The sequence below is a fragment of the Bifidobacterium pullorum subsp. gallinarum genome, assembly GCF_000741215.1.
GTDB classification, from domain to species: domain Bacteria; phylum Actinomycetota; class Actinomycetes; order Actinomycetales; family Bifidobacteriaceae; genus Bifidobacterium; species Bifidobacterium pullorum_B.
In genome coordinates this window covers 57,672-115,342 of sequence record NZ_JGYX01000006.1, presented here as the reverse complement: position 1 = coordinate 115,342, position 57,671 = coordinate 57,672, and the positions used below count along the sequence as shown (strand labels likewise).

The 57,671-nt window shown below is 63.5% G+C and carries 43 protein-coding genes and 1 tRNA gene (2 of these 44 cut by a window edge); 18 read left to right on the top strand and 26 right to left on the bottom strand.

Going from position 1 to position 57,671, the window contains the following annotated elements; all coding sequences use genetic code 11:
* From BIGA_RS07850 to BIGA_RS07810, 11 genes are all read right to left on the bottom strand, one after another.
* On the bottom strand, positions 1 to 549 hold the beginning of the coding sequence (locus BIGA_RS07850) for an IS256 family transposase (protein ID WP_034259567.1). It extends 639 nt beyond the left edge of the window; only the first 549 of its 1,188 coding nucleotides appear in the window; it begins with the start codon at positions 547 to 549; its stop codon lies beyond the left edge, outside the window.
* 157 nt (positions 550 to 706) lie between these two features.
* Positions 707 to 1,972, bottom strand: coding sequence for a threonine ammonia-lyase (gene ilvA / locus BIGA_RS07845; RefSeq protein WP_033507975.1), 1,266 nt, complete (start codon positions 1,970 to 1,972; stop codon positions 707 to 709).
* 189 nt (positions 1,973 to 2,161) lie between these two features.
* Positions 2,162 to 3,991: an alpha-glucosidase gene (locus BIGA_RS07840; RefSeq protein ID WP_034259896.1), complete on the bottom strand. Its 1,830-nt coding sequence runs from the start codon at positions 3,989 to 3,991 to the stop codon at positions 2,162 to 2,164.
* A 489-nt stretch (positions 3,992 to 4,480) separates the two neighbouring features.
* Positions 4,481 to 6,850, bottom strand: coding sequence for a Sip1-related alpha-galactosidase (locus tag BIGA_RS09035; RefSeq protein ID WP_051917188.1), 2,370 nt, complete (start codon positions 6,848 to 6,850; stop codon positions 4,481 to 4,483).
* Positions 6,851 to 7,696: 846 nt separating this feature from the next.
* Positions 7,697 to 7,990 (bottom strand): hypothetical protein, encoded by a 294-nt coding sequence (locus BIGA_RS09550; protein WP_156098674.1) that lies wholly within the window; start codon positions 7,988 to 7,990, stop codon positions 7,697 to 7,699.
* Positions 7,959 to 8,441 (bottom strand): alpha/beta fold hydrolase, encoded by a 483-nt coding sequence (locus BIGA_RS09545; RefSeq protein WP_156098672.1) that lies wholly within the window; start codon positions 8,439 to 8,441, stop codon positions 7,959 to 7,961. The genes BIGA_RS09550 and BIGA_RS09545 overlap by 32 nt, the downstream gene beginning before the upstream one ends.
* A 43-nt stretch (positions 8,442 to 8,484) precedes the next feature.
* Complete coding sequence (locus tag BIGA_RS09360; RefSeq protein ID WP_081929592.1) at positions 8,485 to 9,231, bottom strand: alpha/beta fold hydrolase; 747 nt, start codon at positions 9,229 to 9,231, stop codon at positions 8,485 to 8,487.
* A 162-nt stretch (positions 9,232 to 9,393) separates the two neighbouring features.
* Positions 9,394 to 9,645, bottom strand: a complete 252-nt coding sequence (locus tag BIGA_RS10175; RefSeq protein WP_081929588.1) for a winged helix-turn-helix domain-containing protein — start codon at positions 9,643 to 9,645, stop codon at positions 9,394 to 9,396.
* A 229-nt stretch (positions 9,646 to 9,874) separates the two neighbouring features.
* Positions 9,875 to 10,750 carry a carbohydrate ABC transporter permease gene (locus BIGA_RS07820; RefSeq protein ID WP_033507631.1) on the bottom strand — a complete coding sequence of 292 codons (876 nt, stop codon included), beginning with the start codon at positions 10,748 to 10,750 and terminating at the stop codon, positions 9,875 to 9,877.
* Positions 10,750 to 11,649, bottom strand: a complete 900-nt coding sequence (locus BIGA_RS07815) for a carbohydrate ABC transporter permease (RefSeq protein WP_033507632.1) — start codon at positions 11,647 to 11,649, stop codon at positions 10,750 to 10,752. The genes BIGA_RS07820 and BIGA_RS07815 overlap by 1 nt, the downstream gene beginning before the upstream one ends.
* Positions 11,650 to 11,658: 9 nt before the next feature.
* Positions 11,659 to 12,957, bottom strand: coding sequence for an ABC transporter substrate-binding protein (locus tag BIGA_RS07810; RefSeq protein WP_051917187.1), 1,299 nt, complete (start codon positions 12,955 to 12,957; stop codon positions 11,659 to 11,661).
* A 213-nt stretch (positions 12,958 to 13,170) separates the two neighbouring features.
* Here BIGA_RS07810 and BIGA_RS07805 point away from each other — a divergent pair, with 213 nt between their 5' ends.
* Positions 13,171 to 14,385: an ROK family transcriptional regulator gene (locus BIGA_RS07805; RefSeq protein ID WP_051917186.1), complete on the top strand. Its 1,215-nt coding sequence runs from the start codon at positions 13,171 to 13,173 to the stop codon at positions 14,383 to 14,385.
* A gap of 140 nt (positions 14,386 to 14,525) precedes the next feature.
* Here the strand turns inward: BIGA_RS07805 and BIGA_RS07800 are convergent, their stop codons facing one another.
* Complete coding sequence (locus BIGA_RS07800) at positions 14,526 to 16,742, bottom strand: alpha-galactosidase (RefSeq protein ID WP_034259887.1); 2,217 nt, start codon at positions 16,740 to 16,742, stop codon at positions 14,526 to 14,528.
* 194 nt (positions 16,743 to 16,936) lie between these two features.
* The gene (locus BIGA_RS07795; RefSeq protein ID WP_033507637.1) at positions 16,937 to 17,500 is read right to left on the bottom strand and encodes a nucleoside deaminase; all 564 of its coding nucleotides are present in this window, start codon (positions 17,498 to 17,500) and stop codon (positions 16,937 to 16,939) included.
* A gap of 119 nt (positions 17,501 to 17,619) precedes the next feature.
* Between BIGA_RS07795 and BIGA_RS07790 the strand changes: the two genes are divergently transcribed.
* The gene (locus BIGA_RS07790; RefSeq protein WP_033507638.1) at positions 17,620 to 19,695 is read left to right on the top strand and encodes a Na+/H+ antiporter; all 2,076 of its coding nucleotides are present in this window, start codon (positions 17,620 to 17,622) and stop codon (positions 19,693 to 19,695) included.
* An 18-nt stretch (positions 19,696 to 19,713) separates the two neighbouring features.
* Here the strand turns inward: BIGA_RS07790 and BIGA_RS07785 are convergent, their stop codons facing one another.
* The gene (locus BIGA_RS07785; protein WP_033507639.1) at positions 19,714 to 20,472 is read right to left on the bottom strand and encodes an alpha/beta hydrolase; all 759 of its coding nucleotides are present in this window, start codon (positions 20,470 to 20,472) and stop codon (positions 19,714 to 19,716) included.
* Positions 20,473 to 20,920: 448 nt separating this feature from the next.
* Between BIGA_RS07785 and dcd the strand changes: the two genes are divergently transcribed.
* Positions 20,921 to 21,502: a dCTP deaminase gene (gene dcd, locus BIGA_RS07780; protein ID WP_033507640.1), complete on the top strand. Its 582-nt coding sequence runs from the start codon at positions 20,921 to 20,923 to the stop codon at positions 21,500 to 21,502.
* 142 nt (positions 21,503 to 21,644) lie between these two features.
* Here dcd and BIGA_RS07775 read toward each other — a convergent pair whose 3' ends face one another.
* Positions 21,645 to 24,611, bottom strand: coding sequence for a cation-translocating P-type ATPase (locus BIGA_RS07775; protein WP_033507641.1), 2,967 nt, complete (start codon positions 24,609 to 24,611; stop codon positions 21,645 to 21,647).
* Positions 24,612 to 24,903: 292 nt separating this feature from the next.
* On the opposite strand from BIGA_RS07775, the gene BIGA_RS07770 reads away from it, so the two are divergent.
* The gene (locus BIGA_RS07770) at positions 24,904 to 25,773 is read left to right on the top strand and encodes a formate/nitrite transporter family protein (protein WP_051917185.1); all 870 of its coding nucleotides are present in this window, start codon (positions 24,904 to 24,906) and stop codon (positions 25,771 to 25,773) included.
* Positions 25,774 to 25,796: 23 nt separating this feature from the next.
* Positions 25,797 to 26,786, top strand: a complete 990-nt coding sequence (gene rlmB / locus BIGA_RS07765) for a 23S rRNA (guanosine(2251)-2'-O)-methyltransferase RlmB (RefSeq protein WP_033507672.1) — start codon at positions 25,797 to 25,799, stop codon at positions 26,784 to 26,786.
* Positions 26,787 to 26,872: 86 nt separating this feature from the next.
* On the opposite strand, the gene BIGA_RS07760 is transcribed toward rlmB, so the two are convergent.
* From BIGA_RS07760 to BIGA_RS07730, 7 genes are all read right to left on the bottom strand, one after another.
* Entirely contained in the window at positions 26,873 to 28,060 is a 1,188-nt protein-coding gene (locus BIGA_RS07760; protein WP_033507642.1) for a glycoside hydrolase family 1 protein, read from the bottom strand.
* A 21-nt stretch (positions 28,061 to 28,081) separates the two neighbouring features.
* On the bottom strand, positions 28,082 to 28,957 hold the full coding sequence (locus tag BIGA_RS07755) for a carbohydrate ABC transporter permease (protein ID WP_033507643.1): 876 nt from the start codon (positions 28,955 to 28,957) through the stop codon (positions 28,082 to 28,084).
* 13 nt (positions 28,958 to 28,970) lie between these two features.
* Entirely contained in the window at positions 28,971 to 29,891 is a 921-nt protein-coding gene (locus tag BIGA_RS07750) for a carbohydrate ABC transporter permease (protein ID WP_033507644.1), read from the bottom strand.
* 2 nt (positions 29,892 to 29,893) lie between these two features.
* Complete coding sequence (locus BIGA_RS07745; RefSeq protein ID WP_033507645.1) at positions 29,894 to 31,174, bottom strand: extracellular solute-binding protein; 1,281 nt, start codon at positions 31,172 to 31,174, stop codon at positions 29,894 to 29,896.
* Positions 31,175 to 31,375: 201 nt separating this feature from the next.
* A complete protein-coding gene (locus BIGA_RS07740; protein ID WP_033507646.1) occupies positions 31,376 to 32,449 on the bottom strand; it encodes a LacI family DNA-binding transcriptional regulator in 1,074 nt (357 codons plus the stop codon).
* Between the two features lie 256 nt (positions 32,450 to 32,705).
* On the bottom strand, positions 32,706 to 34,175 hold the full coding sequence (locus BIGA_RS07735) for a DUF4032 domain-containing protein (RefSeq protein WP_033507647.1): 1,470 nt from the start codon (positions 34,173 to 34,175) through the stop codon (positions 32,706 to 32,708).
* Positions 34,176 to 34,367: 192 nt separating this feature from the next.
* Positions 34,368 to 35,495: an ABC transporter ATP-binding protein gene (locus BIGA_RS07730; RefSeq protein ID WP_033507648.1), complete on the bottom strand. Its 1,128-nt coding sequence runs from the start codon at positions 35,493 to 35,495 to the stop codon at positions 34,368 to 34,370.
* A gap of 623 nt (positions 35,496 to 36,118) precedes the next feature.
* On the opposite strand from BIGA_RS07730, the gene BIGA_RS07725 reads away from it, so the two are divergent.
* The 5 genes from BIGA_RS07725 to BIGA_RS07705 all read left to right on the top strand — a co-directional run bounded on the left by BIGA_RS07725 (position 36,119) and on the right by BIGA_RS07705 (position 41,779).
* Positions 36,119 to 37,075, top strand: coding sequence for a nucleoside hydrolase (locus BIGA_RS07725; RefSeq protein WP_033507649.1), 957 nt, complete (start codon positions 36,119 to 36,121; stop codon positions 37,073 to 37,075).
* 75 nt (positions 37,076 to 37,150) lie between these two features.
* Positions 37,151 to 38,557 carry an MFS transporter gene (locus BIGA_RS07720; RefSeq protein ID WP_033507650.1) on the top strand — a complete coding sequence of 469 codons (1,407 nt, stop codon included), beginning with the start codon at positions 37,151 to 37,153 and terminating at the stop codon, positions 38,555 to 38,557.
* 78 nt (positions 38,558 to 38,635) lie between these two features.
* Positions 38,636 to 39,595: a ribokinase gene (locus tag BIGA_RS07715; RefSeq protein ID WP_033507651.1), complete on the top strand. Its 960-nt coding sequence runs from the start codon at positions 38,636 to 38,638 to the stop codon at positions 39,593 to 39,595.
* Between the two features lie 148 nt (positions 39,596 to 39,743).
* Complete coding sequence (locus BIGA_RS07710) at positions 39,744 to 40,460, top strand: LytR/AlgR family response regulator transcription factor (RefSeq protein ID WP_033507652.1); 717 nt, start codon at positions 39,744 to 39,746, stop codon at positions 40,458 to 40,460.
* Positions 40,457 to 41,779, top strand: a complete 1,323-nt coding sequence (locus BIGA_RS07705) for a sensor histidine kinase (RefSeq protein ID WP_033507653.1) — start codon at positions 40,457 to 40,459, stop codon at positions 41,777 to 41,779. The genes BIGA_RS07710 and BIGA_RS07705 overlap by 4 nt, the downstream gene beginning before the upstream one ends.
* Before the next feature lie 130 nt (positions 41,780 to 41,909).
* Here BIGA_RS07705 and BIGA_RS07700 read toward each other — a convergent pair whose 3' ends face one another.
* Both BIGA_RS07700 and BIGA_RS07695 read right to left on the bottom strand, forming a co-directional pair.
* On the bottom strand, positions 41,910 to 42,413 hold the full coding sequence (locus BIGA_RS07700) for a GtrA family protein (protein ID WP_227411158.1): 504 nt from the start codon (positions 42,411 to 42,413) through the stop codon (positions 41,910 to 41,912).
* A gap of 49 nt (positions 42,414 to 42,462) precedes the next feature.
* Positions 42,463 to 44,886: a glycoside hydrolase family 3 C-terminal domain-containing protein gene (locus BIGA_RS07695; protein ID WP_033507654.1), complete on the bottom strand. Its 2,424-nt coding sequence runs from the start codon at positions 44,884 to 44,886 to the stop codon at positions 42,463 to 42,465.
* A 285-nt stretch (positions 44,887 to 45,171) separates the two neighbouring features.
* On the opposite strand from BIGA_RS07695, the gene BIGA_RS07690 reads away from it, so the two are divergent.
* Positions 45,172 to 45,954, top strand: a complete 783-nt coding sequence (locus tag BIGA_RS07690) for a potassium channel family protein (RefSeq protein WP_051917183.1) — start codon at positions 45,172 to 45,174, stop codon at positions 45,952 to 45,954.
* Between the two features lie 252 nt (positions 45,955 to 46,206).
* Here BIGA_RS07690 and BIGA_RS07685 read toward each other — a convergent pair whose 3' ends face one another.
* Positions 46,207 to 49,080, bottom strand: a complete 2,874-nt coding sequence (locus BIGA_RS07685; protein WP_033507655.1) for a glycoside hydrolase family 3 N-terminal domain-containing protein — start codon at positions 49,078 to 49,080, stop codon at positions 46,207 to 46,209.
* Between the two features lie 359 nt (positions 49,081 to 49,439).
* Between BIGA_RS07685 and BIGA_RS07680 the strand changes: the two genes are divergently transcribed.
* From BIGA_RS07680 to BIGA_RS07650, 7 genes are all read left to right on the top strand, one after another.
* Entirely contained in the window at positions 49,440 to 51,407 is a 1,968-nt protein-coding gene (locus BIGA_RS07680; RefSeq protein ID WP_033507656.1) for a serine/threonine-protein kinase, read from the top strand.
* A gap of 75 nt (positions 51,408 to 51,482) precedes the next feature.
* Entirely contained in the window at positions 51,483 to 52,460 is a 978-nt protein-coding gene (locus BIGA_RS07675) for a DsbA family protein (RefSeq protein WP_033507657.1), read from the top strand.
* Between the two features lie 120 nt (positions 52,461 to 52,580).
* A tRNA-Thr gene (locus BIGA_RS07670) sits at positions 52,581 to 52,654 on the top strand.
* A 372-nt stretch (positions 52,655 to 53,026) separates the two neighbouring features.
* Positions 53,027 to 54,457 carry an aggregation-promoting factor C-terminal-like domain-containing protein gene (locus BIGA_RS07665; RefSeq protein WP_033507658.1) on the top strand — a complete coding sequence of 477 codons (1,431 nt, stop codon included), beginning with the start codon at positions 53,027 to 53,029 and terminating at the stop codon, positions 54,455 to 54,457.
* An 81-nt stretch (positions 54,458 to 54,538) separates the two neighbouring features.
* Positions 54,539 to 55,420, top strand: coding sequence for a 16S rRNA (adenine(1518)-N(6)/adenine(1519)-N(6))-dimethyltransferase RsmA (gene rsmA, locus BIGA_RS07660; protein WP_033507659.1), 882 nt, complete (start codon positions 54,539 to 54,541; stop codon positions 55,418 to 55,420).
* On the top strand, positions 55,417 to 56,319 hold the full coding sequence (locus BIGA_RS07655; RefSeq protein ID WP_033507660.1) for a 4-(cytidine 5'-diphospho)-2-C-methyl-D-erythritol kinase: 903 nt from the start codon (positions 55,417 to 55,419) through the stop codon (positions 56,317 to 56,319). The genes rsmA and BIGA_RS07655 overlap by 4 nt, the downstream gene beginning before the upstream one ends.
* A gap of 64 nt (positions 56,320 to 56,383) precedes the next feature.
* Complete coding sequence (locus BIGA_RS07650; protein WP_033507661.1) at positions 56,384 to 57,025, top strand: LytR C-terminal domain-containing protein; 642 nt, start codon at positions 56,384 to 56,386, stop codon at positions 57,023 to 57,025.
* On the opposite strand, the gene BIGA_RS07645 is transcribed toward BIGA_RS07650, so the two are convergent.
* On the bottom strand, positions 57,026 to 57,671 hold the end of the coding sequence (locus tag BIGA_RS07645; protein WP_033507675.1) for a CCA tRNA nucleotidyltransferase. 767 nt of this gene lie beyond the right edge of the window; the window shows 646 of its 1,413 coding nt (coding positions 768-1,413); its start codon lies off the right edge, out of view; its stop codon occupies positions 57,026 to 57,028. It abuts the gene before it with no gap.

The following is a 57,671-nucleotide window of genomic DNA, read 5'->3' as shown; positions in this document are numbered from 1 at the left end:
GATCGCGACCAGCACGCTCACGTTCTCGACCGACCCGCCCCAGGCGCGTTTGTGCCACACCCCGTCCACGAACAGATACGGGTACGAACGGTCCGTCAATGGGCGATTCCGCCATCGGTCGATGTCCTCGTACACCTTCTTGAGCTTGTCGCTCAACGTCTGGGAGGGCATGCGTTCTCCCCACAAAAGCCTGCTGATGTCGTCGACCTGACGCGTACTCACTCCCGCCAGGTACATGTCGATCAGCGCCTCCTCGACGCTCTCCTCCCTCCTGCGATATCGTTCGATGACCGCCGACTCGAACAGCGCGCCCTTGAGCTTCGGGACCTTCAGGGTCATGGTCCCGGCCTTCACGGTCAGGTTCCGCTCGTAGTGGCCGGCCCGGTACGCCCTGCGCTCCCCGGACCGCTCGTACCTGGCCGCGCCCGTGATCTCGTCGGCCTCCGCGTCCAGCATCGCGTTCAACAGCTGTTCGACCTTCTCCGACACCAACCGGTCCAGCTTCGTCTCGAGCATGTTCTCGTCGACCTGTAGAATCTGATTCGGCATGGTTCCGTCGCCTTCCTAAATAGGTTGATTTGGTTTGGCGACTGAAATCGTACCCGGACGACGGACCATGTCTCTCAACTCAAGCCTCAACCAAAATGCGCAACAAACCGGGCGTTATCCAAATCGCTGCATTCCATTCAACATTGCAACACAACAATCAGTAAATCCGCCGCGGCTGGTAGCCGGCCTCGCGCAGGGCGGCGAGGATGCGGTCGATGTGGTCGGGGCCGTTGGTCTCCACGGTGACGCCAAGCGCCACGGCGTTCGCGTAGACGCCGCTGGCCTTGAACTGGTCGTGGTCCAGGGCGATGACGTTCGCACGCTCCTGCGCCAGGATGGTGGCCACCTTGACGAGCTGGCCCGGGGTGTCCGGCAGCTCGACCTCGAAGTTCATGATGCGCCCGCGGGCGATCATGCCCTTCTGGATCACCGCGCCGATGGTGACGGTATCGATGTTGCCGCCGGAGATGATCGGCACGACCACATGCGGCCCGGGGGCGGAGGCGAACTTGCGCGAACGCAGGTTCAGGTGCTCCAGCGCCGCCAGGGACACCGCGCCCGCGGCCTCCACCACCAGCTTGTGCTTCTCCAGCATGAGCAGGATCATCTCGTTGATGTCGCGTTCGCTGACGGTGACCAGATCATCCAGGAATTCGTTGAGCAGGGCGAAGGTCAGGTCGCCCGGACGCTTGACGGCCACACCCTCGGCCGAGGTGACCACCTGATCGGCGGCCACCACGCGGCCGGCAGCCAGCGAGTTCTTGAACGCGGGCGAACCCTCCGGGATCGCACCGATCACCCGCACCTCGGGGCGGAACGTCTTGACGGCGAGCGCCACGCCGGCACCCAGCCCACCGCCGCCCAGCGGCACGACGATGTCGGTGACGTCCGGCACGTCGTCCAGGATCTCCATCGCGATCGTGCCCTGGCCGCACAGCACCTCATAGTCGTCGAACGGCGGCACGTACACCATGCCCTGCTTCTCGCTCAGCTCGGCGGCGTAGGCGGCGGCCTCGTCGAACACGTCGCCGTGCAGCACCGCGTCGGCACCGTAGGCCTTGGTGGCGTCGACCTTCAACGGCGGGGTGATCGTGGGCATCAGGATCGTGGCCTTCGCGCCGCGTTCGCGGGCGGCGTAGGCCACACCCTGGGCATGGTTGCCGGCGGAGGCGGTGACGATGCCGCGGGCCAGCTCCTCTTCGCTCAGGGAGGCGATCTTGTTGTAGGCGCCGCGGATCTTGAACGATCCGGTGACCTGCAGGTTCTCGGGCTTGAGCAGTATCGTGTGGCCGGTCATCTCCGACAGGACCGGCGAGGGGATGATCTCCGTGTGCTTGGCCGTGCCGCTCAGGCGCTCGGCGGCGAGCTTCAGTTCGGCGGCGTGGTCGCGCTGCAATGCTTTGAGGACGTCTTTCTGTTCCATACACGGCATTGTAGGCGGGTGCGGCGAACCGCGTCCGCCGGCGTCCATTTTCGCCGTCGGGCGCATCCTCCGTTCAGCCGGGGAACTTGCGCCCCGCATATACGCCAAGCGGCACATACCCCCGCGGGTGGGGGTATGTGCCGCGACAGGCGATTACCGACGAGTTCGAAGTCGGCGGGGCCGCACCGGTCAGATACGGACGACGATGCCCTCCCACGGGGCCAACGTACCGGCCTTGAGGGAGGCGACCGCGTGGGCGACGTCATAGCCGTCGCCGGCGGGCGCGTCGTAGGTGTCGATCACCACCGCGTCGGCCGTGGGATCGGCCGGCAGCAGGGCGGCGGACTCGGCGGGCACGGCGGTTTCGGCGGCGGTCATGTTCACCATGACCAGCAGTCGTTCGCCGCCGAGCGTGCGGGTGAACGCGTAGACCTGCTCGCTGTCGGCGTCGATCAGTTCCCAATCGCCGGCGGCCACCACCGGGTCCTCATGCCGCAGTGCGATGAGTCGCCGGTAGAACGCGTACACGGAGTCGGGGTCGTTGACCTCGGCGGCCGCGTTGATGGCGTCGTGGTTCGGGTTGACCGAAATCCACGGCCCGACGGCGGCGTCCGCATCCATGAAGCCGGCATAGGCGGAATCGTCCCATTGCATCGGCGTGCGCGCATTGTCGCGGCTGCGCTTGGCGAACGCGTCCATAATCGATTCGGCGGTCTGCACCTGGGCCTCCTCCACACGCTGGCGGTAGGCGTTCAGGGTCTCCAGGTCGCGGTACTGGTCGAGGCGGGTGAAGTGGGCGTTGGTCATGCCCAGCTCCTCGCCCTGATAGATGTACGGGGTACCGCGGTGCATGTGCAGCAGCAGGCCGATGGCCTTGGCGGAGCGCGGCGACTCGTCGCCCCAGCGGGAGGCCACGCGCGGCTGATCGTGGTTGCAGAAGAACAGGCTCGTCCAGCCGGCCTTGCACACCGCGCGCTGCTGGTCGCCGAGCGTCTGCTTGAGCGCGGTGAGCTTGAGCGGCACGGGGTTCCACTTGGTGCCGTCGCAGTCCACGTCCATATGGGTGAACACGAAGAGCATGTCGAGCTCGCCGTTCTTCGGGTCGGTGATCACGCCGTTGCGGACCGCATCCACGCCCGGGGCCTCGCCCACGGTGATGAACCCGTCGCGGCCGGCGAACACCTCGCGGCGCATCTCCTGCAGGTATTCGTCCACGCGCGGCCCGTCGGAGCACCACGGGAACGGCGACGAGTAGCCCTCCTCGCCCACCGGGTAATCCTCGATCAGGGAACCGGATTCGCCCGGCAGCTTGCCGTTGGCGTCGTAGGTCTTGGAGATCTGGGTGATCACGTCCATGCGGAAGCCGTCGATGCCGCGATCCATCCACCAGTTCATCATGGCGTACACCGCATGGCGCACGTCCGGGTTCTCCCAGTTCAGGTCCGGCTGCTTCTTGGAGTACTGGTGCAGGAAGTATTCGCCGCGCCGCTCGTCATACTGCCAGGCGGAGCCGCCGAAGTAGGAGCCCCAGCGGTTCGGTTCGGCGCCGGGCGTGCCGGGCTCGTGGCCCTCACGCGCGGGACGCCAGATGTACCAGTCGGCGTGCGGGTCGTTCTTGTCGCGCGAGGCCTGGAACCAGGCGTGCTCGTCGGAGGTGTGGTTGACCACCAGATCCATGATGACCTTCAGGCCGCGCTTGTGGGCCGCGGCCAGCATCTCGTCCACATCGGCGAGCGTGCCGAACATCGGGTCGATGTCCTGATAGTCGGCGATGTCATAGCCGTTGTCGTCCTGCGGGGACTTGAACACCGGGGACAGCCACAGCACGTCCACGCCCAGGCCAGCCAGATAGTCCAGGCGCGAGGTGATGCCTTTGATGTCACCCATGCCGTCGTTGTTGGAATCCTGGAAGCTGCGCGGATAGATCTGGTAGACGACCGCGTTCGCCCACCAGGGGTTCGGGGTCGCGCCGTTCGTACGCACCGAGTCGGGCAGTGCAGTACGCTGCGGAGTGGTCATAGGGTCCTTCCTTTCCTGCCAGCGGTTCCGCCACGAGCCCGCTGTGCCTGCCAATCTTGCGGCCGCCGCCGTGGATGGCGACGAACCGTTACGTCATCGATTTGATTCCTGCTGCATTGCCCCGGACGACCATCGTGTTGCATACGCTTACATTCCAGACGTCCGGTATCGCTCTCCCAGTATCCACCATCTTCAACAGGCCGTCAATCCCGCGTTTCCATACCATTTTCCGCAGAACAACGCCGTTTCGGCACGCATTGGAATCATGTAATCTCTGGTCATCGCACAGCCATTTTGAATACGCATACACTCCCTCCCGGCCGGCACCGGCCAGCAGGCCTGCACCAGCGACAGTTCAGTGCCGCGCCGGCCGGCATCACGCCCACCGACCAGCGCAACGCCCTCCGGCCAGCGCAACGCCTACCGACAACCCGACAACCGGTGCCACGGCTGCTGACCGGCATCGTCGGCCCACAGTCGGCATCCCGGTCATGCCTTCCAGCGGATATCCACCCTGGTATCGTCGCAATCCGCCATGCACAACGCCCCGTTCCGATGTACGGGCACCGTCTCCCCGTTGCAACGCACGTCCACGCACCGCGCATCGGGATCCAGGAACGCGAATCGCCCCGGTTCCGCCAACGTCACCGTCACCGCCGCCGAACCGGACACCTGGTCGTCGCCGGCGCCACTGGCAACCGTGGCGGGGGCCACGATCTTGTCGATCAACCCGAGCGGCATCACCGCCGCATCCCGCGGCCCACTCCACACGTAGTACAGCCGAGACTCGCCATACGCCAACAGCGGCCCGGCGTTCCCCTCATCGACGCCCGGGCGGAGCCGTTCCGCGGTCATCGCCTCCCGGTCCGCAACCCAGCGTTCGCCGCCGTCCGCGCATGCCGGCAGCCCCCGCAACGCCTCACGCAACCGGATCCGCTGCGGCTGGTCGGGGTTCATCCCGACGAATGCCAGCAGCCGCCAGTCGCCGCACGTTGCGGTCACGCACCAGGCCGACTCCGCACACGTCGGATCGGCCAGCAACGCCGACGGCACCGGCACCGAGGCCGTATCCGGTCTGGGCACACGACCATCGTTCAACAGCAACGGGCCGAGCACAGCCGGATCGGTCCGCCCGGCGGCATCCGAACAGTAGACCGGACCCGCACTCAGCGCACGCATCAGCGCATGGGTCCGCGCATGCGGATGACTGGTCCAGAACATGTCCCAATCGCAGCGGTACAACTCCCCCATCAACAGCGAGCAGTACGCGTTCTGCAACAGATGCTCGGCCAAGGACGCCGGGTCGTGCGGCAGGAAGTCGTCGCTGGTGCGGGTCACCGCGGAGACCGGCCTATGCCAATAGCTCTCCGGCGCCATGCCCATGCAGTTGATTATCGCGCCGCCCATTTCAGTTTCGACCAGTCGATCGAGCGCGGCATGGCGTTCGATGGTCGCTTCGCCGTAGCTTTCCACGCCGCGGGTCATCGTGGACATGGAACTCTGCGAATCGATCTTGACGCAGTCGATGCCCATGTCCCTCAGCAGTGACAGCCATGTCGCCCAGAACATCGTCGCCCGCCGGCGGCCGGGGCCGGGGATCAGGCAGCCGTTCGACGTCGCAGTCAGATGCTCGGCGCCAATCAGCGCCACCGCCTGCCCGCTCGGCTCCAGGCCGCTCCAGTAGCCCTGGAACGCGGCCCAGACGCCGACGTGGCGCACGCCGTACCGTTCCCGCAGCAGATCGACGGTGTGCGCCAGACCGTGCGGGAACCGTTCGGGGTCCGCATCAAGCCCGATCAATGTTTCGGCCTCGCGGTCGGTGCGCGACCAGCCGTCATCGATCATGACCCAGGACACGGGGACGCCCTTGGCACGGAACTCCTCCATCTTCTCGATGATCGCGGCCTCGCTGACGTCACGGCCGAGCGAGTCCCACGTGCACCAGCCGAACCCGGACAGGGCTTCCGGCAGCGGCCGTCGGTCGACCGTGGCGATGCCGCTGCGACGCGCGCCGGCCGCGACACAGGCGCGGATGACGGCGTACGGATCGGCGCCCTGCGCCACGTAGGCGACGGTATCGGCGAGCGCGGTGCGGCCCGCGCGGTTGGAGGCGACGTTGAGCCGGAAACGGCCGCTAATAGTGGATGGGTCGATGATGCCGGCAACGGACGAGCCGACGACGTTGCCGCCGGATGGCAAGTTGCCGCCGGAGGTACCACCGTCGACGGACTTCTGTCCGTCGGATTCCGGTCCTATATCGCCATGCAGGTCTGCGCGGATATCATCGCCGCTGAATGCCATGACGGCGGTCCACGTTGCGACGGGAGCAGGCTCATCGGTGTCCTGCTGCGGTTTGCCGCCCGCCAAGACGACACCCGTCGGCGCGTCGGTCTTAGCCGCTGCGGGAAGGTCGCCACGTTCGTCGCTGCGCCACAGCACCAGCTGCGTGCGGGGCGGGATATCGGCGGGATTGGTGCACCATGCCGGGCGCATCCACCATTCCTTGTGCTGATACAGGCACAGCATCGGGCCATGCGGCGCAGGCCGGACGTCGAGTGCCATCTCAAGCGCGCAGTCGGGGTCGAATGTGTCCTGCTCTTGGAATCGTTTGTCATAACCGTCCGGCTGCGGAACCGCGGCGTGCACGTCGATGCGCCACGTCGGACAATCCGCGTCGGGTTCGGCGGCGATCCGGACCACACTGTCCGGCAGGAGTACGGCATGGCCTATGGTGCCGCCGTAGCCGCGGGTTCCATTGATTATCTGCGCGGCCACCTGGCGAACAGCCACCGGGCAGTCCGCCGCCGTGTGGAGGTCGGCGGGGCTGGGCGGGGAGTCCAGAACAACGGTGTCGGGCATGGCGGTCTTCTTCGTTGGCTGACGGCGGCGCATAACGCCAGATTATCAACAGTTGAAGATGCGGGCGGGGAACGGGCCTTCTGCACACACAAGTCAACGGTTGAAAAGACGGCGGCAACAGAGCTTCTTTGGCGGACTGTCTTGCCATTTCTGCGCGATAGGACTTGACTTCTCCGGCAAGAACTTTTTTGACAAAGGAATAAAATTGATGCTGGATTGTTACTGGATCAGATACTTGCTTTTTCATAATGGCTTACCTTCCTTTCGCGCAATATCACTTTGACGACAGAAGGAAATTTGGAAAACAGAGAAAACTTTTTTAGAAAAATTTGCAAAAACCCCGACAGGCTGGGAAACCAAAAACCTGCCGGGGATTTCTTAGGAAAAAGGCCGCAGAAAACCGTTGCCAGAGCATAAGGGAATGAACGGTATCTGTGGTTTTGGATGGGAATTTTGCCACACACAAAATCTGTCGAAATTCGACATTGAGACATAGAAAACACGGTCAACACCTCCTAGTGCCGCCGTGTACTTTGTCGGGGAATAGTCGTCATTTTCTTTTAAGTTTATCCTTGAAAAGAAACGGCGGCTAAATTTATCATTCGTTCAAATGGACTGCAAAGCTGCCGTTCAATCAGAACGGATTCCTCCTTATGGAATCTAAGAAAAATATATCGTTGTCAAATCATGGGGAAGTTTGTCTGCGATAGGAACACGGTCAGAATAATCATCAAATCTCGACAGAATAAGTCGAGGGTGAAAAGAAAAAGGAACCCGACAGCCGGTAGGCTATCGGATTCCCGTTTTTTAACGTTTATAGATTTTAGCAAATTAGGATTTGCAATACTAGATAATATATTTATCCAGTCGATCAATCCACTCATTTGAATGCAGTAATGCGTCCTCACAATGTCCCTTTCCTTTTGAACAAATAGTTATGGAATTTTTATAATTTTTCTTGATATATTTAGCTACGTTTCTAAAAACAAATTCATTTATCTTTCCACCATAAAAATAAATAATCTGTGTATTGGGCGTATCAATATCTGAAGGAAGTTTAAATTGTCCAACTGCATATAAATATTTTTTTATGGTTTCATCTGATATATTATCTAACAGCTCTAAAAACACATCCAACATATCTTCTGTTACCATTGTATTTATTGCGTTTCGTACCACTTTTTTGATTTCGTTCTCTTGCTTTTTTTGTTATAGACAAGTACTGTTTTATAAGCATTTGAGTCATATATTTTCCAAATGGTAAAAGTGGTGAGCTTTCTAAAATAACCTTTTCAAAGGTAAGCCTTTTGTTTTTCCATAAATACGATGCTAAAACTCCACCCATGCTCATTCCATAAATTGCGTATATATGGTTAATAGATTTTGATATACAATAATTTTCTATCTCTTTTGCAGTATCATCAAAGGAATTGAACTCGGACTTCTCCTGCACATCATGTCCCGGCAAAATTGGCACAAGAATATGATAGCTCTCTTTATAATGCTCTATATAATCAATCCATATTTGATATGGACTTTCAAAACCATGAACAAGCATTATTGTTGGATTATTTGTATTGCCATATTCCAAAATACGCATTTTAAGCCCCCTCTTTGCTTACACAAATTGGAATTTATCTTTGTTCTATTATTTCTAATAGTCTTCTTACATAATCACCTGCATGGTTTATTGAAAACTCTCCATGATACATATTAGGAAGAACTTGTATAGAACTATTCTGTAGTTTTTTATGAATTAGTTCTGCTGACTTTTTCATTGAGTGATTTTCTTTTTCTCCGACAAAAATATGAACTATTGCTTCGCTCTCTTCAATCCCATCTTTTAAGGAATATAATGAGTTTTCCTGTAAAAAAGCAATCATATCGCCTTTTGTTATTGCACAAGTATCTTTGTAATAATTATCAAACAAATGCTGCTTTATTCGCAATGATTTGAATTGTAATTTTGAAAACCATTTATATTTTATCAAACCATAACAACCCCCAAACGCAGGCTTAATCATAAAATATGTGAATTTTGAAGGTATTACAGGTGCGCTTTCCACTATTGCATACTTACATATATCCTTACGTTGAGATAAAATTTCAAGTAAAATCTGTCCTCCAAGTGATAGTCCTCCAATCAATAAAACGGAACCATCCAGTTTATCATTTATAAATTCTATAATCTCTAAAGCGTTATTTTCTATCGTTGTAAATCGTTTATCACTTCCTGCATGACCGTCTAATATAGGTATAATTATATGATAATTCGTTTGTAGCATTTCAGCAATTTCTTTGTAATTCCACCATGACAAACCACCTCCATGTAAGAGGATAATTACATTACTATTTCCTTTCCCATATTCAACATAGTTCAACCTTTTCACCTCGCTGTAAAAATCAAATTTGTCTTTTCCTCATGATACCTTTTCTGTCAGCCATTGAGAAGATATTTTCATTATTCCTGATAAAAATATCTGCAGCTACTAAATAAGAAAGCGTAACCCGGCAGCCGGTGAAGGCCAGCGGGTTCCTGTCCTTTATTCCTTTGGTATGACGAACTTATATCCGGTATGGATCACGGTCTGGATATAAACCGGCTGCGCCGGATCAGGCTCTATCTTCTTGCGGAGCTGGTGGATGATACTGACAACAGAACAGGCCCATTTGCGCGGGATTATGCACAGCACACAGTAGTCAACGGTTGAAAAACCGGTGCCAACGGGCCGGTTCGCGACCGTCAAACGCGATACACTCGTTACCAGGACGCGTTGTCTTATTCGATTTTCCATTCACACAACCAATAAAACAACGCGGCCCCTACCCTCCACCTACACGCCAAAACCGGAAGAGCCAATAAAGGGGTGTTGGTGGGTTAACCCACCAACACCCCCATAGCCACCGGGCTGTCTACTTGACCGCGTCCTGCAATGATGGACGGCCTGCGGCCGACTCATCATTACCTCGCGCCCCTTGGTGGGGCGCTCGGCGCGGTCAACGGACAGCCCACTGGGCTGTCCGTTACTTGACCGCGCCCCTCATTACGCCACTGATGACCCACTTCTGAGCGAAGACGTAGACGATGAGCACCGGGGCCATCGCCATCAGGTAGGAGGCGAACGCCATCGGATAGTTCGACGTGAACTGGCTCTGGAACACGTACTGCGCCAGCGGGATCGTCTGGTTGCCCTGATCGGTCAGCGTGATCAACGGCAGCAGGAAGTCGTTCCACGCCCACAGCACGGTCAGGATGGCGATCGTGGAGTTGATCGGGCCCATCAGCGGGAAGATGATGGTCCAGAAGATGCGCCAGGTGCTGGCGCCGTCCACGCGGGCGGCCTCCTCCAACGACACCGGGATCGAGCGGATGAAACCGATGGCGATGAACAGGTTGGTGCCCAGGCCCAGGATGGTGTACAGCAGCATCAGTCCGAGCTGGTTGTCCAGATGCAGCGAACCCATCTGATGCGCGATCGGCAGCATGATGACGGTGAACGGCACGAACATCATGGCCAGGAAGAAGTAGTACAGGAAGCGGAAGAACCGCTTGTCCATGTTCCGGGCCACCGCATACGCCACGAACGTGTTCGTCAGCAGCGTCAGGCAGACGGCCACCACGGTGATGATCGCCGAGTTGAGCGCCGCCTTCGGATAGTTGATGTAGTTCCACGCATCGGCGAAGTTATGCCATTCCCAGGTGGTCGGCAGGCTGAACGTGCCGGCCTCGGCCGGCGTCTTCAGCGCGGTGACGATCGTGAAGTACAGCGGGATGAGGATGGTCAGCGAGAACACGGCCACGACCGCGGTCAGCCACCAGTTAATCTTATGATCCTTGCGGAACCCCTCGCTCTTGGTGTACCGCTTCGCCGCCTTGGGCGACTTCGTTGTGCTGGTCATCAGATCTGCTCCTTGCCGCTGAAGAACTTCAACTGGATGAATGCGAGGATGGCCAGGACGATGAAGAACGTCACGGCGTTGGCCATCTGGTAGGCGTACTCGCCGTTGCCCAGGCCGTTCTGGAAGATGAGGTACGAGACCGTTTCGGTCTTGGAATCCGGACCGCCGCCGGTCAGGGCGATGACCTGGTCGAACATGCTCAGGGCATTCTTCAGGCTGAGCACCATGTTGATCGTGAAGAAGGGGCCAATCAGCGGGAACGTGATCTGCCAGAACTTCTGCCAGGCGTTCACGCCGTCGATGTCGGCCGCCTCATAGACCTCGGTGTCGATGGTCTGCAGGCCGGCCAGGTACAGCAGCGTGGAGTAGGCCACGCCCTGCCAGATCGACAGGAACGCGATCGGGAACCACGCCAGATCCGGGTTGGTCAGCAGCGACGTGGACAGCCAGTCGATGCCGAGCGCCTGGCCGATCTCGGGGATCGGGACCATGAAGATGTACTTGAACACGTAGCCGATGACCAGCACGGCCAGCGTGTACGGCACGAAGAAGATTGCACGGAAGCCGTTCTTGAACGCGATCTTCGAGTTGAGCAGCACCGCCAGGAACAGGCCGAGGAAGTTCTGCCCGATGGTGATCACCACCGCCATCACGATGGTGAAGATGTACGCGTTGCCCACGCGGCTGTCGGAGAACATCGCGATGAAGTTCTTCAGACCGATGAAATCCCAGGTGCCGTATCCCTGCGAGTTGGTGAGCGAGTAGAACGCGCCCTGCAGGAACGGCCAGTACAGGAAGATCGCGACCAGGATCGCCGCGGGCACGGTCATCCAGTAGAACGCCGGATCGACCTTGCGGGTGGAGTACCGGCTGACCTTTTTCTTTGTTGCCTTTGCCATTGTTGTCTCCTACCTGAAGTTACGGGCCTGGACCTTGTCGTACTCGGTCTGCATCGAGTTGAGGAACTGGTCGACGTTGCCGGTGTTCACCAGCGTCTGCAGGAAGCCGGCGATGTTGATCGACGAGGACATGTAGTGGTCGCAGAAGTCGGTGATCCGGTTCTCCTCGAAGAACGGCAGCACGGTCTCCAGCGCCGGTTCGCCCACGTAGGTCTCCTTGAGCGGGCCGAATGCGGACTGCGCGTCGCAGTAGTCCTCGAGCGTCTTCTCCTCCATCAGGAAGTCCACGAACTCGCGGGCCTCGTCGTAATGGTCGGTGTGCGCGCCGATGGTCAGCATCACGTCGTCGCCGGCGGTCAGCTTCTGCTCGTCCGCGTCGTCGGTGGCCGGCATCTGCGCGAAGACCAGCTCCATATCCGGGTTGATCAGTCGCACCTGCGGGATGGCGTAGGTGCCCAGCGGCAGGGTGGCCGCCTTGCCGTTGGCGAAGTCCTGCGTGGCCTGCTGGTAGGTGACCGAAGGATTGGTCTGCGTGTAGTTCTGGAAGATCTCGACGAGCTTCTCGCTCACCGGCCGCCACAGGTCACCGAAGGTCTTGGTACCGTCCTTGATGTTCTGGTATTCGCTCTCCGGCACCAGCGTGGAGTTCAGCGACGACAGCGGCGCCTGCAGGGTCCATGCCTCGGCCATCGACGCCTCCACCGGGGTGATGCCGGCGTCCTTGAACGTCTGGAGCGCGTCCAGATACTCCGACCAGGTGGTAGGGGGGTTGTACGGGTCCAGACCGACCGACTCCCACAGCTCCACGTTGATGATGTATCCGGAGGCGTTGCCCGCGTACGGGATCGCGTACAGGCGCTTGCCGTCCGGGTCGTCGGTCTGCACGAGGTTCTTGGCGATGTTGACCATGCCCTCGTTCAGCTCGTCGACGATCGGATCGTCGGTGAAATCATGGAACACGCCGGCCTCGGCCAACAGACCGTAGTTGATGTCGCCGTTGATGGTGATCACGTCCGGCTCGCGGTCCTTGACCAGACGGGTGCGCAGATCGGTGACCGCGTTCGGGGAGTTGTTCACCGTGATCTTGATATTCGGATGCGTCTCCTCGAATTCCCGCGCCTTCTGCGTGAACCAGTCGCTGGCTTCGGTCTTGTACTGGAAGAAATCAATCGTCACCGTGCCAGCATCAGCCGCACCACATCCCGCAAGGGATGCACCCAACGCGACCGCAACGGCGGCTCCGGCGAGGCGACGCGGCCAGCGCGATGCCGGGTGTTGCCGTCCCGGCTCCGCGGCGGACCACCGCATCGTACGGAAAACAGGTTGCATTATCGACTCCTTTATCCTCATGTCCCGGCCAGGGCATCGTTACCCTGTCCCGTGTTCAACGGTGCCACCCCGGCTTTTTCATTCCCAGTCTTGGCGTGCCCACCACCAATCCGCAACAAAATGGACCGTCATTTCTTTCAGACGGAAAGAAAATACCTATACTGGTAATCAGCACACACGTCAGGGAGATGTATGGACACCAACCTCAGCCGCACAGACCGAACCGACCTCCACGTCATGGAGTTCCCCCACTGGTTCCACCGGTCGGACCACACCCACCGCGTCGCCGCCGCCATCCTCAAGCACGGGCCGATCGCCCGGACCACGCTGGCCCAGGACCTGGGGCTGTCCCAAGGCGCACTGTCGCGCATCACCAGCGACCTGATCTACGACGGCGTCGTCGAGGAGTCCTCCACGGAACCCGACGGAGCCGCCGAGCCACGCGAGCGGCGCGGCAGACCGCAGACCGCGCTGCGCATCCGTCAGAACGCGCGCACCTTCGTCGGCGTCAAAATCAACGCGCACCTGGCCACCGCGGTCGCCATCGACGCGCGCAGCATCATCGTCTCACGCCCGCACAGCCACGCGATCGCAGAACAGACGCCTGACGTCCTGGCTCATACCGTCGCCGAACTGGTGACCGCATGCACGGCCGATCTGGCGGATGCGCACCTGCCAACGCCGACGGCCATCGGTATCGCCGTCGGCGGCCATATCGTAGACGACACCATCGTGACCTTCGCGCCGTTCCTGCACTGGGAGGGGCGGATACCGTTCGCCGCACTCGTCGAGCAGGCGACCGGACTGCCCACGCGCCTGTACAACGACATCGACTCGCTGCTCGTCGACGCCTGCTGGTTCGGCGGCGGCGTGGGGTATGACAACTTCGCGATCCTCACCATCGGGACCGGCATCGGCTATTCGCTGGCCTTCCACGGCACGCCGATCAACTACCCCGACAAGACATACGGTCTGGCCGGACATATCCTGATCGACCCGGACGGCCCCCGCTGCGTGTCAGGGCACCGCGGCTGCGCGCAATGCCTGACCAGCGACTCCATTGCGGAGGAATACTCGCAGATGATCGGCAAGGCCGTCACCTTCGACGACTTCGGTCGCGATGCCCGAGCGGGACGGGCGCTGGCCACCAGACTGGTGAACCGCACCTGCTTCCGGCTGGGCACGCTGATCGCCGCCATCGCCAACCTGGCCATGCCGGACAAGGTGATGATCGCCGGCGAGTCCGCGTTCATCGCCCGGTTAGGCACCGACGCCATCCGCGACGGCATCAACAACTACCGGCACAACCAGAGCGCCCCGGTGATCTTCGAGATCATCGACCACGATTGGGCGCTCTGGGCCAAGGCGGCGGCCAGCCGCGTCCTCATCCGCTACATCAAGCGCTGACGCGGTCGCCGCGTTACCGCTTCACGGCAGTGAACAACACGGCCTGAGCGGGCTGAGCCGTCAAGCGGGGAGCCCAGTGGGCTCCCCGTAGGCGAAGTGAGCGGTCGCCAAGACCGCGAAGGCATCCCGCGTAGGCCGTGTCACTGCCTCACGGCGGTGAACAGCACAGCCTGCGCGGGATGCAGGGACGGCGGGCGGATGCCGTAGGTCTGCAGCGCGCGGCCGGTCAGGCACACGCCGTCGTCGTTCCACCAGCCGAGCGGCGACTGGCCGTTGGTGATGTCGAGACTCTGCCCATCGGTGACGTTGAGCTTCAACTCACGGTTCATGTCCAGCGGCGTCACCCGGTACACCGCATCCGGGTCCAAACCGGGCAGACGCACCGGAGCGGCCGGATAGGTCTGCGATGTGGTCAGCTGGGTGAACCGGTACACGGCGCGGGCCTTGTCGGCACTGACCACGCCGTCCAGACGGACCGCGGGATCGCCCTCGTCGCCATGCACCACCGTGCCGGTGGCGAAATCGGCGCGATGGCGCTTGTACTCGGCCACCCATACGCCCAGCTTGTCCAGGTCGCCCTGCGGCTCCTTCAGCAGGTTCCACTCAATGCCCATATGCCCGAAGAACGCCATGGCCATGCGCATCTCCTGGCTCGTGCTGCGATGCGTGGAATGCGCGGGGCTGGCGCCCACATGCTCGCCGATCATCTCCGGCGGCACCAGCAGCGACGTGTAGCGCTGGATGTCGGCGCGCTCCACCGGGTCCACGCAGTCGGAGGCCCAGATGCGGTCCGCCACCTCCAGGATGCCCAGGTCCACACGGCCGCCGCCCGACGAGCAGCTCTCGATCTCCAGACCGGGGTGCGCGGCCTTCAGATCACGGAAGATGCGGTAGACGGCCAACGTCTGCTCGTGCACGGCGGGACGCGCGTTCTCCGGCGAGAACGCCTCGGTGACCAGCTTGTTGTGGTCCCACTTGATATAGTCGATGCCCAATTCTTCGACCAGCTTGTCCATGCAGTCGTACACGTAGTCGTAGGCCTCCGGGTTGGTCAGATCGACGACCTGCTGGCAACGGCCCTGCATCGGCAGGCGGTTGGCCGTGGGCTTGAGCACCCAATCCGGATGGTTGCGGAACATCTCGGAATCCGGATTCACCATCTCCGGCTCGAACCACAGGCCGAACTGCATGCCCTTGCCATGCACGTAATCGGCGAGCGCCTTGAGGCTCTTCGGGCCTTCGGGCCATACCGACTGGGCGATCTGCCAGTCGCCCAGGCCGGAGGTGTCGTCACGACGGGAGCCGAACCAGCCGTCGTCCACCACGAAACGCTCCACGCCGCTGTCGGCGGCCTTGTCGGCGAGCGCGACCAGCGTGTCATAGTTCTGGTCGAAGTACACGGCCTCCCAGGTGTTGAGGATCACCGGACGCGGCTTGATGGCCATCTCGGGATGGCAGGAGCGCACATACCGGTGGAAGCGGGAGGCGACCTCGTTCAGGCCGTCGCCGTACGCGCCATACACCCACGGCGTCTCGTATGCGCCGTCGTGGGGCAACGTCACTTCGCCGCCGAACAGGATCTCCCCGCCGCCGATCACGGGCTGCGTATAGGGCAGACGTTCGGCGGACAGCAGGCTGTTGCCGCTCCATGCCACATGTGTGGAGTACACCTCACCGTGTTCGAATCCGAATCCGGGGGCGCCCACTGTCAGCAGCAGCGAGGCGTCGAAGTCGGGGCGGCCGGCCACATAGGTGCGCTGGAACCGGCCGATGGTCAGCGGCTGGCGCTGCGGGGAGCGCTCGCGCAGGTGGTGGCCGGTGGTGGTCAGGATCTCGGTGGCCCAGCCGGGGACGGCGAAGCCGAGTTCGACCTTGCCGATTTCCAGTTCGCCGTAGGCCAGGTTGCGGATGGCGGCACGCTGGCGGAGCAGACCGGAGGGGTCGAGCTCCATCGTCCAGGTCAAGGCCACCTGCTGTTCGGCGTCCTCGGCGGTCACAGTGACGGCGGGGCGATCGCCTTCGGTCAATGTGATGTCGGTCACGGTGAACCGGCAGAACACCTCCACGCCGTCGCGGCGCAGCGCCAGGCGCGGTTCGCCGATCCAAGCCTCCGCCTGAGTCGGCAGCACGCTCGGCCACGGCGTGTAATCGAGCGCGCCGGACACGCGCTGGGGGCGCAGGGCGTCGGCGGCGTCCACGACCGTTTCAGGGTGAGTCATGGGGCGGCCCCAGTACACAAGCCGCGGCAGTTCCCCTTCGGGGAACGCCAACGCAAACGCCACGCCGGCTTCGGGCTGCTCCGCATACACCGCAACCACGGCGGCGGATTCATTGGACAATGCAACGATGCGCGCCATTGCACCACTCCTTCATGGGTTGGATCGGTTGGTCGATGGTTCCGATGGTAGAGCGAACGGCTTTATTTGACCGGCAACGGAGTGTTCTGAGTTTTGGAAAAAAATAAGGGTTCGCACTATCTCGAATTACGACAATCGCAGTGGCGGAATTTCAACCCTCACCACCCGATGCCGCAGGGTGGTGCGAATCCGTCTCAGCGACGCGACGCAAAAAACTCCCCCAGGAGGGCCGCGCACTCCCCTTCCCGGACACCGCCGATGACCTCGGGGCTATGGCCGATGTGCGGATCGCGCGGAATGTCCCACACCGAGCCGCAGGCGCCCAGCTTGGCGTCCCACGCGCCGAACACGATGCGCCCGATATGCGTCTGCAGGCAGGCGCCCGCGCACATCGGACACGGCTCCAGCGTCACGACCAGCGTGCAGTCGGCCAGATTCCATGCCCGACGGGCATCGGCCACGCCCACGCGAACCGCGTCCGCCCCCGGACCGGTCGCATCCGTGTCCGGACGTGGGCCGGTCGCATCGGCAGTCGCCACGATCGGCCCCGACTCCGCAACGCGTCGGCGTGCGGCCTGCCGCATCGCCAGCACTTCGGCGTGGGCCAACGGATCGCCGTTGTCCTCACGCCGGTTCCGCCCCTCGCCGATCACGCGGCCCTCGGCGTCGAGCACCACGGCGCCCACCGGCACATCGCCCTCGGCCGCGGCCTGCTGCGCAAGCGCCAATGCGCGCCCCATCGCCTCGTCGTTCGTCATGCTGTCCAGTCTAACGGCCGCGCGTTCACGCAATCGGCGGGTTTCCCTACGATGAGTACTAAGCGGCGTTCGCGCCTGGCCACAGCCCATCCGGCCACCGCCGCGCAGAGAGGAGCACCATGGATACATTCACCCTGATTCTCTGTGTGTTGGCCGCGGTGGTGCTCTCCTCGTTCCTGAGCCGGTTCCTGCCGAAGATCTCGACGCCACTGGTGCAGATCGCGCTCGGTGTGCTGGCCACCTACCTGCCGTTCTTCCCCGACACCGAACTCGACCCCGAACTGTTCATGGTGTTGTTCATCGCGCCCCTGCTGTATCTGGAGGCGCATGAAATCGACAAATCGGCGTTGTTCAAGTCGTTGAAGATCTCGCTGTCGCTGGCCATCGGTTTGGCGATCGCCACCATGGTGGCCGTGGGATTCACCGTGCACACGTTCTGGCCGGCGATTCCGCTGGCCGCGGCGTTCGCGCTCGGCGCCGCGCTGGGGCCGACCGACGCGGTGGCGGTCAGTTCGCTGGGCAAGGAGGCAGCGCTGACCCAACGCCAGCTCAGCGTGCTCAAGGGCGAATCGCTGTTCAACGACGCCTCCGGCATTGTGGGCTTCCAGTTCTCGATCCTGGCCGCGGTGACCGGCGTCTTCTCGTTCGGCGAGGCGGCCGGCGAATTCGTGGTCTCGTTCATCGGCGGCACGTTGTTCGGTCTGGCCGTCGGCCTTGTGGTCAACTGGCTGTTCGAGACGATCCGCTCGCTGGGTTGGGAGACCACGACCACGCGCATCCTGATGGAGCTGTTCCTGCCGTTCCTGCTGTATCTGGCGGCGGAGGACATCGCCCACGTCTCCGGCATCCTGGCGGTGGTGGCCTGCGGGCTGTTGATCCGGTTCGACCACACCGGCATCGGTCCGAACGTGGCGCGCACCAACATCGTCTCCTCCAGCGTGTGGGCGGTGCTCTCGTTCAGCCTGAACGGCGCGGTGTTCATCCTGTTGGGCATGCTGCTGCCGGATGCGATGAGCCGCAGCTGGGAGGATCCGGGGGTCAGCAATCCGATGCTGATCTCGGTGATTCTGCTGGTGGCGCTGGTGGTGATTGCGATGCGCTTCCTATGGGTGGCGGCGGTGCTGCGCGTCACCAAGGACCAGCACACCGGCAGGCGCCGGCGCATGACGCCCGAACGGTGGCGTTCCGCCGCCGTGATGACGTTCGGCGGACCGAAGGGCACGATCACACTGTCCCTGATGCTGACCATCCCGTTCTTCACGGCGGCCGGCGACCTGTTCCCGATGCGCGACGAGCTGATCTTCATCGCCTCCGGCGTCATCATCGTCACCCTGCTGCTGGCGAACTTCCTGCTGCCGCTCATCGCGCCGAACCGTGGCACGGACGATTCGCACGAGATCACCGAGATCACCATCGACGTGCTGCGGCGCACCGTGGAGGAGCTGACCCAGCGCATCACCCCGGAGAATCGACGCGCGGTGCTGATGGTCATCGACTCGTACACCAAACGCATCACCCGGCTCAAGCAGCGCATCGGCGGCGTGGATCCGCACGGCTTCGAGCAGCTGCAGATCGACGCACTGTACTGGGAGAAGGACTTCATCAAGGAACGGCTGGCCACGCTGCGGGCGCAGCCCTCCCCCGACGGCCACGATCGGGATCTGGGCATCGAGGCCTGCGAGCGCATGCTCGATCAGATCATGGACACCCTGCGTCATGCGGCCGACCACGATTCCTCGGGGCACGCGGTCTCCCAGATCCGTGGACGCGTGCGCGCCCTGCAGCGCCGCACGCAGGCGCTCACCCGCCGCGTCATCAGCAAGATCCAGCGCACCACGCCGTTGCTCAGCGAGGATGAGGTGACCGAGCGCGTACGCGCGCTGCAGGTCGAGGCCATCGAGCACGTCATCAATCGCCTGTACGACGAGATCCGCGGCACCCGGTACAGCACCGAGCACTGCTCGCTGCTGCTGCTCGACTACCGGCGCGCGGAGGCCACGCTCCGGGCGCGGCCGAACGTCGGCGCCGGCGCGGCCGCGTTCACGATGGCCGATGATGTCAAACGAGAGAGCTACGGCATCGAGATGGGCATCATCCAGGACATGTTCGAGGCGGGCGACATCACGCGCGCGCAGGCCCGCGCGTTGCGCCGCAACGTGTACGTGATGAGCGTGGACGCCGACGCCAGCCTCTGATCCGTCGAATCCCGCCGGCTACATGATGCCGGAGGCGATATCGTGCGTGACCAGCCATCGGCGGATGTCGGCCAGCTCCTCCAGATTCACCGCATGGTCCAGGTCCCGGTAGCACTGGGACGTCAGCCACGTATGCTCCTCCAGCCAGGCCGCAGTGGCGTGCAGCTCGCTGCGGGGGATGATCCCGTCGCGGGCGCCGTACCCGTAGAACATCGGCGTCTCCCGCTCGGCCAAGCGATCGTCCGCCGGCGCGGTGCCGGCCACGATGCCGGGTGCGAGGAATCCGGACAAGCTGATCGCGGCACGGTAGCGTTCCGGATGCACGCGCAGCAGGTGGATCGCCAGCAGACCGCCCTGGGAGAACCCGATCGGCACCACATCGCGGTCGTCGGCAATGTTCGCCGCCACCCATGCGTCGATCGCGGTCGCCGCCGCGTATGCATCGTAATCGAGGTCTTCGCCGGACGGCACGCAGTCATGGAACCACGAGTACGCGCCCGAGCCGAACCCGAACTCTCCCATGCCGAATCCGGGCAGCCGCAACGGCGCCCGCAACGACGCGAAGTCGTTGTACGGGGCGATATGCCGCATCAGGTCGGCCAGATCCTCCTCGTTGGAGCCCCAACCGTGCAGGCACAGGAACATCGGACGGCGGGGCGCCGCGTTGCCCCCGCCTCGGGACCATACCACGTCGGTCACCGTCAACGGCTCGCCGAACCGGCCCGGCACTACGGTGGATTCACGTCCGATCAAAGGCTGCTGCTCATGCTCGCTCATACCCACACTATATCCCGCCCTCGTTTCATTCACCCCCTCCGGGCTCGGTTACGGATGGTCGGATAAGAAAGAACCCCGGTGGGGTTGACCACCGGGGCGAGAAAGGAGAGAGAAGAAGAAAGGGTTCAATTGTCGGGAACTGCTGCGGCTCCTGGCCAGCTGTTGTGCTGACAGTTATTATGTAACCACCCGATGCTGGGCACATGTCTGAGGTTTTCTGATAAGTTCCTGAGAATTCTGGACGTCAGATGAACATTACCGGACAAAGGCATGACGAACCGCGCTGTAACACAGGTCATCTGTCCCAAGGGCGTTGCCCGTCACGATGCCATCTCGCCCATCTAGGCGGCGTTTGCGTCTGCGGGACGCTAGACTGGTGAGCAGAGAACACGTTACATTGCCCGACCGCGCGACCGGATGGATGCGCGGCAATGCAAAGGAGACTCCGATGCTGCTGTCCGATCGCGACATTCTGGCCGCCCAGGCCGATGGTCATATCTCGCTGGACCCGTGGACGCCCGAGATGGTTCAGCCCGCGTCGATCGATGTACGGCTCGACCGCTTCTTCCGCCTGTTCAACAACCACGCCTACACCTACGTGGATCCGGCGGAGAATCAGGGGGCGCTGACCGAGCAGTTCGAAGTGGCTTCGGATGAACCGTGGATCCTGCACCCTGGCGAATTCGCGTTGGGCTCCACCTGGGAGTACGTCAAGCTGGACAACACGATCGCCGCCCGTCTGGAAGGCAAGAGCTCGCTGGGGCGTCTGGGTATCCTGACGCATTCGACGGCCGGGTTCATCGACCCGGGCTTTGAGGGGCATATCACGTTGGAGCTCTCGAACGTGAGCACGTTGCCGGTGAAGCTGTGGCCGGGTATGAAGATCGGCCAGATGTGTTTCTTCCAGCTGTCCTCGCCGGCCGAGCACCCGTACGGCTCCAAGGAGACCGGCTCGCACTACCAGGGCCAGCGAGGCCCGACCCCGAGCCGTTCCTACGTGAACTTCTACAAGGCCGACATCACCGACTGAGCATGGCACCGGCGCTGTTGCACTGCAACGAATAGGCCAGTTAGCTACCATATGGCAAGGCGCCCGCCCCAATCAACGGGGCGGGCGCCTTAGCGTTTCGGATCAGGCCATCAGGCCGTCAGGCCTGGGCGGAAAGCCGGGCTCAGTGGCTCAGCTCCTTGCCACGCGCCTTGTCGATGGCGCGCATGATGGCCTTGTAGATCTCGGACGCGATGAGCACGAACGCGGCCAGGCAGATGCACTCGACCCAGGCCAGCGGGCTCAGCGGCGTGGTGCCGAACGGGCCGTTGAGGAACGGCACGTAGATCACCAGCAGCTGCAGCACGACGGACAGGGCGATCGCGCCCCACAGCCACTTGTTCGAGAACAGGCCGACGAACGCGGACTGGCGCGACGAACGCGAGGCAATCGCGTTGAACAGCTGGGCGAACACGAGAATCGTGAAGCCCATCGTGCGGGCCTCGGTCAGCTGGGCCTCGTGGCCGAGAGCGTCCACGGAGCGGTCGGTGAACAGGCCGCCGGCCAGGTGCATGTCCATGCCGATCAGCGTGACGGCGGCCATGATGATGCCGATGAACGCGATGTCGATCCACATATCGCGGTCAATCACGTGGTCGGTGAGCTTGCGCGGCTTGCGGTTCATGACGTCCTCGGTCTGCGGGTCGACGCCCATGGCCAGGGCCGGGGCGGCGTCGGTCAGCAGGTTGATCCACAGCAGCTGCGTGGCGAGCAGCGGCAGGGTCACGCCGGTGGACTCGGGCTGGGTGATGCCCAGCACGCCGGCCAGCATGACGCCGCCGAACACGGTGAACACCTCACCGACGTTGGAGCTCAGCAGGTAGCGCAGGAACTTGCGGATGTTGTCGAAGATGCCGCGGCCTTCGCGCACGGCGGCCACGATGGTGGAGAAGTTGTCGTCCGCCAGGATCATCTTGGCGGATTCCTTCGTGACCTCGGTGCCGGTGATGCCCATGGCCACGCCGATGTCGGCGGTCTTGACGGCCGGGGCGTCGTTGACGCCGTCGCCGGTCATGGCGGCGATGTTGCCCTGACGCTGCAGCGAGGACACGATCTTGAGCTTGTGCTCCGGGGCCACGCGGGCGTAGACGGAGACCTCGGAGGTGGCCTTGTCGAACTCCTCGTCGGTGGTCAGTGCGTCCAGCTGGTCGCCGGTCAGCGCCTTGCCGTCCTTGGCGATGATGCCGAGGTCGGAGGCGATGCGGGCGGCGGTCAGCGGGTGGTCGCCGGTGATCATGACGGTGCGGATGCCGGCGCGGCGGGCCTCGGCCACGGAGTCGCGCACCTCGGTGCGCGGCGGGTCGATGATGCCGACCATGCCGGTCCAAATCAGGTCGTTCTCAATGACGTCGCTCTGTTCGGCGATGTCGGAGACCTCGCCGGCGGCGTTGGCGCGGATGCCCGGCACGGCGGCCAGCGACGCGGTCTCAAGCGGGCGGTAGGCCTCGCCGAGGGTACGGTAGGCCTCGCCGGACAGGCGCTCGACGTCGGCCAGGATGTCCTGGCGGTCGCCGTCGGTGAGCGGGCGGACCTGGTTGCCGACCGCGATGCGCGAGCAGAAGCTCAGCAGCACGTCCGGGGCGCCCTTGGCGAACACGGTCAGGTTGCCGCCCTCGGTGTTGTCCTTGGCGATGATCGACATGCGCTTGCGCTCGGAGGTGAACGGCACCTCCGCCACGCGGGTGAAGCGCTCGGTGGCCTTGTCGGCCTTGGTCTTGCGGGCCGCGACGATCAGCGACACCTCGGTCGGATCGCCGACGATCTCCCACTTGCCGTTGTTCTCGCGCAGGTCGCCGTCGTTCGCCAGCGTGCCGGCGACAAGCGTCGACAGCACCTCGGCGCGCACGGCCTCGCTGACGTCGGAACCGTCCACGCCGACCATCTGGCCGACCGGCGCGTAGCCGGTGCCGGTGATCGAGACCTCGCCGGACGGGGTGACGACGCGCTCGACGGTCATCTCGTTACGGGTCAGCGTACCGGTCTTGTCGGAGCAGATCACGGAGGCGGAGCCCAGCGTCTCCACGGAGCTGAGCTTCTTGACGATGGCGTGGTGCTTGGCCATGCGCTGCACGCCGAGCGCGAGCACGACGGTCATGATGGCGGCCAGGCCCTCGGGCACGGCGGCCACGGCCAGCGAGACGGCCAGCAGCAGCGAGTCGATGACGTCCTCGATGCCGGTGAAGCCTTCGGTGATGAACAGGGCCACGATCACCAGCGCGGCGATGATGCACACGGCGATGCCGAGGATCTTCGAGACGTGCGCAAGCTCCTTCTGCAGCGGGGTGGCCTCATCCTCGGTCTGGGAGAGCATGTCGGCGATCTTGCCGACCTGCGTGTTCATGCCGGTGCCGGTCACGACGGCGCGGCCGGTGCCCTGGGTCACGGACGTGCCGTTGAACACCATGTTGGCGCGGTCGCCGAGGGCCTTGGCGCTTTCCAGCGTCTCCGGCTTCTTGCCGACCGGCACGGATTCGCCGGTCAGGCTCGCCTCTGCGATGCGCAGAGAGGCGGCGGTCAGCAGTCGGCCGTCGGCGGAGACGGTGTCGCCCTCGCCGAGCACGACGATATCGCCGGGGACGACCTCGGAGGTGTTCACGCGCACGACCTGGCCGTCACGCAGCACGGAGGTCTGCGGGGCGGTCATCTGGGCGAGCGCGGCCACGGCCTGTTCGGCGCGGGCCTCCTGAATATAGCCGAGCACGGCGTTGACGATCAGGATCAGCACGATCACGATCGAATCGAACGGCAGCGGTTCGCCGCCTTCGGATCCGGGGGCCGCGTTCATGCGCTCTACGAACCACGCGATCGTGGAGATCACGGTGGCGGCCAGCAGCAGGTAGACCAGCGGGTCCTCGAACTGGGCCAGGAACTTCTTCCACTTCGGCACCGGCGGCGCGCTGGCCAGCTCGTTCGGGCCGAACTTCTCAAGACGGCGCTTGGCTTCATCGGAGCTCAGGCCGGTGGCCGGGTCGACGTTCAGCGCCTTGGCTACATCATTGGCATCGGTCAGCGACGGGTCAACGTCATGCAGCAGGGCCTCCTGCGCCTTCGTCGCCTCCGACACATCGGTTTGATCATTGCGATCAACCATGGTTGTTGTTCTCCTCAATAGGCCGCGGAGTATTCAGTCCTCCCGACGCGGGCGGCGTGCGCACACGGCCGAGTCACGACTGCGCGGATATGGGCGCCGGGGCTTTTGCCGCCGACGCATACCCAGCCATTATAAGCAAAGCCCTCTACCCGGTGCGAGCCACGGAAACCGGTCATATCAGCGGTTTCTGCCCCGTTCCGGTCACCCCCGCGCCACCCCGACGCCCGCCACTGCGAGATAGCTCACACCCGTACGCGGACCGGATGCGGCCGCGGCGTGCCACACTGGAATCATGAACGCACAACCCTCATCGCCCACCACACCCTCCGCCCGGCCCGTGGATCCGCTGTTCCCCGGGCGCACCTTCGTGAGCACCGTGCTCGACGCACTGGATAGCAAGAAGACGATGACCGGCGAGCTGACGAGCAAGTACCTGCAGCGGGCCATCATGGCCGGCCTGTTCGTGGGCATCTTCTTCACGACGTACTTCGCGATCGTCGCGGCGTTCTCGACGGCCGGAGCCCCGGCCTGGGCGCCGGCGGCGGGCCGCGTGCTCGGCGCGGTCACCTTCGGCTGGGCGCTGGTACTCATCTTCTACACGAACTCGGAACTGCTCACCTCGAACATGATGATCGTGTCGATCGGCGCCTACCATCACCGCATCGGGTGGGCGCGGTCCCTGCGGATTCTGGCGCTGTGCTTCGCGGGCAATCTGATCGGCGGGCTGGTCGTGGCGGCGCTGCTGCGCTGCTCGACCGTGACCGACGGCATGGTGCTCGAACAGATGGTCGCCGCCGTCCAGCTGAAGACCGGATACCTCCAGGCCGGGGCGGCCGGCGTGGCCGATTTGTTCGTGCGGGCGATCCTGTGCAACTTCTGCATCAACGTTGGCATGCTGATGGTCTACAACGGCAAGCTCACCAACGATTTCACCAAATGCGTGATCATGGTGACGGTGGTCTTCGTATTCGCGTTCCTCGGATTCGAGCATTCGGTGGCCGACTCGGTGCTGTTCCTCATCGCGGGGTTGCACGGCGTGGGCGATCCGTTGCTTGAGGTCGCGGCGGTCGGCGTGATCCTGCTGGGCAACTTCGTGGGCGGCGGCGTGCTGATCGGTCTGAACTTCGCCGTCATGAACGCCGAACCGCACCGCGCAGGTTGAGGGGTGCTGGGAGAATGGTGCGCATGGCTATGAAGAAAGGACCGACCAAGGGGTCGGGCGGCAAGCACCGCAACAAGCTGAAGGGCAAGGGCCCCACGCCCAAGGCCGAGGATCGCGTCTACCACAAGGCATACCGGGCCAAGAAGGCGGCCGATCGCCGCAAGATGGCCGATCCGCGTCTGGCGGCCCGCCGCCGCGCGGCCAAGTTCACCTCCGATTCGGATGATCTGGTCATCGGCCGCAACGCCGTGCTGGAGGCGTTGCGCGTGGGTGTGCCCTCGTCCACGCTGTACGTGGCCACGCGCATCGAACATGACGACCGCACGCTCGACATCGTGCGTCTGGCGGGCCAGCAGGGGCTTCATCTGCTGGAGGCGGACCGCCTGGAGATGGACCGCATCGCCCGGTCGAGCAACCATCAGGGCGTGGTGCTCAAGGTGCAGCCGTTCGAGTATTCCTCGCTGCATGATCTGGTGGAGGCCGCCGACAGGAAGGCCAAGGCGATGGAGGCCGTGAACTCCGCCGCCACGCGCATGGCCGCCCGTCCGCTGTTCATTGCGCTCGACGGCGTGACCGACCCGCAGAACCTCGGTGCCGTGATCCGTTCGGCCGCCGCGTTCGGCGCGAACGGCGTGATCCTGCCCGAACGCCGTTCCGCTTCGGTGACGGCCGCGGCATGGAAGGTCTCGGCCGGTGCCGCCGCGCATATGCCGGTGGCCCGCGTGGTGAACCTGACCAAGGCCATCGAGAGCATGAAGGAGCGCGGATACTACGCCGTGGCGCTGGATGGCGGCGGCGACGCGCTGGTCGGCGAAACCGGTTTCGAGACCGACCCGCTGATCGTGGTTTTAGGCTCGGAAGGCAAGGGTGTCAGCCGTCTGGTGCGCGAGGCCTGCGATGCCGTGGCCGGCATCCCGATCTCCGACATGGTCGAATCGCTCAACGCCTCGGTGGCCGCGGGCATCAGCCTGTACGCGGTCGCCCGCGCCCGCCGCGAGGCCGCCGCGAACTGACGGTCGCGATACGACGGTCACAAATATGAAAACGGGGAGGGCCCGCGATGGTCGGCCCTCCCCGGGATATCCCGCACGCGATACCGCTAGCGTGCGGGATGACTCAGCACGCCGGAGCGCGAGACATTGCCCAGCCACTCCAACGAGGTGCGGGGATGGCGTTCGAACGTGTCCTTGTCCCAGCCGATGAGGCCGAAGGTGGGCCGGAACGATCCCCACTCGTAGTTGTCCAACAGCGACCAGTGCAGGTAACCGAGCACGTCGATGCCGTCGGACATCACGTCATGCAGGCCAGCGAGTGCATCGTAGGTGTAGTCGATGCGCCGCGCGTCGTTCGCGGTGGCGATGCCGTTCTCGGTCACGAAGATCGGCGTATGCCCGCCGACCTCCCATGTGTGCCGCACGGCGATGCCCAGCGCCGGCGGGAAGTACTCCCATCCGGTCAGCGTGCGTTCGGCGTTCGGGTCGGTCGGCACCGGGCCGTCCTTGCCGATGAAGGTACGCAGGTAGGCCTGTACGCCGATGAAGTCGTCGCCGGCGGCCGCTTCGGTGAAGTAGTCCTCACGCGGGTACTGGTACGCCTCCATCTCGGCCTCGCATCCGGGTACGGCGTGGAAGGCCTGGCAGGCGATCGTCCAGCCGGATTTGATGGATGGAACGGACGAGAGCACCTCGCGCGCGCTGCGGTGCGCGGCGACGAGATTCTCCGAGATCTCCGGATCCGGATAGGGCAGCGACGCGGCGATGAAGTCGGAGCCCTCCGTGCCGCCACGCGTCAATGCCACCATATTCGGTTCATTGAGCGTACACACCCAGGTCACGTCGTGCAGAATCGGCAGCACATATTCGATGTACCGCCGGAACCGCTCCACCGCGTCCGCCCGGCGCCATCCGCCCTGCTCGGCGAACCACAGCGGCAGCGTCATGTGGTACAGCGTCACCATCGGCTCCACACCGTACTGGCGGCAGGTGTCGATCATGCGGCGGTAGTGCAGCAGCTGCGCCTTGGAGAAGCAGCCGCATTCCGGTTCGATGCGCGCCCATTCGATGCTGAACCGGTACATCCGCAGCCCGGAGGCCGCCAACAGGCGGATGTCCTCCTCGAAGCGGTTGTAGCTGTCGCAGGCGTCGTTGGACGCTTCGCTCAGATCGGTGTTGGGTGAGTGCTCGCGCGCCCACCAGTCGCTGGACACGTTGTTCCCTTCGATCTGGTGTGCCGCGGTGGCGGCGCCCCAGATGAAATCGTTCGGGAACGTGTAGGAAAGTGCTGTCATAGAAACCTTGCCTTTCTTAGGTCACTTGATGCCCGTCATCGCCACGCCTTGGATGAAGTAGCGCTGCAGGAAGACGAACAGGAGCAGGATCGGGGTGATGATCAGCACCGCGCCGGCGAGCAGCACGCTGTAGTTCGTGGCGTTCTGGCCGGTGGAGTACAGCGAGAGCGCGACCGGCAGCGTGTACATATCGTCGGTCTGCGCGGCGACCAGCGGCCACAGGAAGTTGTTCCAGCTGGACAGGAACGTCAGGATGGCCAGCGTGGCCATCGCCGGACCGCACTGCGGCAGGATGATCTGAAAGAAGATGCGCAGTTCGCCCGCGCCGTCGATGCGTGCGGCCTCCATCAGCGCATCGGGGATGCCCGCGATGAACTGACGCATGAGGAACACGCCGATCGGCTGGGTCAGGAACGGCAGAATCAACGCCGCGTACGTGTTCGACAGCCCCATGTTGGAGACCACGACGAACAACGGCACGAACGTGGCGACGCTGGGCACCATCAGGGTGACCATCACCGCGCCGAACACGATGTTCTTGCCGGCGAACTTCATCTTGGCCAACGCGTAGCCGACCATCGAGCAGAACACGATGTTGCCCAGCACGGTGATGACGGCCACAATCAGGCTGTTGCTGAAGTAGGAGCCGAAGTTCAGCTCCTGGAACCATTTGGTGAAGTTCTCAAGCGTGGCGTGCTCGGGCAGCAGCTTGGGCGGGATGGCGAGGATCTCGCGCTGCGTCTTGACGGAGCCCAGGGCCATCCATACGAACGGGAAGATCCACACCACGCCGATCACTGCCAAAACGCAGTACACGGGGCCACGGGCCTTGAGGAACCTGTTCCACAGCGAGGGGCGGTTCTCCGGCACGTCGACGGGTTGCGTCATTGCGGTCATGTGCGTTCCCCTTTCACTCATCGGATCCGAGGATGCGGAACTGCAGCACGCTCACCACCGCGATGATGATGAACAGCACCCAGCTGGCGGCCGAGGCGATGCCGTAGCGTCCGAATCCGAACTGCTGGTAGACGTAGTAGGCGGCCGACAGCGTCGAGTCGAGCGGCCCGCCCTGCGTCATGACGAACGATTCCTCGAAGAACTGCAGGTAGGCCACCGAGATGAGCACGGCGCCCAGCAGGATCGTGGGCTTCATCAGCGGCAGGGTGATGCTGGTGAAGGTGCGCCACTTGCCGGCGCCGTCCACCGCCGCGGCCTCCTTGAGTTCGGTGGGGATGGCCTGCAGGCCGGCCAGGAAGATGATCATCAGGGTGCCCATGTTGCGCCAGATCGTCATGATCATCAGCGCCGGCAGGGCGAACCTGGTGTCGTGCAGCCAGTCGGGGCCGTCGATGCCGAAGACGGCCAGCAACGAGTTCAGCAGGCCGTCGTCCTGCAGGATGTACCGCCAAACCACCGAGACCGCGACGACGCTGGCGACGACCGGCGCGTAGAACACGGCGCGGAAGAAGGCGTTGAGGTGCTTGAGTCCCTTGTTCAGGGCCACGGCGAACGCCATGGCGATGGCGATGGTGATCGGCAGGCCGACGATGACGAAGATCGCCGTGGTCAGCAACGCCTTGTGGAACCGGGGATCGGTGAGCAGCGTGACGTAGTTGTCGAACCCGACGATGTTCACGTTGAACGGCGTGCGCAGGTCCCGCGAGGTGATGTCGGTGAACGACATGCCCATCGAGGAGAGCAGCGGCACCAGCATGAACACGCCGAAGACCAGCACGAAGGGAAGGCAGAACCCCCAGGCGATTAGCGCCTGGCGGCGGCTGAGGGCGCCGTTGCAGCCGCCCTCAGCCCCACGACGAGCACGCTTGCCCATCGTCACTCACCGGTTCCGATCGACTCGGCTTCGGCCTGCAGGTTCTTCAACCCCTCATCGACCGTGAGCTGTCCCTTGTAGATCTGTTCCATGATGCGATCGCCCGCGGCGGACACCTGTGCCCAGGTCGGCACGGCCGGCGGGGCCTGCGTGCTCTTGAGCTGCTCGCCGTAGGCGGCCAGCTTCTCGTCGCCGGCGAGGGTTTCATCCTCCCAGGCCGACTGCGACGACGGCAGCACGGTGGCGGTCTTGTACCATTCGATCTGCGTCTCCGGCTCAGTCATCCACTGGATGAACTTCCAGCCCGCGTCCGGATTGGCGGCCTCATCCATCACGACGAAGTCGGCACCGCCGACGAAGGAGGTGGAGCTCTCGCCCTTCGGAATGACGGCGGTGGCGTACGAATCGGAATCGCCACCCTGATCGGCGATCTGACTGATGCTGGTCGGGCCGCCGGTCATGATCGGGGTCTGGCCGTTGATGAACTGGGTGATGGATACACCCGGCGTGACGTCCAGGTTGGTGCCGATGATGCCGTTCTTGAAGAAGCCGTCGATGTACTCGGTGGCCTCGTGCATCTCCGGGGTGTCCAGGGTCCAGTTGCCTTCGTCGTCCATCAGCGAGACGCCGGACGAGAAGAACGCCCACAGGGTGCCCTGCCAGGAGTCGGCGCCGGACGGGGAGATGTACATGCCGTTCTCCACGCCGTCCACCTGCTTGACGTCCTCGGCCATCTGCCTGAGTTCGTCAAGTGTCTCCGGGGCGTGATCCCACCCGGCCTGCGCGGCGATGTCGGTGCGGTAGTACAGGACGTGGCTGTCCACGTACCACGGCACGCCCAGCTGCTCGCCGTCGACCTGGCCGGCCTCCAGCGGACCGGCCGAGAAGTCGCTCAGATCGAAGTTCTCAGGCACCGGCGCGAAGGCATCGGCGAAGTCGGCCATCCAGGTAGTGCCCATCTGGATGACGTCCGGCACGGTGCCGGCGGCGATGGCGGTCTGGATCTTGTCATGCGCGGAGGCCCACGGGATGGCGGTCACGGTGATGTTGACGTCGGGGTTTTCCTCTTTGAACCCGTCGACGAAATCACCCAGCAGGTCGCCTTCGTTGCCCATCGCCCAGACCGTCAGGTCACCGGTGGCGGGTTCGGAATCGATGCTGGTGACGGCGCCCTCGGACGCGCCGGCGGGCTTGTCCTCGCTACGCCCGCACGCGCCCAATCCGAGCAGCAGCGATGTTCCGGCCACTGCGGCCACAGCGGTTTTCCACGGTGTATGTTTCATTGCTCCTCCTTGAACCATTCTCGTAATCTAACCGCGTAGATTACGATATAAATTTAATCGCGTAGATTTATGTTTGTCAAACCGCGTAGATTTTCGACACGCCGAATATCAGGACATCAGAAAATCGGGCATCACGCCCACCCTAGGACACATATCCCCGTGGATCGGACACTGCGACGCTTGTCCCCATACGACCGTCGGTCACGCGCAGCCGCAGCTGTTACCCAACACCAACTTCACCGGCATCCGGTGCACGCTTGGTTCGTCCCACGGCATGCCGTCACATTCGGCCAGCAGCTTCGCCGCCAGACGCCCCATCGCTCCCAACGGCTGACGTACCGTCGTCAACGTCACCGGCGCAAGCGCCGACGCCAGGATGCCGTCGAAACCAGTCACGATCACATCCTGCGGCACACGCACCCCCGCATCGCGCAGCAGGTCGATCACCGCCAACGCCGTCTGGTCATTGCCACACACCAGGGCGCGCGGCAGTTGTTCGGCGTCGATGGCTTCGCACAGGTTGACCAGCCATTCCCGGGAGGACGAGGTCGAATCGTCCAGCAGCGGGCGGCCCATGGCGATGCCGCGCTCCGCCGCCCTCGACTGGAACATCTCGAACCGTTGATGCATGTCGTAGGTTGCCAGTTCGCCGATGAACGACATCTCGGTGACGCCGTGCACATCCACCAGGTGGTCGACCAGTGCCTCGATGCCGCCCTCGTTGTCGCAGATCACGTCGGCCGACGGCAACTCGCCATCGGTCTCGCCGATGCGCACCACCGGGATGCTGCGGCACAACCGCGCCACCGGCAGGTCATCCGTGCCGCGGTTCGGGAACAGCGCCAAACCGTCCACCCGGCCGGCGATATCGGTGATCGAGCCATTGTCCCGCTTCGAGACCGCCGTGCCCAACAGCACGGTCTGGCCGCGATGCCAGCATTCCACCTCGAAACCACGTTGCACTTCGTCGGCATACAACGGGTACACCAGCACATCCGGACGCTCGAAGATGTCCTCGGTGGCGAAATCCTCCAGATCGCTGCCCTGCGGCCGTTCGATAAGCATGTCGAAGGAATACAACCCCAACGCACCGGTCTTGCCGCGGGCCAGGCCGCGGGCGTTGGCCGAGGGAACGTAGTCGAGCTCGCGCGCGGCCTTGAGCACCCGTTCGCGGGTGGCGGGCTTGACCTTGTCCGGGCGGCGGAACGTGAACGATACCGTGGCGGTGGAAACCCCCGCACGCTCCGCCACATCGTAGACCGTTGTCTTGCGCATACCCTCTACTTTAACCGCTTAACCAGGCGTTTTCCGGAAAACAGCACCGCAGGAACAGATGTTCGCGTCGGCGGACGATTCTTCTATGGTCCATAACTCCGCCGCAGGAAGCACCATGATTATGCCGTAGGCAGCGCCATGATTCCACCATAGAGGGTGCGCGCGATGCCGAAGTCGCGGCGGGCACATACGGGCAAGGGCCGCGACGCTTGGACGCGCCACGGCCCCCGTCAGCCGGTTCCGGTTTGGGGAACGATCAGTGGCTCCAGACGGCGGCGTCGGGGTCGTCGTCGGGATTGTAATCATCGTCATCGTCGGCCCGCAGGTGCGCGGGGCGACCGTCGGCGTCGAACACGCCATTGCCGTACGTGTTGGTGTCGAATGTGCGCTCGTCGTCGATCACGCCCGAATCGGCGTCGGCATTAATGGCGGCCATCACCGAGGCGTCCAGCTTGTACTTCGGCAGCACGCTGGCAATGTAGCTTTCCACGGCCTCGACCATCGGCACGTCGTGCCCGGCCTGTTCGGCCAGGAACCAGCGGTGGGTCAGCACCTCGTGGAAGAACTGCGCCGGCTCGATCTGGGAGCGGTATTCGGCCGGAATCATGCGCACGGTGGGTTCGAACACCTCGCGCATCCAGTCGGTGGCCACGATCTCCAGATCCTCACCCTGACGCCAGGTGGAGGCGCGGTAGGCGTCCAGGTCGTTGAGCAGTCGCTTGGCCTGGTTCTCCTGCACATCCAGACCGGTCAGACGCAGCAGCTTGCGCGAGGCATAGCCCGCATCCACCACACGCGGACGCACCAGCACGCGGTTGCCGTCCGGTGTGGTGTTCATCTCCAGCTCGTCCACGTCGAAGCCCAATTCGTTGAGCCTGTTGACACGTTTCTCGATCTTCCACATCTCATCGGGGCTGAAGCTGTCCACGTCGGTTAGGGCGCTCCACAGCGAATGGTAGCGCTCCACCAGACGGTTGCCGACCTCCACTTCGTCGACCTCGCTGGGCAACAGCGCGCCGGAGCTCAGATCCATCAGTTCGCCGATGATATTCGTGCGAGCCAGGTCGATATCGTATTCGCGCTGGCCTTCAGACAGGCTGACATGCAGATCGCCGGTCTCAGCGTCCACCAGGAACGCGGAGAACGCGTCGGCATCGCGCAGGAACAGGACGTTCGACAGCGAGACATCGCCCCAGTAGAAACCGGCGAGGTGCAGACGCACCATCAGCACGGCCAAGGCGTCGATCAGACGTTCGGCCGTGTCCGGACGCAGGTTGCGGGCGAACAGGGCACGGTACGGCAGCGAGAACTTCAGATGCCGGGTGACCAGAATCGCCTCCAACGGCTCACCTTCACGGGTATGACGGCCCGTCACCACGGCGATCGGCTCGACGGTGGGCAGTTCGAGCTTCTCCAGACGGCGCAGCAGCTCGTACTCGCGCTCGGCGACGTTGCGGGTGATCTCCTTCATGGCGTACACGGAATCGCCGACGTGCACGAAACGCACGACGTGGCGGGAGATGCCTCGGGGCAGATTGGCGAGCAGTTCGTCCGGCCAGGTAGCCAGCGGCTTCTCCCACGGCAGGGTGAACATCTTCGGGTTCGAGCTCGCGGCGGTGATTTTCAGCGCCTGCGGCTCCGCCGTTGCCGGGGCGGTCGGGTCGGCCTTCACCGACGTGGCCTTGAGCACACGCGGATCCATCTGCGGCAGATCAGTCAATTCCATAGCCTCTAATGTAACCGGCACGGGGGCCAACTCGCCGACTGAGGTTGGGCGGGCGGCGGCTTCCCATGCAAAACGCACACATCGCAAAAGAAAAGGCCCCGCAGCCATGCGGAGCCTTTTCCCACGAGGCCAAAGAGAGGAAGAGAATGCCTCGTGTAATGGTTGACCGGGCTTATGCAGCCCTGCCAAGCATTAGTTCAGACGCAGCTCGGTCGACGGAGCGAACAGGTGCATCTTGGTCGGGTCGATCTTGATCTTGACGGTGTCGCCGATCTTCGGCAGCGCACGCGGGTTCACGCGAACCGTGGTGAGCTTGTTCTGATCGGACATCATCGTCGAAGCCTCGGCGGCGGATCCATCGGTGATGATATTGCCGTAGATGTAGCCGTCGGAGCCCAGATCCTCGACGTTGACAACCTTCAGTGAGAAGGCGTTGGGATCATCAGCAACGGCGAGATCGGCGTCTTCCGGACGGAAGCCGACGATGATCTGACCATTGTCCTCGGCGGTCAGCTTGGCAACAGCCTCGCGCGGCAGATCGATGGTATCCTCACCGATCTTGGCCTGACCGTTGATCACCGGGTGGGTGTTGATGTTCATCGACGGGGAGCCGATGAAGCCGGCCACGAAGACGTTCGCCGGGCGATCGTACAGCTCGGTCGGAGCGCCGACCTGCTGCAGGATGCCGAGCTTGATGACGGCGATGCGGTCGCCCATCGTCAGAGCCTCGGTCTGATCGTGGGTCACGTACAGGGTGGTGACACCCAGCTGACGCTGCAGGGCGGCGATCTGAGTACGGGTCTGCACACGGAGCTTGGCGTCGAGGTTCGACAGCGGCTCGTCCATGAGGAAGACCTTCGGCTCACGCACGATGGCGCGACCCATGGCCACACGCTGACGCTGACCACCGGACAGAGCCTTCGGCTTACGATCGAGGTACTCGGTCAGGTCGAGAATCTCGGCGGCCTTCTCGACGCGCTTGCGGATCTCGTCCTTCGGGGTGCCGGCGATCTTCAGAGCGAAGCCCATGTTGTCGGCGACGGTCATGTGCGGGTACAGAGCGTAGTTCTGGAACACCATGGCGATGTCGCGATCCTTCGGCTGCATGGTGGTGACATCCTTGCCACCGATGAGGATGCGGCCCTTGTTGACCTCTTCCAGACCAGCGAGCATGCGCAGGGTGGTGGACTTACCGCAGCCAGAGGGGCCGACCAGCACGAGGAACTCGCCGTCCTTGATATCCAGATTCAGATCATCCACCGAAGGCTTATCGTTGCCCGGGTAGATACGAGTGACATGGTCAAATACGACTTCTGCCATGATATGTTCATCCTTTCAGAGGCAGGTACGTGCCTCACGATCCGTTGTGGAAGGTGGTTGTGCGTCCGCCTACAGCGCCCGACATCGGAAACCGTAGACTTCGGCGTTTACTTATCCGGTCCATTGAAGGTTCTCTTCTTTGAGCCACGCTCTACTATACACCAGTTCGCATTAATGGCAAGGGTGGCGTTTCTCGGCGTGTTAACGCTCACAACCCCTTCACGAGGATCATGGCAGCACAGGCACCCCGACGCAATCACTGTGGCGCCCGCCCGCCCCATTCGTCATCGACCCCCGTTCGCCGCCGCGCGGATATGCATGGAACGCGGGGTGCACACCGACCGCCGAGAAGAGCCTCAACGCCCCACGCAAATCGCTTAATATCAACGGATATAACGTTTTAGCAACACGCCGCTAAAACGTTGAAATTATCGGCTTTCCCGAACACCCCTCCTGACTCCATTTATCATGGAACTACGCGGGCCGCCAGCCCGCCAGGCTGTATTGCTAACCGATCGAAGACGACACGGCGGCAGCCGCGGAGTTCGAGGGCCGACCTCTTTGCCCCGGGCTCACCGAGGTCGCGTCCAGGAACGGCCTCGACAAGTAGGAAGGGAAATCCCATGACAAAGCTCATTCTCGATTTGGACACCGGTGTCGACGACGCCCTCGCCATCGCCTACGCGCTGGGCAGCCCCGAGGTCGAGCTCATCGGCATCACCGGCACCTACGGCAACGTGCTGCTGGAGCAGGGTGTGCGCAACGCGCTGGCCATCACCGAACTGCTCGGCCACCCCGAGGTCAAGGTATATAAAGGTATCCCGCATTCGGAAGCCACGGACGGCTTCGAGGTCCTGGAGATCTCCAAGTTCATTCACGGCAACAACGGTATCGGCGACGTGGACATCCCCGACTCCGCACGCGAGGCCGAAACCGAACCCGCCGTCGACTTCATCATCGACGCGGTCAAGACCTACGGCAAGGACCTCGTCTACGTGCCGACCGGCCCGATGACCAACATCGCCGCGGCCATCCGCAAGGCCCCCGAGATCAAGGATAAGATTGGCAAGATCGTGCTGATGGGCGGCGCCCTGACGGTGTGCGGCAACGTGAACTGCTGCGTGGAGGCGAACATCTCCCAGGATCCGGACGCCGCGGACTACCTGTTCCGTTCCGGCGCGCCGGCCACCATGGTCGGCCTCGACGTGACCCTGCAGACGCTCCTGACCTACAAGGAGACGCAGCAGTGGCGCGACCTGAACACCAAGGCCGGCGACTTCCTCGCCGACATGACCGACTTCTATATCAAGGCCTACGAGACCACCTCGCCGCATCTGGGTGGCTGCGGCCTGCACGATCCGCTCGCCGTCGGCGTGGCCGTGGACCCGACGCTGGTCACCACGCTGCCGATCAACCTGCAGGTGGACGTCGAGGGCCCGACCCGCGGGCGCACCATCGGGGACAACACGCGTCTGAACGACCCGGTCAAGACCATGCAGGCGGCCGTCGGCGTGGATGTGCCGCGCTTCCTGAACGAATTCATGACCCGCATCACCGGATTGGCTCGCAACGCAGGCTGAGTCGCGCATGGCCGCCGCGGCGGCAAATAAATCGAGTCCAACCGACATGTGAACGTTATCGAAAGGATGCAAACCATGGCTGACAACACCACTGTTGTCGAGCAGGACGTCGACGACGCCACCAACAAGATGGCGATCCGCGCGCTGATCCCCCTGCTCATCACCTTCGTCCTGGGCACCCTGTGCCTGCAGGGCTTCAACCTGGTCTTCCAGCAGGTCGGCGCCGACGTCGGCGCACCCGACCAGGCCTCGCTGATCACCGCGTTCCCGAGCCTGGTGCTCGGCATCGTCTGCTTCATCTACGGCTCGCTCGGCGACTTCATCTCGCTGCGCAGACTGGTCACCGTCGGCCTGATCGTACTGTTCGTCGGCTCCCTGTTCGGCTTCTTCGCCAACTACTTCCTGCCGGCGAACCTGTGGACGGTCATCATCGCCCGCGTGCTGCAGACCGCCGGCGAGCAGGTGGCAGGCTCCGCATTCCTGGTGGTGGCCACCAAGTACCTGAAGAACTCACTCAAGGTGATCTTCTTCGGCCTGTACACCGCCGCCTACCAGCTGTCCGCCTCGATCGGCGTGTTCGCCGCCGGCTTCCTGAGCACCATCAGCTGGCAGTTCCTGTTTCTGATCCCGGCCGTCACCATCATCTTCCTGCCGATCCTGCTCAAGAACCTGCCCGACAGCAACGGCAGCGGCGACAAGATCGACACGGTCGGCTTCGTGATCTTCGGCGTGGCCACCGCCTTCCTGACGCTGTTCTTCTCCTACATGAGTTGGTGGATGATCGCCCTGGCCGCCGTGCTGTTCATCGGCTTCGGCGTGTACATCTCCAAGGCCAAGAACCCGTTCATCACCCCGGCGTTCTTCAAGAACACCCGCTGGCTCATGGCCATCTCGCTGATCGCGCTGTTCTACTTCACCAACTACGTGGTCTCCCCGTTCTACAACGCCATCGGCGGCGCCCTGTACAACATGGACTCCTCGCAGGTCTCCACCTATCTGGTGTGGGCGTTCGTCTGCGCCGCCATCGTGGGCACGTCCTCCGGCGTGATCATCGGCAAGATCGGACGCCAGGCCGGCATCATCACGGCCGCCTGCCTGATCATGTGCGGTTTCGCCGGTGCGGCGTTCTGCGTGGACAAGGGCTTCATCCTCCTGACCCTGTGCGCCTGCGTGCTGTACTGCGGCGTCGGCCTGCTGTACTCGCCAGTCGTCAGCACCGTGCTCGGCACGCTGTCCACCGAGGAATCCGGCCGTGGCGTGGGCCTGAACGATCTGGTGATGAACGTCTCCCCGTCCATCGGCATCGCCATCTTCGGCAGCCTGCTGGCGGGCGTGCCGGCCGTCGATGAGGCCGGCTCCGCGGCGGCACGCGCAGCCGCCGCTACGGGATACTCGCAGCTGCTGCTCATCGCGGCGGGCGTCATCCTGCTCGGCCTGATCGTGTACCTCGTCTTCCGCAAGCACATCTACGGAACCAAGTAACCGATTCTCGCACCCGGTGCCGGAGACGAGCCCGCTCCCTCCGGCACCACCCCACCACCCCAACCCCAAGGAGCAAGCATGCACGACATCCTCGCGAAGCTCGACGACATTCATGGCGCCGTATCCGTCATCGGTTCCATGAACGCCGACTACACGGTCTCCACCGAACGCCTGCCCGGACCGGGCGAAACCGTCAACGGAGGCCCCCTGCAGGTGCTGCCGGGCGGCAAATCCGGCAACCAGGCGGCGGCCGCGGCCCGCATCGGCGCGAACGTCCGCATCTTCGGCGCGGTCGGATCCGACGCCAACGCCGACTTCCTGCTGGGCAAGCTCACCGAAGCGGGCGTCGACACCCAGTACGTGCGCCACGTCCTCGGCCCCAGCGGCACCACCGTCATCGCCGTGGACGCCAACGGCGAGAACACCATCATCTACTCCCCCGGCTCCAACGCGCAGGTCACCGTGGAGTACGTGGAGTCGATGAAGGACGCGATCACCGCCGCGCCCACCATCGGCTTGTGCTTGGAAAGCCCGATCGATACGGTCACCGCCGTGGCCCGTATGGGGCGTGAGGCCGGCGCCACCGTGCTGCTGAACAACTCCCCGTTCACCACCGAACTGCCGCGCGAACTGATCGAAGCCTCCGACATCCTGCTGGTCAACGAACACGAGATGGCCCAGCTGCTCGGCATCAACGAGCCGGAGGATGACGACTGGGACGGCATGGACTGGCATGCCATCGCCGACAAGATGCACGACTACGGGTTCCGTCAGGCCGTGATCACGCTCGGCGGCGACGGCTCCGTGGTCATCGACGGCGACGACATCCACCGTATCTCCCCCGTGCGTGTGCAGGCCCGTGACACCACCGGCTGCGGCGACTCGTTCATGGGCACGATCCTGGCCGGCCTGTCCTCCGGCATGACGCTGATGGACAGCGCGCAACTGGCCTCCTACGTCTCCGCCTACGCCGCCACCAACTACGGCGCGCAGGCCTCCTACGGCACCGCGGCGCAGATCCGCGCGGCCTTCGCGTAAGATAACGCCCGTCATCACCGGAAGCGGCGTCCCGTACCGAACGGGGCGCCGCTTCCGCATATGAGGCATGTCGCACCGTTCAACCACCCGCATCACCGGCAACGTGTATGCTGTTTGAAGGGTTGAATGGCGAAGGAGGCGATGCTGCATGCGTCCTATCCGAATCGGTGTGGTCGAGGACGACCCCGCCGCCTGCCAGCTCATCCTCGATTATCTCAACCGGTACCAGCGCGAGCAGGGCGAACAGTTCGTCGTCTCCGCATTCAACGACGGCGCGGCGCTGGTCGAGCACTACACACCCGTCTATGACATCCTGCTGCTCGACATCGAGATGAAGCAGATGGACGGCATGGAGGCCGCACGGCGCGTACGCGAGCGCGACGACGGCGTCGTCATCGTCTTCATCACCGCGGCGCCGCAGTACGCCATCAGCGGATACGAAGTGCAGGCGCTGTCCTACTTGCTCAAACCGGTGCCATGGTTCGCCTTCAGCCAGGAACTCAAACGATCCATCGATACGGTGCGCCGCCATTCCAACGACTCGATGCTGGTGGAAACCGGCTCCAAACAGATCCGCGTGGACCTGACCGACATCGTCTACATCGAATCGATCCGGCACACCATCATCATCCACACGCTCAGCGGCAAGCTCTCCATCACCGGCACCTTGAAGGACCTGGAGGCTAGGCTGGCCGACCATGACTTCTTCCGGTCGAACTCCTGCTATCTGGTGAACCTGCGGTACGTGGCGGCGGTGGAGGATCAGGACTGCGTCATGTCCAACGGCGAGCGGCTGCGCATCAGCCGCCCGCGCAAGAAGGCGTTCCTGACGGCGTTGGCGGACTACATGGGCGGCATGCAATGACCGGCGCCATCGTCAACGCGCTGCCCGACATCCCCCGCCTATACACGGCCATCAGCGAATGGCTGGGATGCCTGGTCTACATCTGCGCGTTGTACCGGCGCGTGCCGTTGATACGGACGATCCTGACCACCACGCTCGGCCTGCCGGTGCTGATCGGACTGCAGTACTTCGCGGGCACCATGTCTCTGCCGTTCTGGATCTTCGGCATGTGTCTGGCGGCCATCGGCATGTTCGGCATCATCATGCTGGCCATCGGCACCGGCAAGCGCGAGGGCCTGTACATCACGGCCCGCGCCTTCATCCTGGGCGAGCTCATCGCCTCATTGCACTGGCAGCTCGCCACATTCGCCGAGCACGCGCTGGGCAGCTCGCCCACATGGTGGGAGAACATCATCCTGCTCGTTGTGACCTACGGTCTGTGCTTCGTGATCACCTACAACGTGGAACGCGGCAACTTCAGCCAGACCCAGCCCACGGTGCCGACCCTGTCCGCCGCGGTGATGACGGTGGCCACCACGCTGATCACCTTTGCCATGAGCAATCTGAGCTTCGTCTCCACGAACACCCCGTTCTCCGGCACCATCGGGCAGGAGGTGTTCTACATCCGCACGCTGGTGGACCTATGCGGGTTCGTGATCCTGTATGCGCAGCAGGAGCAGGCGCGCCGTCTCGTCTCGAATATGGAGCTGGCCTCGATCAACGCGCAGCTCAAAAGCCAGCATCAGGAGTATCTGCAGTCCAAGGAGAACATCGAGTCGATCGGGCGGCTCGCCCATGACCTCAAGCACCAGATCGCCGCGCTGCGCGCACAGGTGGACCCCGAACACATGGCCGCGGGATTCGAACAGCTGGAGGCGTCGGTGCAGCAGTACAGCGCCCAGCAGCATACCGGCAATCCGGTGCTGGACGTCATCCTGACCGCCAAGACGCACACCTGCGCGGACAAGGGCATCACGTTCACCGCCGTGGCCGACGGCAAACTGCTGGACGGCATGTCGTCGATGGATATCGCCTCCCTGTTCGGCAATGCGCTGGACAACGCCATCGAAGCCACCTCCAAGCTCTCCGACCCCGAGAAGCGGCTGATCCGGCTCGCGCTGTACCGTCAGGGACAGTTTGTGGTGCTGCGTGTGGAGAACTACTACGATTCCGCTCTGAAAACCGACACCGAGGGCAACCTGCGTACCACCAAGAAGGATGCGCGATCGCACGGCTTCGGCGTCAAGTCGATCCGGCATATCGTGCAGCAGTACGGCGGCGAGGTGACGATCCGCACCAAGGACCACTGGTTCACGCTCACCGCGCTGGTGCCGCGCTGATCCCCCGCGGCGCTGCAAATGCGGCAAAAGGACAAGCGCTAGTCCCAAACGAAACGGGGTCCCGCCGGATTGGTTCCGGCGGGACCCCGCATTCCTCTCTATCGCGTCCGGACATCAGCCCGGACACAGATCACTTGTTATTCTTCGGCATGATCCAGAACTTGAGCAGCGGGTAGCTCACGATCACGGCCAGCAGCGTGTTCACCACGGAGGCGACGGTGCCAGCCAGGCCGGCACCCATGCCCCAGCCCTGGCACAAGCCGGTAACGTAGCCGGGCAGCACCAGATTCACCACCACGATGATGACCGCCAGAATCGCGTACTTCCAAGCGGCATCCTTGAAGCTGGAGTCAGACTTGAACACCCACTTCATCTGCACGAAGAAGTTCACCACCTGGGCGATGACCTCGGCGCACAGGAAGGTCAGGAATCCGCCCAGACCGTTGCCCTGCTCGTCATAGTTGAAGATCAGGAAGTGGAACGGCGTGGTCAGGCCCATGCCCGTCACGAAAATCGCCGTGCCGATCCACGTCACCACAAAACGGGCGATCGTGGACACATTCGACAGGATGTTGAACAGGATGAACTCCCAGATGTTCGGATGCGTCTTAATCCAACGCTTGACCGGACCCATCTGTGCCAGCTCCTCTTCGGTATACTCCGGAGTGGCCTTCTTCTCTGCCTCACTCATTGTTGAGCTCCTTTTCTGTGCGCTTGTTGGCGGACTGGTTGCGGAAGAATCCCGCGATGAACGATCCGATGCCGCGGAAGGTGTGGCGGTTCGCGATCTTGACGATGGCCTGGACCATCGCGGAGTCGATCATGCCCTGCGTCATCTTGCTCATGGCGCGGGGCGGCATGTTGAGGATGAACAGCGTGTTCAGATCCGGCTGTCCGGTCTTCTCGCGCACCTTCGCCTCACGCTTGGTGAGCGTCTTGGCGATGGTGCGTGCCAGGAAGCCCTTCGAATCCACCCAAGAGGAGATCGGGTCGTTGGCGCCAAAGGTCACCGGCTTGCCGGGGGCCGTCACCCAGTGGCCGAACAGCGCCGTCATCTCGCCGTCGGTGACCTCCTTGACCTTGCCGGTCAAGTAGGAGCCGAGCGCCGGGTCGGCCGGCTTCGGGTCCACATCACCCTTGACCTCATGTGTGGCGGTCAGCAGGATGTCCTCCACGTTCGCGCCGACCATCAGCGTCCATTCGCCGGACTCCACATGCCAGGCGTTGGACTCGGTGTCGAAGTGACGGAACGTGTAGCGGTCGAAGTCGATGCGGACGGTCTTGGACTCGTGGGCATCCAGCTGCACCTTGGCGAAGCCCTTGAGCTCGCGGTCCGGCCGCAGCACGCCGCCCTGCGGGCCGCGCACGTACAGCTGGGCCACCGTGGCGCCGGGGACGTCGGAATCGTTGGTCACGGTGAACTCCACGCCGTTGTCGTCCACCTTCAGATCGGCGTAGGAGAACGACGAGTAGCTCAGGCCGTAGCCGAACGGGAAGCGGACCGGCACGCCGGCGGTGGTGTAGTAGCGGTAGCCGACGAACGGGCCTTCACGGTAGATGGCGTCGCGGCCGATGGCCGGATACCAGCCGGAGTTCGGCGCGTCGGCGTACTGGATCGGCCAGGTCTCCGCCAGGTGGCCGGAGGGGTTCACCTTGCCGGTCAGCGCGTTCGCGGTGGCGGAGGCGCCGGCCTGGCCGGACAGGCCGATGTACAGGATGGCGGATACGCCGTCGTACCACGGCAGCTCCACCGGGGAACCGGCAATCAGCACGATTACCACGGGCTTGCCGGTGGCCACCAGCGCGTCGACCATGTCGTTCTGGACCTGCGGGATCGCCATCGTGGAGCGGTCGAGGCCCTCGGATTCGCTGCGCTCGTCCAGACCGACCACGGCCACCACCACGTCGGCCTTGCCGGCGAGCGCCACGGCCTCGTCGATCAGCCCCTGGTTCCTGGCACCTTGACGGTCGTAGCCCTGCGCGTAGCCGGCCACGTTCACGCCTTCGGTCCGGGTCAGCTCGTCGAGCAGGTTCTCCTCACGGGTGGCGTTCACCTTGGAGGAGCCGGATCCCTGGAAGCGGGCCACCTTGGCCATATCGCCGACCACGGCCACGTTCACGCCGGCCGGGAGCGGCAGCGTGCCGTCGACGTTCTTCAGCAGCACGCTGGAGTTCTCGGCAACGTGGCGGGCCACCGCATGATGGGCGGCGGCGATGTCGTCCTTGAGCAGGTCGTCGCGGCCGACGCCTTCGGTCTTGGTCAGCCGCGCGATCTTGGCGACCTCGGCGGCGCGGGCGTTGAGGTCGGCCTCGGCCAGCGTGCCGGCCTGCACGGCGCCGACGAGCTCACGCACGGAGGTGAAGCCCGGCGACGGCATCTCCAGGCTACCGCCGGCCTTGACGGCGTCGACGGCGGAGTTGGAGCCGCCCCAGTCGGAGACGACCATGCCGTCGAAGCCCCATTCGTCGCGCAGGATCTCCTGCAGCAGATGCTTGTTCTCGTGCGCGTAGACGCCGTTGACCTCGTTGTAGGAGGTCATGATGGTCCACGGATGGGCCTCGCGCACGGTGATCTCGAACGCGGTCAGGTAGATCTCGCGCATCGTGCGCTCGTCGATGACGCTGTTCGAGGCCTGGCGGCGCAGCTCCTGGCTGTTGACCGCGAAATGCTTCGGGCAGGCCGAGATGCCGTTGCTCTGGATGCCCTTGACCAGGCCCGCGGCCATGTGGCCGGCGACCTGCGGATCCTCCGAATAGTATTCGAAGTTGCGTCCGCACAGCGGGTTGCGCTTGATGTTCAGACCGGGGCCGAGCAGCACGTTGACGTCCAGGTCGTGCGCCTCCTTGCCCAGCGCCTCGCCCATTTCCTCGGCGAGCGCCGGATCCCACGAGTTCGCGACCGTGCCGGCGGTCGGGAAGCAGGTGGCGGGCTTGGACTGGCCGAGTCCCAGATGGTCGCCCGCGCCAAGCTGACGACGCACGCCGTGCGGGCCGTCGCTCATCACGAAGCTGGGGATGCCAGCCCGTTCGTTGCCGCGGGAATCCCACTCGGACGCGCCCGAGAGCATCGCCGCTTTCTCCAACACCGAAAGTTCTTCGAGTTCCATGGTTCTCCCTTGCACTGTGTTCTCGAACGGACCGCAGCCATGCTGCATCGCACGACAGCAGTTCGCCTTCCTCTTCGATTGAATCAGGTTTTGCCGCGCGACATACACGGGGTTACACAACCTGTCGTTTTATTCGCACAATCGGTCCGGTACCGCATCGTGACTGTGCTACATCGTGACTGTGCGAGGTCGTGGGAAAAGGTCGGTTTTTCGCCGTTTCGCCGACTTGTTGCACGGCTACGATGCCGCAGGGTCACATGGGTGCCGGAGCATTATCATCGGATTATGAGACTGAAGCAGTGGCAGAAGTGTACCGACTGGCCGTTGATGATCCTGGCCATCGTGTTCTTGGCGGCGTTTTCCTGGCAGGTGCTGGCCGGCACGTATACCACGTTGTGCGAGGGGTTGATGAATGCGATATGGATCGTGTTCATTGTGGATTACGTGGTCTCGCTGTGGCTGGCCGAAGACAAATGGCAGTGGTTCAAGCACAATCTGATCAGTCTGCTGTCGATCGTGCTGCCGATGTTCCGCCCGCTGCGGCTGCTGAGGCTGGTCAAGGTGCTGCACGTGCTGGGGCGCACCAGCGGCATGGCGGTGCGCGGCAAGCTCACCGTATACACGATCGGATCGGTCTCGATGCTGATCTATGTGAGCGCGTTGGCCGTGTACGCGGCGGAGCGCGGCGCCGAAGGGTCGTCGATCACCGACTTCCCCACCGCCCTGTGGTGGGCGTTCGTGACGGCGACGACGGTCGGCTACGGCGACCATACGCCGGTGACGGTCTACGGCAAGCTGGTGGCCGTGGGGCTGATGTTCACCGGCATCGCGCTGATCGGCATGATCACGGCGATGCTGGCCTCCTGGATCGTGGATCAGGTCAACGCCGAGGCCGAGGAGCGCGAGGAGGAGGCGCAGTCGGAAACCGACCGTCTGCGCCGGGACATCCGCGAGCTGACCGACACCGTGGCCGCCCTGCGGGAGGAAATCCGCGGACTGCGTTCCCCGGATGCGTCCTCTTCGGTTCCCAAACCACCATCCACCCCGCCCATCCCTTCCGGACTCTGATACATTCGCCCCGCAACCCGCTCGCCGACAATGGCGGAATCCCAACGTTTTCCGCAGTTGCGTCAGAGTCACGATGCATCAGAGTCACAAAAAACGGTCACGATGGACCAGAGTCCGGGGATGGGAACCGGTCCGGGGATGGGCGGGCACGGTTGGGGAGGAATGGAGCACGGAGGAATGGTATAAGAAGGGGCGGCACCCCGCTGTGAGGTGCCGCCCCGGATTATGGCGCTGGATGTTTATCCGTCACAATCAGGCCTTGGCGGCCTTCTTGCGATCCATGAAGCGCTTGATCGCCAGGATCTCAAGTCCGACGAACAGCACCGCAGTCACGCCCCAGACCACGTAGGTGATGGTCTTCCAGATCGGGACCTCGACCGCCGGCTCGCCATCCGCATACAGCCAGCTGTTGGCGGCCGTGTACAGGATGTTGTGGGTCGCCGTGCGCATCGCCTGCATCGAGGTGGCGGACTTGTCGGTGATGTGATTGGTGATGTCGGTGGTAGCCAGCATCACGTCGGTGCCGCCGCGGATCGCGCGATCGGCCTGCATGTAGCCGAAGCCGCCGAAGTAGTCGGACAGCACCATGCCGCGGAAGCCCCACTCGTCACGCAGCACCGTGTTGAGCAGGCCCGAGTGCGAGCCGGCCCATTCGATGCCGATGTAGTTGAAGGAGCTCATGACCGCGCCGGCGCCGCCGTCCTTGACGGAGGCCTCGAACGGCTTCAGGTAGATCTCGCGGATCGCCTGCTCGGTGGACCAGGTGCACAGCATGCTCAGACGGTTGGTCTCCTGGTCGTTGAGGGCGAAGTGCTTCATGAACGCGTACACGCCCTTGGACTCGGCGCCGGTGACCTGCTGCGAGGCCATAGCGGCGGAGAGCACGCCGTCCTCGGAGAAGTACTCGAAGGTACGGCCGGCGAAGGCGTTGCGGTGGATGTTCATGGCCGGGGCGTACCAGCCCGCCACGTGCATGTCGTGGGCCATGTCGCCGATGCCCTCACCGAAGCGCTTGGCCAGATCCTTGTTCCAGGTGCACGCCACCGAGGTGGAGGACGGGAAGCCAATCGAACCGACCTGGGTGAAGTTGTTGTTCAGCGAGGCCGGGCCGTCCACGTCGGTCAGCTGGATCTTGCCGATCGACTCAATCGCCGGGGTGCCGTAGCCGCCGTTGGCGATCAGGGTGTCCATCTCGTCGAAGGTCAGCTGGTCGAGCAGCTCGTCCCACAGCGGGTCGTCGTACTCCTTGCCGGTCAGGTCGGCCAGGCGCACGTCGCCCTTGGCGCCGGTGGTCGGCATCTCGTCGGCGTCGTCGTTGGTCTCGGCCGGGTCGTAGTTCGACTCGTTGCGGAACTGCGCCTTGTACTCGTCGGACAGGGTGTAGTTCGTCGGCGCGGCCAGGGCCTCCTCGCGGTTGGCGAAGTGGTCGGCACGGCTCAGGTAGGTCACGTCGCCGCGGTCGGCGTCGAAGGCGTTGGTCGCGGGAACGGCGTCGCCGTCGTGGGTGTTGTCCTCGGTGTTGTAGACGATGTCCTCGTCCACGGTCACGGTCTTCTCGTCGATCACGGTATGCGAGTCGGCGTTGATCGAGACCTGGTAGTCGCCGGCCTCCAGCACCCACGCCTTGGCGTCCTGATCGTCATAAGAGGCCATGTCGTCATCCTCGAAGGAGACCGAGACGGTCTCCGAATCGCCCGGCTCCAGCAGATCGGTCTTCTCGAAGGCCACCAGGTTCGCGCTGGCCTTCTCGATGCCTCCGTTGGTGTACGGCGGGTTGTAGTAGACCTCGACGACGTCCTTGCCGGCGGTGTCGCCGGTGTTGGTCACGGTCACGTCGAACGACACGGTGCCGTCCGCATAGGTCACATCGCCCATCTCCTGAGAGAACGTGGTGTAGGACAGGCCGTAGCCGAACGGATACTGCACCGTCGCGTCATAGTCGATCGCACCCTCGTCGGCCGCGGTCTCGTAGTACTTGTAGCCCACGTAGATGCTCTCGACGTAGTTCACGAACGCCGGGGAGGTCTCGCCCTCCTCGAAGTTCTCGGTCGGGAACTCAGTCATGTTCTCGTACTTGAAGTCACCCGCGTTGTTGTAGGACGGCTGCTGGGTCAGGTCATAGACGAAGGTGTCCGAGGTCTTGCCCGACGGGTTGGTGGTGCCGGCGAGGATGTCGCCCAGGGCGGAGAAGCCGGTCTGGCCGGCCGGCGGGCACCACAGCACGGACTTGATCTGCGGATAGTTCTCCACAAAGCCCAGCTCGAAGATGTTCGCACCGTTGTAGATAAGCGTGACCTTGTCGAAGTTCGAGGTGACCAGGTCGATCATGTCCTCTTCGGTCTTGCTCAGCTCGAGGAAGGACTCGCCGTCCTCGAAGTCCTCGTACTCGGTGGAGTTGTTGTTGTAGGTGATGCCCTCACCCTTCATGTTCTTCGGCAGGTCGGCGCCCTCGCCGCCCACGCGGCCGATGACGATGACGGCCTCATCGGAGAATTCCTTGGCCGAATCAATGAGCTCCTGCGAGTAGTCGGCGGCCGGCACCTCCGGCAGGGTCCAATCCTGCTCGGCCATGGCCACCACCGGGCGGTCCGCACGGTAGTCGGTGTACAGCTTCGAGAGCTCCTCGTTGGTGGTCAGACCGGCCTCGGCCATGCCCTGCAGGATCGAGGTGGTCTCATAGTTGGCGTTCATCGAGCCCGAACCGGTGCCACCGTAGACCGGGTTGGTCGACGCCCAGCCGAAGACGTTGACGTTCGTATCCGCCAACGGCAGGTTGTCATCGGTGTTCTGCAGCAGCGTAATGGCCTCGGACTGGATCTCCTTGGCCAGATCGCTGGCGTTCGAGATCGTCTCCTCGGACAGCGTGTACTTGGTGGCGGTCGCGTTGTTCAGCAGCGTGGCCAGCGGGCCGAACAGCATCATCGACACCGACACCACGGCCGCGACCAGGAACACCAGCCACGACTCGGAATGAATGAGTTTGCGCGTTGCCGTATCCGCCACCGTCTTCTTGTTGACGGCCACGGTCACGATGATCGCCAGCACCAGCACAACGCCGATGGCAATCAGCTGCGGCAGCACGGACATGAGGACGTTGATGACGTCCGCCATATTAATGCCCAGCATGAGCTATTCCTCCTCCTTGTTCTCACTGGAACAACCGGCGTGAATGCGCCCCAGCACATGCCGTTACGCGACGGTCGGCCGTGAGACTGCCCTGCCACACAACCATCAGTCAGGTCTGGATCGTTCGCTTCACCATTGAGGTTCGCAACGTCAGCACCTCTTCATGCCGATAAATCCATCATTCCTAACTTTACCGGCTTTTACCCGTTCGACCCATATCCTGTCGATTCAAGCGCATAATCTGCATGGTCCCCCCCATGCGTTCCGTCTATGGCCCGCCCCGCTTTTTCGCCGCCAGTCATCCCCTGCCGACCCTTGCGGCATCGCGTCGTTACAGCGTGTCGCGGTAGGATGGCGGCATGAGCGAACTGAATCTGGAATCCGGCCAGCTGGTGGGGGGGTATACGCTGATATCCCGTCTGGGTGCCGGCGCGATGGGTTCCGTATGGCGGGTGCGTGACGACGGCGGCCAGGAGTATGCGATGAAGATCCTGCGCGATTCGCTGTCCGAGGACGACGTGCCGCCGGATTCCCCGGAAGCCAGGGAACGGCTGACCGCCCGGGAGCGCCTGCGCCGCGAGGCGATGGCGCTGCGCCGCGTGCAACACCCGGGGGTATGCGGCATTGTGGATATGGAGTTGGACGATTCGCTGGCGTTCATCGTCACCGAGCTAATCGAGGGCAAGAACCTGCGCGACGACGTCGCCGCAAACGGCCGGTATGTGGGCACTGATCTGGAACGGCTGACGCGCAAGCTGATCGACGCCGTCAAGGCCGTGCATGCCGCCGGTATCATCCACCGCGACATCAAGCCGACGAATGTGATGGTCTCCGCCACCGGCCCGATCCTGGTGGATTTCGGCATTGCGATGGGCGAGGGGGAAAGCCATGTGACCCGTACCGGTCTGGTGATGGGCACGCCCGGGTTCATCGCCCCGGAAATCATCGATGGGGCCGAATCCGACGAGATGACCGACTGGTGGTCGGTGGCGTCCGTGCTGGCATTCGCCGCCACCGGGGCGCCCGTGTTCGGTTCCAAGCCGATGATGGCCGTATTGGAGCGCGCGGCGGCCGGCAACGCGAATCTGACGGGATTGCCGGCCGGTACGACGGCGGCGCTCCGTTCGGCGCTCGACCCCGACCGGTCCAAGCGATGCGCGCCGGAAGCGCTGCTCCAGGCCATCGAACGCGACGCCATGGACCCCACCGCATGGGAGGTGGTGCGCCCTTTTGACCCCGCGTCCCCGGACGCCGGGGAGGACTCGCCCGCGGATCCGAACAATCCGCGGTCGCTATGGACCGACGATGAGATCGACGATGGCCCCGGCGAGCAGGACGACGAGCTGATTGACAACGGGCCGGACCAGCAGCGTACACGAATCGTGACCTCCACGTTGGCGCCGTCAACTCCTCTGGAACCTCCAGCTCCGCCGACCGCCACCGCCATCCTCCAGGCCATGCCGTCCACCACCACGATGGCCGCACCGTCGGCTCCACTGTCCCCACCGGCTCCGCCGACCGCCACCGCGGTCCTACGGACGGCCGCATCGGCGCCGCTGCCGCCACCATCGCCACTGTCCGAACCGTCTGGACCGCCCACACCGCCACAGGCCTCCCCCTTAGGGGGTGCCTATCTGACGTACGTACAACGCGAATCCCGCCGCAAGCAGGGTCTGACTCCCTGTCTCCTGGCGACCCTGCCGGTGGCGATACTGGCCGCCTCGCACCCGTTCGGCGCACTGACGCTGGCCTTCGCGCTGTTCTGGGCGATGCTGGCCGCGGGATTGAATGCCGAATCGCAGTTCCGCCGGGAAATCCGGCATGACGGTAAGCGGCGGTTCGGCGACGGATTGCGCCGCGCCGCCGCCGTACCGTGGCATCTGGCCAAGGGTTGTGCGCTGGCCGCGCTACGCATCGCGCCGATGACCGCGGTCGTTCTCGGCGCGGCCTTGGCGATGTCCTGGCTGCTCGGAGCCCCGTCGGAGGCGTTCACTGCAACCTTCACCCCCACCAGCCATCCGCTCACCGCCCTGCTGCCCATGGACGTACCACTGTCCGCATCCGGCCTGTTCATGGCCGGGGTCACAGGCCTGTGCTGGCTCGCCAATGTACTGGCGTTCTCACCCGACACCCTCCGCATCGGCGCGGCCACCCTCTGCGGCATGACGCCGCGGCGCGATGCCGGTGACCCCGCGGACGAGACGGCGGATTCGCGTCCCCATGTCCGCCGAACAGCTGCCATAGCCGTCGGGGGAATGCTGACCGCGCTGACCGTGCTGATGGCCGTGTTCCTGCCATCCATCTCCTGGTTTCCGCTGTTTACGTGAATTTCATATCCGTCCAGCCGTGAGCGGAACCCCGTCCATTAGTATGGGCGGAAGTGGAATCAGGAAAGGAAACCGATGGTCCAGAACACCAAGAAGACCGAAAAACGGCAGTCGCGCGCCGAACGCCGCGCCGCGCAGGAGGCGGCGGAACGGGCCGCGGCGCTGAAGGCGGCCAAGGAGCGCAAGCAGCAGACCATCATCGGCGGCATCGTTGTGGCCATCATCGCCGTGCTCGGCATCATCGCCGGCGTCGCGATCTGGCGCGCCACGCATCCGAACAATCCCGTCGCCCAGATGTCCATCGACGAGGCCTACACCCAGCTGCAGCAGGTGGAGACCAAACCGGCCCACATCGACGACCAGGGCGGCATCCTGATCTCCAAGGACGGGTACGACACCGCGGTTGAGGATGCGCCGACCGTGTCGATCTACATGGACTTCCTGTGCCCCGGTTGCGGCAACGTGCACCGCGAGCTCGACCCCACGCTGATCACGATGATGGAGGCCGGCCAGATCAACCTGGATCTGCACTTCATGGCGTTCATGGATTCACTGTCCACCGACGACTACTCCACCCGTGCGGCCAACGCCGCCCTGACGATTGTGGACAACGACGACGATCCGGGGCATCTGCTCACCTTCGTGTCCAACATGTACGCCAGCGACTTCCAGCCGCAGGAGGGCGACGCATACGTACCGGTCAGCGACGAGCAGATCCGCGAGCAGGCCATCGCCGCCGGGGTGTCCGAGGACGTCGCCGACAAGATGGCCACCGACAAGTACACCGAATGGCTGGACGCGGTGGACACCTACACGCCCAAGCGCGAGGAGCTGTTCAACACCTCCGGTTCGCTCAAGGGGTCGATGAGCACACCGACGCTGACGATCAACGGGCATTTCTGGGATATCAACGAACTGTCCTTCGCCGACGTGACGATGAAGGACGGTCTGCTCACCTCGCTCGGCATCGACGAGGGCGATGTCGGCAAGGCAGGCGTCATGCCGTCGATCGGCGCCGATGGCGAGCCGATCTCCGTGTCGACCGGTCAGTGACCTCCCGGCAGCACACGATGACGGTCAACACGCCGAGGGAAGGCTTCCCATGCGTGTTGGCCGTTTCAACAAGTGCTGCTATGCTATTCATTCGTCCCACGGTTTACCTACTGGGGACACGCCTCCTTAGCTCAGATGGCCAGAGCGGCCGCCTTGTAAGCGGCAGGTCGTCGGTTCGATCCCGACAGGAGGCTCGAAGCACGGACTGAACGTCGTATAATGCTTTATACAGGCAGGCGACAGTCTGCGTGGAAATCTTACCCCTGAGTAAGTTATCCAGAGGCCTTCCCCCCCCAACTATAGGCTTCTGGGACCGGACGGAGCGTCCCCCAACCAGCTCCCTCCGGTATAAGGGGGCGGGAACATCCCCTTCTCTCCCGCCCCCTTTTTTCTTTTATCCTTTTCGATGCACCGGCACCACGCCGCGAAGGATCGTCATCGGAGCGGTCCCCACCGACACACCGAATTGTGGGAGAATGGACAGGTATGGCGTCGCAGCACGATGACGACACCGACGAACCGATACAATGCAGCGGTAGTGATCCGACAACGGGAGGAATGCCGTCATGGCCAGACGATGGACGCCGAAACGATTCACGACGATGCGCCGTATCCGAGTGGCCGTCTGCGTAGCCGTCGTGGTGATCGCCTCCACCGCCACCTTCGCCCTGACCTCCCGCAAATCGATCGCATTGGACATCAATGGCGAAACCACCACGGTCACCACCTACGCCATGACCGTCGACAGGCTGCTCAGGGACCAGGGCGTGGACGTCAAGACCCACGATCAGATCACCACCACATCCGGAAGCCGCCTGCGCAACCATGACGTGGTCACCGTACGCAGCGCCTACCAGACCACCATCACCATCGACGGCCAGGAGGTGCCGTTCTGGACGGTGGCCACCAGCGCCGACCAACTGCTCGGATTCTTCGAGGCCAATGAGCATGAAGCGGCCCGGATCACCGTGAACATCGACAATGTCTACAGCCAGCTCACCGGCGGCCTGGTCATCAACGAGAACGGCCCGGTGACCGTCATCGCCGACGGCAAGAGTTCGCAGGCCCCCGACGGCAAGCTGCCGGCCGCGTCGATCCTGGATTCCAAGGGCATCGTTCTGAACAAGGAGGACCGGGTCAGCGTGGAGAAGGACGGCTCGCAGACCATCCTGCGGGTCCGGCGCGTCACCCACGGCGAGGAGACCCGTACGGAAACGGTGCCGTTCTCCACGCGGACCATCATCGACCCCACGCTCGCCCCGGGGCAGACCGTCATCCGGCAGGAAGGTTCGAACGGGGAGATCCAGCGCGTCTTCGACGTCACCTACGTGGACGGGGTGCCGGAGAGCGAAACCCTGATCTCCGAGACGACCACCGTCATCGCCATCGACCAGATCATCGCCGTCGGTCCGGAGGAGATGGACTCGCCGGACGATACGAGCCATGGCCAGGCCAACGCCGGCAGCAATACGCAGGCCCAGCCGGAAACCGACGAACCGTCGACGCAGCAGCCGTCCGACACCACGGGCGGTTCGTCCTCCGGCAGCGGCAGCGGGTCCGGTTCGGGATCGTCCTCGGGCGGATCGTCCTCCGGAGGATCGTCCTCCGGGGGCTCGTCGCAGACGCCTCCTTCCGACAACACCGGCAACGGTTCCGGAGGCAATTCCGGCGGATCGTCGCAGGGCCGCCTCTGGCATCCGACCGTGGCACAGGCCCAGACCTACGCCGCCGGCGCCGCCGCGCAATACGGATGGACCGGCGCCGAGTGGGACGCGCTGGTCTGGCTGTGGAACCACGAATCCAGCTGGCTGTGGTACGCGGATAACCCCTGGTCCGACGCCTACGGCATCCCGCAGGCCCTGCCCGGTTCCAAGATGGGGCCCGGCTGGCAGGACGACGGCGCGGTGCAGATCGACTGGGGGCTGAGCTACATCGCCCAGCGCTACGGCAGCCCGACGCAGGCGGTGGCATGGTGGCAACAGCACAACTGGTACTGACGATTGGCACCGACAACCGATACTGACGGCACGGCCGGCGCCCACCGGCCCATCGACGAGGAACGAGAAGACAGGGGAATCATGACGGATCATGCGACCATGACGGACGGCGGCCGCCTGCTGGGTGCGGCCGACATCCGGCGCATAGCCGAGGAGGAGGGCATCAGCCCCACCAAGAAGTTCGGTCAGAACTTCGTCATCGATCCGGGTACGGTCCGGCGCATCGTCCGCGAGGCGGGCGTCGGCGCCGACGATACCGTTCTTGAGGTCGGCCCGGGATTGGGGTCGTTGACCTTGGCCATTCTGGAGACGGGCGCCACGCTGACCGCCGTGGAGATCGATCCGCCGTTGGCCCGGCGTCTGCCGACGACCGTGGCCGAGTTCATGCCGCAGGCCGCGGACCGGCTCACCGTCATCACCAGCGACGCCCTGGCGTTGACGCCGGATATGCTGCCCCGGATGGACGGCCGGTTCACGCTGGTGGCCAACCTGCCGTACAACGTGGCCACGCCGATCGTGCTCACGCTGCTGGAACGGTTCGACGGGCTGGACTCCTTCCTGGTCATGGTGCAGAAGGAGGTCGCCGACCGACTGGCGGCGGGCCCCGGCAGCAAGATCTACGGCACGCCGAGCGTCAAGCTGGCGTGGTACGGCACCGCCGAACGGGCCGGCGTGATCGGCCGTAACGTGTTCTGGCCGGCGCCGAACGTGGATTCGGCGCTGGTGCGCTTCTCCCGCTATGCCGAGCCGCGGTTCGCCGGCGCGGACCGCGCCATGACGTTCTCGCTGATCGACGCCGCGTTCGGCCAGCGGCGCAAGACGCTGCACGCCGCGCTCAAGCGGATTGTGCCCGCCGAGGCCTTCACCCGGGCGGGCATCGACGCCACCCGCCGCGGCGAGACCCTGACCATTGACGAATTCGCCACCCTTTCCCGTGCCGTTCAGGAGGTTCAGGCATCATGACCGGTCCATCCTTTCCCGTGTCCGTCAGCGTGGATTGTCCGGCGAAGACCAATCTGACGTTGCGCGTCGGGCAGGCCCGCGCGGAATGGGGGAATCGTCACGCCCTGGATACCATCTACTGCGCGGTGAGCATCTACGACACGGTCACTGCCACCCGCAAAGCGCCCGGCACCGGGTTCTCGCTGGATCTGTCCGGCACCCACCTGGGGGATCTGGCCGCCTCCGGCACCGATATGCGCCGCAACCATGCGGTGCTGGCCCTGTTCGCCATGGCCGAGGCCAGCGGCCGCGAGCCGGACGTGGCGCTCACCATCGACAAGCGCATCCCCGTCGGCGCCGGACTGGGCGGTGGATCCGCCGATGCCGCGGCCACGCTGTTGGCGTTGAATACGCTGTGGGGCCTGGATTGGCCGTTGGAGCGGCTGCGCGAGGTGGCCGCCGGGTTGGGGGCCGATATGCCGTTCTGCCTGTCCGGAGGGTACGCCCATGGCACCGGATTCGGCGAACGCATCACGACGCTTGAGGAGGATCGGATCCGCCAGCTGCGCGACAGCGGGTTCGCCGGACCGTTGGTGGTCGGCGCTTATCAGGCCGAGCTGCGCACGCCCGAGGTCTACGCGACCTTCGACGAGTTGGGCGGCGACCCCGACCATGACAACGATCTGCAGCGCGCCGCCATCTCGTTGCATCCGCGCAGCGGTGCGGCGGTGCGCGCCGCATTGCAGGCCGGCGCCACGCATGCCTTCGTCTCCGGTTCCGGCCCCTCGGTGGTGGCGTTCGCGCCCGACGCCGCGCGACTGCAGGCGATTGCGAACGCGTGGCGCGAGTCGGCGGCCGTGGACCGCATCATCGCCGCGGACGCCCCGGCTACCCCAAAGGTGCACGTCCATACCGCATAGTCCGCATCAGCGTCAGCCACTGACGCTATGGTGGTAGCAATCATTCATGAAGGATTTTGGGAATATGGAACAGTACAACGACGAGCGGGAAGCCCGCAAACAGTACATCCGCCATCGCCAGCGCGTTGTGTTCTCGGTAGTCGGCGCGATCATGGCCGTGGCGCTTGTGGTCTCGATGCTGTTCTACTTCCACGTCTTCGGTCTGGGACGCGTCGGCACCCCCGTGCAGGCGCCGAACTACGGGGTCACCGCGCCCTGCTCCGCCAAGGGCGAGGACGGCACCCCCGCCACCACGGTGGACAACCCCTCGATTACCATCCGCGTGCTGAATGGCACCAGTTTCTCCGGTTTCGCGCAGGCGGTGGCTAAGGGATTGGAGAACCGCGGGTTCACAGTCCAGGGGTATGACACCCTGCGCGACAACAACAACGCCGGTGAGGGGTTCGTCACCACCGTGGAGCGCACGACCATCTACTTCGGGCGCAACGCCATCAACCAGGCGTATACGCTGAACGACAACTTCACCGACGCCATCATGGTGATGGACGACCGTGAGGATGCGCTGATCGACGTGGTGCTGGGCGCCACGTTCAAGAATCTGAAGGATACCGACGAGGTGCTGGCGCCGGGCTCGCCGATCGAGGACATCGAAGGCTGCCAGCCGGCGGATCAGATGACCGACCTGCCGGCCGCTCTGGCGCACTGATCACAGCGCCGCGTACCAGCGCTTCAGCTCCTCCACGGCCGTGTCATGGTCCACCGGCCCGTTATCCAGCCGGTATTCCAGCATGTGCTTGTAGGCGCGGCCGACCATCGGTCCGGGTTCGAGACCGAGTAGATCCATGATCTCGTTGCCGTCGAGGTCCGGACGGATCGCGTCGAAGTCCTCCTTCTCCTTGAGGTCGCGCACGCGCTGTTCCATCTCATCCATGGCCGAAGCGAACACCATGGCCTTGCGGCGGTTCTGCGTGGTGGCGTCGGCGCGGGTCAACCGGTTCAGACGCTCGTAGAGATGCCCGGCGTCCTTGACGTACCGGCGTACGGCCGAATCGGTCCACGGCTCGTCCACATACCCGTGGAAGCGCAGGTGCAGATTCACCAGCTCGGCCACATCATCCACCACATGATGATCGAAGTGCAGGGCCTTCAGACGTTTGCGCGTCATCTTGGCGCCCACGGCGTCATGGTGGTGGAAGCTCACCTTGCCGCCGGCCTCGAACCTGCGGGTCTTCGGTTTGCCGATGTCATGCATCAGCGCGGCCAGACGCAACGTCAGATCCGGAGCGGGCACGGGGCCATCCGGGCCGGTTTCCAACGCCACGGCGCGGTCGATGACGATCATCGTGTGCTCG

Excerpts from the sequence above, each read along its gene's own strand:
- BIGA_RS07675 (WP_033507657.1), top strand. The coding sequence starts at position 51,483 with ATGGTCCAGAACACCAAGAAGACCGAAAAACGGCAGTCGCGCGCCGAA.
- BIGA_RS07680 (WP_033507656.1), top strand. The coding sequence starts at position 49,440 with ATGAGCGAACTGAATCTGGAATCCGGCCAGCTGGTGGGGGGGTATACG.
- BIGA_RS07715 (WP_033507651.1), top strand. The coding sequence starts at position 38,636 with ATGCACGACATCCTCGCGAAGCTCGACGACATTCATGGCGCCGTATCC.
- BIGA_RS07685 (WP_033507655.1), bottom strand. The coding sequence starts at position 49,080 with ATGCTGGGCATTAATATGGCGGACGTCATCAACGTCCTCATGTCCGTG.
- BIGA_RS07770 (WP_051917185.1), top strand. The coding sequence starts at position 24,904 with ATGAACGCACAACCCTCATCGCCCACCACACCCTCCGCCCGGCCCGTG.
- dcd (WP_033507640.1), top strand. The coding sequence starts at position 20,921 with ATGCTGCTGTCCGATCGCGACATTCTGGCCGCCCAGGCCGATGGTCAT.
- BIGA_RS07650 (WP_033507661.1), top strand. The coding sequence starts at position 56,384 with ATGGAACAGTACAACGACGAGCGGGAAGCCCGCAAACAGTACATCCGC.
- BIGA_RS09550 (WP_156098674.1), bottom strand. The coding sequence starts at position 7,990 with ATGTTGGATGTGTTTTTAGAGCTGTTAGATAATATATCAGATGAAACC.
- BIGA_RS07815 (WP_033507632.1), bottom strand. The coding sequence starts at position 11,649 with ATGGCAAAGGCAACAAAGAAAAAGGTCAGCCGGTACTCCACCCGCAAG.
- BIGA_RS07820 (WP_033507631.1), bottom strand. The coding sequence starts at position 10,750 with ATGACCAGCACAACGAAGTCGCCCAAGGCGGCGAAGCGGTACACCAAG.
- BIGA_RS07760 (WP_033507642.1), bottom strand. The coding sequence starts at position 28,060 with ATGACAGCACTTTCCTACACGTTCCCGAACGATTTCATCTGGGGCGCC.
- BIGA_RS07730 (WP_033507648.1), bottom strand. The coding sequence starts at position 35,495 with ATGGCAGAAGTCGTATTTGACCATGTCACTCGTATCTACCCGGGCAAC.
- BIGA_RS07740 (WP_033507646.1), bottom strand. The coding sequence starts at position 32,449 with ATGCGCAAGACAACGGTCTACGATGTGGCGGAGCGTGCGGGGGTTTCC.
- rsmA (WP_033507659.1), top strand. The coding sequence starts at position 54,539 with ATGACGGATCATGCGACCATGACGGACGGCGGCCGCCTGCTGGGTGCG.
- BIGA_RS07775 (WP_033507641.1), bottom strand. The coding sequence starts at position 24,611 with ATGGTTGATCGCAATGATCAAACCGATGTGTCGGAGGCGACGAAGGCG.
- BIGA_RS07695 (WP_033507654.1), bottom strand. The coding sequence starts at position 44,886 with ATGGAACTCGAAGAACTTTCGGTGTTGGAGAAAGCGGCGATGCTCTCG.
- BIGA_RS07655 (WP_033507660.1), top strand. The coding sequence starts at position 55,417 with ATGACCGGTCCATCCTTTCCCGTGTCCGTCAGCGTGGATTGTCCGGCG.
- BIGA_RS07790 (WP_033507638.1), top strand. The coding sequence starts at position 17,620 with ATGGATACATTCACCCTGATTCTCTGTGTGTTGGCCGCGGTGGTGCTC.
- BIGA_RS07795 (WP_033507637.1), bottom strand. The coding sequence starts at position 17,500 with ATGACGAACGACGAGGCGATGGGGCGCGCATTGGCGCTTGCGCAGCAG.
- BIGA_RS07840 (WP_034259896.1), bottom strand. The coding sequence starts at position 3,991 with ATGACCACTCCGCAGCGTACTGCACTGCCCGACTCGGTGCGTACGAAC.
- BIGA_RS07705 (WP_033507653.1), top strand. The coding sequence starts at position 40,457 with ATGACCGGCGCCATCGTCAACGCGCTGCCCGACATCCCCCGCCTATAC.
- BIGA_RS07665 (WP_033507658.1), top strand. The coding sequence starts at position 53,027 with ATGGCCAGACGATGGACGCCGAAACGATTCACGACGATGCGCCGTATC.
- BIGA_RS07745 (WP_033507645.1), bottom strand. The coding sequence starts at position 31,174 with ATGAAACATACACCGTGGAAAACCGCTGTGGCCGCAGTGGCCGGAACA.
- BIGA_RS07725 (WP_033507649.1), top strand. The coding sequence starts at position 36,119 with ATGACAAAGCTCATTCTCGATTTGGACACCGGTGTCGACGACGCCCTC.
- BIGA_RS07785 (WP_033507639.1), bottom strand. The coding sequence starts at position 20,472 with ATGAGCGAGCATGAGCAGCAGCCTTTGATCGGACGTGAATCCACCGTA.
- ilvA (WP_033507975.1), bottom strand. The coding sequence starts at position 1,972 with ATGGAACAGAAAGACGTCCTCAAAGCATTGCAGCGCGACCACGCCGCC.
- BIGA_RS10175 (WP_081929588.1), bottom strand. The coding sequence starts at position 9,645 with ATGGAAAATCGAATAAGACAACGCGTCCTGGTAACGAGTGTATCGCGT.
- BIGA_RS07735 (WP_033507647.1), bottom strand. The coding sequence starts at position 34,175 with ATGGAATTGACTGATCTGCCGCAGATGGATCCGCGTGTGCTCAAGGCC.
- BIGA_RS07810 (WP_051917187.1), bottom strand. The coding sequence starts at position 12,957 with ATGCGGTGGTCCGCCGCGGAGCCGGGACGGCAACACCCGGCATCGCGC.
- BIGA_RS07690 (WP_051917183.1), top strand. The coding sequence starts at position 45,172 with ATGAGACTGAAGCAGTGGCAGAAGTGTACCGACTGGCCGTTGATGATC.
- BIGA_RS07700 (WP_227411158.1), bottom strand. The coding sequence starts at position 42,413 with ATGGGTCCGGTCAAGCGTTGGATTAAGACGCATCCGAACATCTGGGAG.
- BIGA_RS07755 (WP_033507643.1), bottom strand. The coding sequence starts at position 28,957 with ATGACCGCAATGACGCAACCCGTCGACGTGCCGGAGAACCGCCCCTCG.
- rlmB (WP_033507672.1), top strand. The coding sequence starts at position 25,797 with ATGGCTATGAAGAAAGGACCGACCAAGGGGTCGGGCGGCAAGCACCGC.
- BIGA_RS07800 (WP_034259887.1), bottom strand. The coding sequence starts at position 16,742 with ATGGCGCGCATCGTTGCATTGTCCAATGAATCCGCCGCCGTGGTTGCG.
- BIGA_RS07710 (WP_033507652.1), top strand. The coding sequence starts at position 39,744 with ATGCGTCCTATCCGAATCGGTGTGGTCGAGGACGACCCCGCCGCCTGC.
- BIGA_RS09035 (WP_051917188.1), bottom strand. The coding sequence starts at position 6,850 with ATGCCCGACACCGTTGTTCTGGACTCCCCGCCCAGCCCCGCCGACCTC.
- BIGA_RS07750 (WP_033507644.1), bottom strand. The coding sequence starts at position 29,891 with ATGGGCAAGCGTGCTCGTCGTGGGGCTGAGGGCGGCTGCAACGGCGCC.
- BIGA_RS07720 (WP_033507650.1), top strand. The coding sequence starts at position 37,151 with ATGGCTGACAACACCACTGTTGTCGAGCAGGACGTCGACGACGCCACC.
- BIGA_RS07805 (WP_051917186.1), top strand. The coding sequence starts at position 13,171 with ATGGACACCAACCTCAGCCGCACAGACCGAACCGACCTCCACGTCATG.